The following is a 57,671-nucleotide window of genomic DNA, read 5'->3' as shown; positions in this document are numbered from 1 at the left end:
GGCCATCGCTTTCGGCGGTTCACTCCTCCATCGAAAGCCTTTCACGCAGTTGCGAAAGGGTGCGGGCCAGGAGGCGGGAGACGTGCATCTGCGAGATGCCGACTTCCTGGGCGATCTGGGACTGGGGCATGTTGCCGAAGAAACGCAGCAGCAGGATCCGCTTCTCCCGGGGCGGCAGGTCCTCGAGCAGTGGCTTGAGCGACTCCCGGTACTCGACGCCCTCCAGTGCTTCTTCCTCCGCACCCAGGGTGTCCGCCACCGCGGGGACTCGTCGTCCGTGGCGGGGACGTCCAGGAAGAGCGTTGAGTAGGTGTTGGCGGACTCCAGACCTTCCAGGACCTCCTCCTCCAGGGCCCGCTGGCGAGCCGTGAACGCACCCCACCTCGTCGCCCTCGTCCGCGCCGGAGCCCGCTTCGAGCGCCGCCACCTCGTCGAACGCCCCGAGAGCCACGCAGTCTGAACGCTCCTCGATTCATCCACAGATCCTGACTACAACTCCCCCGCGCGCCGCCCTGGGCAGCAGGGTCGGCGCGTCGGGCCGATGAGTCTGCCGGTTGCCTGAAGTCTTCCTTGTGACAGGCCCGCCCCGCCGGCGGATCAGGAAGCGGCGGGACCCGGTGTCTGGAGGAGAGAGGGAGACCAGGATGCCCAATGCGATTCGGCTGTACATGTCGATGTCGCTCGACGGCTACATCGCCGGGCCGGAGGATCGGCCAGGTCAGGAACTCGGACGCGACGGCGGACGGCTTTTCAACTGGCTCGACGATCGGCAGTCCGACGGTCCGAGCGGCCAGGTTTACCGCGAGGCCCTGGCGTCCGGCGCGGTGATTTCCGGCCGTCGGACCTTCGAACTCGCCGGGCGTTGGCAGGGCGACCATCACGACGGTGTGCCGATCTTCGTCCTCACCCACCATGTGGATGACGGGGACGTGCCACCCGGCCACGCGCGCTTCGTCACCGACGTCGAGGACTGCGCCCGCCAGGCTCGCGCGGCCGCCGGGGACCGGCCGGTCATGGTCCATGGGGCGGGGGCGGCCCAAGCGCTTCTCCGAGCCGGGCAGATGGACGAGATGGAGATCCACCTGGTGCAGGTCCTCCTCGGTGGCGGTCGACGACTGTTCGACCACCTCGGTGGTGATCACATCGAACTCGACCTCGTCCGACGGCTCGAGGATCGAGACGTCACGCACCTCCGCTACCGGGTGCGCCGACCCGGGGAGGCCGCGTGAAGACGCTCTTCGTCGCCTACCGCGTCACCGATCTGGATCGCTCGCTCCGTTTCTACACCGCCTTGGGCTACGGCGAGCTGGGCAGGGTCGAGGTCGGCGACGGGAGTCGCCTCGTGATCCTCAAGTTCCCCGGCGAACCGGCGGCTTCGCTCGAACTGGTCCACCGTCCCGCCGACGGACCGGTCGACGTGGGCAGCGGAATCGACCACCTCGCGATCCAGGTGGACACGCTGACTGTCACCCTGAAGACGCTGGCCGAAGCCGGCCTGGAGCCGGAGCCTGTCCAGTATCCGGGCGGCCCTCACGGCCCGAAGACGTCGTGGCTCACGGACCCGGACGGTTACCGGATCGAGCTGGTGGAGTGGCCGTTCGGACATCCCGACGGCATCACCGCAGCAGACTTCTCCTGAGGTGGTCACGGTAAGCGGGGTGGCGACGCTCCCCTCGGCGCGGCCGCAGCGCAACGCGCAACGTCATCCCCACCCCACCCACAGCTCTTGATGATTGCTCCCCGTGAAGCGCTACTGCCCCAGCAGCCTCACGATGAGTCGCCACCGAAGCGCCACCAAAACGACTCTATTGGACAGAGCGCTCCTTCAGGCGTGTCCCGTCTGGTGAGATTCGTCATTGGCAGCCGTCTCGCCGGAGGCCAGAGCAGCAGCAAGAGCGGCGGTGGGTGGGGCGTCCTCGATCCGTTCCGGTTCGGCTGCTTCGTGGTAGGCAACGAATCGGACACCTTCAGGTTGGAGGCGGTTGAAGTAGTAGCAGCCGCTGTTCGATCCGAACGCTGCCGGGTGCATCACGATCAGCGGAGCGAAGGGGAGTGCGCTGCCGGCTTCGCGTGAGAGGAGGTACAGCCCGTCTTCCTCCATGGCCACGCTGATCGGGATCTGTTCCTGTCTGCAGGGTGCGTTGGGACCCATGGCCAGGTCCACATCATGGTGAAACACCCTGTTTCTGATCCGGGCGGCGCCGGCGCGCACGAGAGGAAAGTCCTGCCAGCCGGCGCCGATCAGGTTGCGCAGAGTGTGGACGTGACCGGTCAGGATGTCGAGCTGCTCTTTGAGTGACGCGGCGGTTGTCGTACCTGAGTGGCCGCTCCAGGCATTGCGCCGTTGGATCACCTCTCCGAACAGGTTCGTGAGGTCGGTGCTGAGGAGGGTGTCCAGGAAATCTGGTGGTGCGTCGGCAAAGGCTGCTCGTGCTCGCGCCTGCTCGTCGGTGTCGGTTCCGGTCAGCGCGGTGCGATATCTCTTGTTGAGCCGTTGCAGGATGATGTGCCAGACACCGAGGGTGGCCCGCTCGGGGGTGAGTCCCACGGAGCTGATTTGCTCGGCGAGTGCGGGAAGTTCCTGCTCAAGCCGTGAACGGTCCTGGAGCAGGGCTGACACGCTGACTGTGGCGTGGAATTGGATGGTGGCTTCCCAGAAGTGGAACATCTGGTCGCGGCGGGCGTGCAGGTTGCTGTCGCCTTTGGACTCGTAGGCCCAGAGGGCGCTGGCCATTGGGAAGGGCAGGCTGGCCGCCCATTGAGCGAGATCTGCCGACGGAATGAGACTGCTGGCTTCGCGGTAGATGTCGGATCTCTTTTTGGGGTCGTTCCAGAGTTCCCGGTGCGAGTCGACCAGGTGACGGCGGGCTGCGACCAGCGCCCGTTCCGCGCGGGCCATTTCCCGCTGGACGGGGAGGTCCGGCAGGGCGACGAGAAGATCGTCAGCCATGCGCCAGGCCTGGTTGAGGTTGACGGCGCGGGGACTGACGTAGCTGTCCCCGCCGGAGCCGACGGCTGTCGAGCGCAGGTGCCGACCGAGAGGGGAATTGAGCCACCCCGCCAGGTATTCGGCGTCCGTGTGCGCGTTCCTGGGCCGGATCACGAGCACGCGGTTGTCGGGAGCGACTTCTCCAGGGTCCCCAGTCACCGCGTCCAGGTGCGGTTCGATGGGGACGACGAGAGCCTGCTCCCCGGTCACGGCCGACAGCATGGCGGCGCGCTCGGCGGCCTTGGCCGAGGGGATGTAGCAGAGGTGCTCGGTAAGCTCGGTGAGACGGGCGGTCTTCCAGCCGAGCTGGGTGAGGGCTCGCAGCGCACGCGGGGTTCGGTCGGTGGTGAAGACGCGGTCCACGTCGAACCGTGTGAGCGGTGGTTTGGCCTCGTCTGTCACGGTCGGTGGCACGGTGGCGTACCGAGTGTCGCGCCACGCTTCGGTGGTGGAGGTCGCCGGCAGGAGCATGGTCAGGCGCGGGACATCCCCCGGCTCGCGCCTGCTGGTGACCGCGGTGGCGTGGTGGGTGACGCTGACCTGCCGAAAGGACAGATCCTTTGCTGCGGCTGTTCGGCTGTAGGCCGTCGGCTTTGAATGCCTCAGGCTGCGGGACAGTTCGTCGAGAGCCGCCTCGCTGATCGTGCGGCGTTCGAGTCGACGGGCGTCCCCGTCCTGATAGAAGCCGCGGAGGTCAATGAACTGCACCTTGCGTCGACGTGCCGCGGGCTTGCGGTTGGAGAAGACCAGGGCGTATAGCCGCATTCCGGTGCTGGTGCTGAGCCCTTCGGGCAGTACGACCACGGCGTCCAGGAGATCCTGGTCGAGCAGCCAGGCACGGACAGCGCTGCCGCCCGCGTCGTACAGCGGTCCGGTGGTGGTGAACATGATGCCCCGGCCGCCGCCATCCGCCGGATCCCGAAGCTTGCTGACCAAGATCTGGGCGAACAGGAGCGAAGCGTCTTCGGGCTGTGGAAGCCCGGCGGGGTAGCGGCCTTCCGGTCGGTCTGCCTCGACTGCGCATTCCTCGTAGCTGTTCCGCCAGGACAGGTTGTACGGAATCTCGGCCACCGTGTAGTCGAATCGGCGGTCGGGGAAGGCGTCCTGTGTGAGCGAGTCAGCCTGGCTGAACCTGGAGTCGGCGCCCAGGAGAAAGGCGTGGGCACGGGCACGCCGGACAGTCGCCGCGTTGATGTCCTGGCCGTTGACGGTGACAGCCGTTCCGGTCTGCTCGGCCAGCGCCTGCGCCGCGTCCAGCGCCAGAGTGGCGGAACCGCACGCTGGATCGTAGAGATGTGCCGCCTCCGTGCGGCTCTCGTGCGCGTACGCCGTCAGGGCGGTTCTGGCAACCTCGACGAGCGAGGCCGACGTGGTGAACTCGCCACGGTGGTCCGAGGGCAGGTAGGGGCGGAGCAGAAGACGGGCGTAGTGACGCAGCTGGGTCGGTGTGTAGCTGTTCAGTGCCTGTTGCTCACCATCTAGCAATGAGTCCAACTCAGAGGTTCTGCGCCGTGCGTTTGCCGCGGCACGCTGAAGGTCTTCGAGTTCTGGTGCAGGCAGGCCCGTAGTCCGGGCTCGCCATTCAACGGCATTCCACAGCAGCACGTCGGCCATCTCGCCGGCATCCATGTGTCCCCGGAGGGAGTCCAGGAGAGACCAGAGGAGCTGGTCGACCGTCCGTCGTTCGTTCGTCATGTGGAGCCCCCCGGGGTGGTCGAGTGCATCCCCGGCTGACCGGGGTCTGCCCTCTGACAGTGAACGTCGGCATTCAGCGTGAGGGGATCAACTTACTACTGAGGTTTTCGAACCAGGGTGACGGCGATCTCGCTGGTGGGTGTATCCCGGTGTCATGCGGTATCCCGATGGGGGGTGGCCTGACCGCGACGCAGCGGGCCCGGGGGGCAAGTGCGGTTCGAGGCTGCCGAGTTATTTGCGCAAGGTGACACCGCCGCAGGTCGCGCGGCGGTTACGTGTCTGGCGAAAGTCCGCCTATGCCTGGCATGCCCGCTGGCGGGAGGACGGCGTTGAGGGGCTGCGGTCCAAGGGGCCGTCCGGGCGTCCGTCACGGATGAAGCCTGAGTGGCGGGTCTGGCCGGCGGCGGAGCTGGAGAAGGGACCGGCCGCGCACAGCTGGACGGAGGACCAGCGCTGGACGCCGGCCCGTGTGGCCACCGTGGTCGCCCGGCGGTTCCACGTGCGTTTCAGCCCGGTCCAGACCTGGCGCATCCTGCGCGAGATGGGGTGGACGGTGCAGGTGCCGGTGCGGCGGGCTGCCGAACGCGACGAGGAGGCCGTGGCCACGTGGTTGAAGGAGACGTGGCCACGGGTGGAAAGACGGTGAGGGACCGGGACGCCTGGCTGTGCTTCGCGGACGAGGCAGGGCAGCTGCTGCGGCCGCCGAAGGCGTGTACCTGGTCCCGCCGTGGCCGTCCGTCTCTAGTCAGGGTCCGCGCGGCCGGCTCGGGCCGCATCTCCCTGGCGGGCCCGGTCTGTCAAAAGGTCGACCGGCGCACCCGGCTGGTCCTCCGGATGATGGTGCACCGCGGCCGCAAGGGAGAGAAGAAGGGCTTTCGGGAGAAGGACTTCGCCTCGTTGCTGGACGCCGCCCATCAGCAGCTCGGCGGCAACATCGTGCTGGTGTGGGACGACTACAACCACCACGTTGACGCCGCCATGCGCGAGCTGATCGGGAAGCGGCCGTGGCTGACGCTCTTCCGCTTCCCGACCTGCACCCCCGACCTCAACCTGGCCGAGGGTGTGTGGGCCCACCTGAAGAAGAGCCTGGGCAACCTCGCCCCGTGCAGCATCGATGACCTCGACGGGCTCGTCCGCACCCGCCTCAAACGGATGCAGTACCGGCCCGACCTGCTCGACGGGTTCATCGCCGAGACCGGACTGATCACGACGCCGCCATGACGTCACCCCGAACCGAAACCTCAGTAGCCGTGAGCGCGGGCCACTCACGGATCTCCTGCCAGCTGACGCTGCTACCTGCCACTGTTCGACTATTCGACGTCCGACGGGACAGAGGTGGCCTGGTGGTAGTACATCCGCCAGCCCGAACCCTCACTCTGCTTGCGCCAGAGCGAGCTGCGGCGTGCCCGCTGACCATAGATCGTGGTCTCGTAGGTCAGGTTTACCAACTCGGGAGCCAGTACGCCCCCCGTCGGCGGCCACGCGCAGCTCTGTGCTCGGCCAGGTGCTGGGCGCGTCGCTGGAACGCGGCGACGATGCCGGCCGAGAAGAGCGGAGGGTGCGGCCGAGGCCGGCGTAGGCGCGGGCCAGTTCGAACCGGTCGCTCGAGGTGTGGGGGAGCACGAGCGGGTTGGCGGGCACAACGGGGCCTGTGCCCGTCGCGCCCGCCGGTCTCAGCCGGATCAGGGGCAGTTGCTGATGATGTCTCCTGGATCAGCAGTGCACTCATCGGTGCCCGATCCCTGAGCGCCGTCGACCACGTCGTTGCCGGAGATGCCGTCGACCGCTCTGATGGTGTCGCTGCCGGTGCCACCGAACAGCCTGTTCGCCAGCGCGTTGCCGTAGAGGAAGTCGCCGGCCTGTCCGCCGCGGATGTTCTCCACGGTGGCGTTCACGTTGTCCCCTTCAATCACCGCGCCGTCGTCGGCGCGACCGTCCGGGGACACGGCGACCGGGGTGTTCCGGGCGGAGTAGGACATCGTGTCGATATCCGCTCCGCCGCGGAATTCGTCGGCTCCGTCCGCGGAGGTGGACTCGGCGATCGACTGGTCGTCGCCAGCGCCACCGATGACCAGGTCGTTGCCCAGGCCGCCGACCATGACGTCGGCCTCGGCCTGCCCGTTCAGGATGTCGTTGCCCGGTCCCCCGAAAAGGGTGTCGGCGCCGTCACTGCCGAAGAGGCTGACGTCGCCGGCCCCGGCGCGGGCGCGCAGGGTGTCGTTCCCCGGGCCGCCGACCAACTGGCTGCTGCCACCGGCCCCGCTGGTGATGGTGTCGTTGCCCTCGTTGCCGCGGATGTCCTCGAAGGTGTTGGACGGGCTTCCGGTCAGTGTGTCGCCCGCGCTGCCGCCCTCGAGCAACTCCACGTCGGGGTTGGTGGTGTCGCCCTCGCCGGGCGCCCCGTCGTCGGCCACCGAGTCCACGGTGACGGTCACTGGCGTCGTCCGGGCGCTGTAGTCCACCAGGTCCCTTCCGGGCCCGCCGGAGACATTGTCGGCACCGTCGACAGCGGCATCGACGACGATCAGGTCGTCGCCCGCGCCACCGTTGAAGGTGTCGTTGCCCGGGCCGAGGCAGACGATGTCCGCTTCACCGAGCCCGAACACGACATCGTTGCCGGCGTCAGCGAAGATCACATCTGCGTTGTCTGTGCCTGTGAGGGTGTCACTGCCCGGCGTGCCGACGATGTTGGCCTCATAGCCGTTGCAAGTCGGGGCCGCGGTCACACCGCTCGCGGCGTGCGCCTGTCCGGTGGACAGCGCGATCGCCGTACCCACCGCCACTGCTGTCACTACGGCCTGTAACCCTCTGCGTGTTGACGTTGCCATGCTGTTCCTTCCGTACGAATACCTGCCGGTAATGGCTGATGAGCCGTGATTCAGCATGGGCGTGGGCAGCAAGGGGCGCATGGGGGAAGATCCCCCAAATACGTTGTCAGCGTGCGTACCCCGCCGTGGCCGTGCGATCTCCACTGGTAACCGGGGGTGTGCCCCTGCCCGGCGCTGACCTTCGATGTCACAGGTCGGCGAGTCACGTTACTGACGTTGTTGCCGTGATGTCGTCAAGGTGAGGCCGGTCTCGGAGAGACATCCATCGACGAGGTTGCTGCGGTACTGGATCTGGCGGAGACCGTGCCGAAGCACGCTCATGAGGTGGTCAGGGTCGGTGAATGCGGTGTTGGCCTGGCTGCTGCGTCGCAGCAGTGACCAAATGCCCTCGACGGGGTTGAGGTCGGGTGCGTAGGACGGCAGGAAGTAGCAGGTGATCCAGTCGTGGGTGTCGATGAACTCCCGCAGCCGGCGGTCTCTGTGCACGTTCAGGTTGTCCCATACGAGCACGATCGGTGCGCCGAGTTGCTGGTGGGCGGCGATGAGCAGGTCGCGGTAGTCGGTCCAGGTGAAACTGCGTCTGCCGCCCCGCTTGCGGTCGACGTGCCGTTTGGGCCGGTAGATCAGGCGTGAACGTTCGCCGTGCTTGTAGCAGGCCAGAGCGGCGATGGAGAAGCGGCGCTGGGAGCGTCCGCGGACCCGGATGACGGGTGTGTGTCCGCGCCTGGCCCAGGTGCGGACACACCCCTGTGGTCCGCCTGCGGGGCCGCTCCCGCCGCCGTTATCGGTGGCCGCCCTGGCCTGCTACAAGACCGGCGAAGCCTCACGGCTGATCTACCGGCCCTGCCCAGACGCCCGGCCCGATGGATGCAAGAGCTTCTCCTGGAAGGACTACCGCGGCCTGATCCAGACCGCCCATCAGCAGCTCGGCGGCCCGATCGTCCTCATCTGGGACAACCTCAACGTCCACCTCACCGCCGGCATGCGGCAGTTCATCGCCGGACGGGACTGGCTCACCGTCTACCAGCTGCCGCCCACGCACCCAACCTCAACTCCGTCGAGGGCATCTGGTCCCTGCTGCGACGCGGCTGGCTGTCCAACACCGCCTTCACCACACCCGAGCACCTGATCCAGAGCATCCGTCGCGGCCTGAGAGCGATCCAGTACCGCCCTGACCTGATCAACGGATGCCTTGCCGGAACCGGGCTATCACTCACACCCACGACAACCCGAGTTCAAGCTCAGTAGCCGCGCTCCACCTGAACCAGCGGCTTCACCGACGGCGAAGGCCCTCAGCTGTCGAGGAAAGGCCACCAGCGCCGCACGCCGTCGGCCTGAATGCAGGGAGCATCCACCGGGCGGGATTAAGAGCCAGGCACTCCGGTTCTCGGGAGAGCGTCGTCATCACTGCTGGGCTGCTCGGCGAGATAGTGCTGCAGGCCGATGTGACGGAACTGATAGACCGTGCCGACTTGGCGCAGTATGCCACGATCGTGTGCGTCCTGGAGAAACACCATCAATGACCACGGGACATGGTTCCGCATCGCCAGACAGGCCGCTGTTACGGCGAACTGCGGCCATGCCGTCTCCCTGAATCCAACATAGAACCCGCGCGCCAGTCCCATAGTGAGCCCAACGGCCAGCCCGCCGCCGAAGCCTAACGCCGGTATGACCCAGAAACTACTATTCAGCCCCATCATGAAAACGCCCCAGGCCCCGAACCCCAGGACGTATAGCAGCATGATCTGGAAAAAGATCCTGCGATCTTGCGTGACCAACTTCCCCGGCCCGACCCGGACGGCAAGATCCGCTCGCTCGAGCGTCAGCCTTCTATTGAACCGATTCCAGAGTATGGCCGCGGCGATCAGGCCGGCCCACTGGGCGGCGCGCGCGCCGACGAACTGGACCACAGCGAACGCTGTCACGAACGCTGCTGTGATCCCGAAGTTTAGGGCGGTTTGGAACCGGGAGCTCGGGTACACGACGGCGGCCGCTTTGCTGAGGCCGATGGCTGAAGCGAACCCGCATATGAGGAAGGCGGCCAGCATGCCGGCGAGCCCCCAGCCGAGCCCAGAGCTGAGACCGGCAACAAGACCGACAGTGACGGCGCCGATGAGAGCGGTCGCCAACTCTGCGGTGTTTTCTCGCTGCTCTGCAGGCGCCGCCGAGCCGAGTTCCCACCAGGCCAAATCGGTACTGCCACCGCGATGGGCTTCCAGGTGCCGGGCAAGGACGGCGAGCGTGTGACGAGCTTGCTGCACGGACCAGCGGGACCGCTTGCTGTGCCCGTCCCGGACGTCGTAGACGGCTGTAATGAAGCGGCTGAAGAGATGGCGCTCCAGCTCGTCGCGTGTGCGCAAGAGCGTGGTGTCGCACAGCTCGTCCGGGTGCGGAGCCGGCCCGGTCGCGCCGACTCTGGGCGGCGGGGCGTAGATGGTGCGCGCGAGGAACAGGCCCAGCGGCGTGCTCAACGCCTGACCGACGGGAGTATCGCTCCCCAGACGGGCGATGACCGCATCCCATCGCTCGGCATGGGGAAGACCGCTGCGCAGGTAGTCGGCAGCCGGGCCAGGGGTGAGCGGTACCAACTGGATGCCAGCGGCACCATCGAGCCGCCTGGCATCCGGCCCGTTCAGGGCAGCGCGATAAGCGTCGGTGCGGCTCGCCAGGACCAAAGGCTGCGTCCGCCAGGCTTTGTTGATCTCGTGCAGGGCCACAGCGTGCAGGGCGGGTGGAATCTCATCGAATCCGTCCAGGAGCGGCAGAATAAGTCCGCGCTCCACCAGGGCCTGGGCCCGGTCGATCTCCTGCGACTCCGCGGAGGCAGGACGCCTGAGGCCTACGTTGCGGTTGCGGCACAGTTGCTCGGCCATCCACGCTTTCAGACCGCCCTCGTGAGGGTTCCAGGACGCGAGAGAAAACAGCACCGGCACCGGGCCGCCGCTCCCCGGCCGCGCCAGTTCCTGCAGCAGACGGATCAGCAACACACTCTTGCCGGATCCGGGCTCGCCCAGAACCACCAAGCGGCGAGTGGGCACCCGCCGAGTGAAGACCTCGCCAATCTGCGTGTAGGTACCCTCCAACCCAGCCGCGTCCACCGGCCACGCGCCCGCATCACCGGGTGGGCCACCGGGCAGACCACGGGCAGTCGTGACCAAGTCCGCCCAGCCTTCCACCAGTCCGGACTCCGCGGGACGCCAAGCGACCGGCAACGCAGAGGACTCGCGCACTTCACGCCGGGCGGCCTCGGCGCTCCACTCCCGCTGAACGTCTGCTGCCAGCTCCTTCGCAACCACGTCCAGGCCTTTCGCGGCCTCGGCGCGGTTCGCACGGAAGGTAGCCACGCCCAGAACGAACGACGCAGCGGCCACAACCATCCCGAATACGGCCGAAACTGTCTCCAGATTGAGGTACTCCAACCCCACCACTAGCACCCCCGTGTACGCACAGTAAGTCATCATGCCGCACCTATGCCGACAAGGACACCATTCACGACGAATCCGCCCGCCCGGCCGGCCACCGCGAAGTGACGATTTGCATGCCAGCATCAGACACAGGCTCTGAGCTTGTCGTTTAACGTCCTGGCCTGCGACTGCGGGGGCAGCAGTGTGGTCAGTTGCGTCGAAGGCGCGATACCAGTGCTTGGGAGGGCGTGCAGAGCCAGTTCACGATGGTGCTGGTCACGGCGAGGTAGTGGATGCTGACTTGGCCGTGTTCCTTGTCTATTGGGGCCGGTGCGCCATCGCGGTAGATCCAGCGCATGTAGCGGTTGCGCAGGTAAGCCCCGGCCACAAGGAGGACCGGGGAGGCGACGATGGCCGCCAGTGCCGCTCCGGCCCTGACGGCCATCACCTTGGCAGTCTCATCGATGACCATGGCCTCAGTGTCCTCGGCGGGTGCTGTGTCCACTAGGTGGCTGTGCGCCGTGGCGTCTTCGCTCGGAGGTGGCGGAACCCCCGGCAGACCCGTGCGGGGGTGAGCTTGCGCTGCTCAGTCTTCTTCTCCCACGGGCGTCGCAGATCGACCGCCAGGGGCCGGGCGAGGCGGAGCTGGGTATGGGCGGCGATCACCAGCCACGTCCAGCGTTCCGCCGCCTCCGGACTGCGCAGCCGCGGCTTGGTCCATCCGAGTGTCTGCTTGAACAGGCGAAACGTGTGCTCCAGGTCGAAGCGGCGCAGGAACGCCTGCCAGCAGCGTTCGACATCCGCCGGGAGCGAGTCGACGCGGGACCACCACAGCCAGACGGGCTTGTTGTCGCCGCCGGAGGGCCGTTCGACGGTCAGGCGGATGACGGTGCCCTCGATGATGGGCAGCGGGCCGTCAGGTCGAGCCAGGCCGCCCGTCGGGTCAGCCGCGGATGCAACTGGTCCCAGGCCCGCGCTGTCGCTTTGCATACAGACGGGTGTCCGTAACCTTCACGGCCTGCTCATTGCCCCAGGTGGCGAGGTCGCCGAACGAACTCGCCGCCGTGCTTGGGCGGCCGGCCGCCCTTTGGGTCGTAGACGCGAGGCGGGGTCGAGCGGCGCAGCACCCGGTCCGAGCGCATGCGGCCCAGCACCTCCACTGGCAGGTTCCTGAGCAGGAAAGCGATGCGCGGCGCGTCGTATCCGGCATCCAGCACCACCAGAATGTCCGGGTCACCGTCGGCCCACTGACCGGCGGCGATGAGTCGTTCGACGACATCGCGGACCTGGGCGGTGGTGACAGCGGCAACGTCCGCACCAGGCGCCAGCCGGATGGCGTCCAGCACGGCGGTCCAGGAGGTGCGGCCGGTCTCCAGTGCCGCCACGACCGAGTACGGCCAGCCAGGGATCATCTGGTGCTTGGCGTCGCCGCGGCCGAAGGTGTGGCAGAACGAGCGGTCCGGGCAGGTGGCGGCGTCCGGCCGCAGCCACGGAGAGACCCGGGCGACTCGGGTGTGGAGATGGTGGTGGGCCGTATCAGCCTGTTCAGCCCCGAGGTTCGCCGCAGGTTCGACATCGTCAGCTTCAATCCGCGCGGCGTGGGCGGCAGCAACCCGGTGGCCTGCTCCGGCGCCCTGCTTGCTGAGCGGCCGTCACCGGAGCTGAAGCGCCAGGCGGACTTCGACGCCACCGTGGCGTACAACAGGCGGCTCCGTGCCGACTGCCGGGCCCGTACCGGCCCGGTGTTCAACCACCTTGACACCGCCCAGACGGTTCGGGACTTGGACGCCCTCCGGGCCGCCCTTGGCGAGCGGAAACTGACCTTCCACGGCAGCTCGTACGGCACGCTGCTCGGGGCGCAGTACGCCGAGACCTACCCGCGCCGCGTGCGCGCGATGGTGTTGGAGAGCGTCATGGACCACAGCGTCCCGACCACCCGTGACTTCCTGCAGCCCGAGGACGGTGGTCGAGCGGCTTGCCGGTGACGGCGACACTGAGCGCGCCCAGGACCTGGCGCTTTCCCTCACCCACCGCGCGACTCAGGCCGCGGCGCTGATCACCCTCGGAGGGTCGCTGAGCCCGGACCACGCACGCAGACTCGCGGCACGCTCCGTACGCCTCGACGGCTGGGAGTGGGGCCTGAACGTCCTGCCGCAGCTCATGCCCGGCTCTGTGGCCGCCATCGCCGACCAGGTAACGGGCTGACCCACGCGCGGCCCTGCGCGCGGCCTCCACCTCCCGCGCAAGCTCCACTGCGGACAATGAGCGGATGTTCACCGTCCAAAGTGGAGCATGTACGGATTTCGAACGCCGTCCTTAGCCTTGCTGCCCATGAGACATCCGGGCAGCCCCACATTCCGGCTGGCCCCGGGCGTTCTCGAAGAATCGCCACTGGTGCGGAATCCGCAGCACACCCGCCTCCACAAGACCACGCAGGTGCGCTCCCGCCACTGATCCGCCACAACGCGATCGGGCTCAGCCAGTGCGATCCGGTATCACAGCCGCACTGCTCCCCTCTCCCCGCCCCATGGCTCTGGCCGGGCGAGTCAGCACGCCGAGTCTTCGAACCCCTACTCAAGGATGTCCATGAGCACGACGAACGAGAACAGGGTGTCGCCCGACACCCACGCACAGACTCCCCCTGTAGGCGGCCTCCAGGCCGGGCTCAAGAACCGCCACCTGTCGATGATCGCCATCGGCGGGGTCATCGGCGCCGGCCTATTCGTCGGGTCCAGCTCCGGCATCGCCACCGCAGGCCCCGGCATCCTGCTCTCCTACGCCCTGGTGGGCACGATGGTGGTGCTGGTGATGCGGATGCTCGGCGAGATGTCCGCTGCCAACCCCACCTCCGGGTCGTTCTCCGCCCACGCGGACCGGGCGCTCGGACGCTGGGCCGGGTTCTCGATCGGCTGGCTCTACTGGTTCTTCTGGGTCGTCGTGCTCGCGGTCGAGGCGACCGCCGGTGCGGTGATCCTGGAGGGCTGGGTCCCAGCCGTCCCGCAGTGGGCCTGGGCCCTGATCGTGATGGTGGTGCTCACCGCCACCAACCTGGTGTCAGTGAGCTCGTACGGCGAGTTCGAGTTTTGGTTCGCCGGCATCAAGGTCGTCGCGATCGCCGCGTTCATCGTCGTCGGCGGGCTCGCCGTCTTCGGCGTCCTGCCCGGCGTGGACAGCAATACGGCCGGGCTGGGCAATCTCACCGACCACGGCGGCTTCCTGCCGAACGGGCCCGGCGCCGTCCTCACCGGCGTGCTGCTGGTCGTCTTCTCCTTCATGGGCAGCGAGATCGTCACCCTCGCCGCCGGCGAGACCGAGAACCCGCAGAAGGCGGTCACCAAGGCCACCAACAGCGTGATCTGGCGGATCGCCGTCTTCTATCTCGGCTCGATCTTCGTCGTGGTCTCCCTGCTGCCGTGGAACGACCCCTCCGTCACGGAAAAGGGCTCCTACGTCGCCGCCCTGGACTCCCTCGGCATCGCGCACGCCGGTCAGATCATGAACTTCATCGTGCTGACCTCGGTACTGTCCTGCCTCAACTCGGGCCTCTACACGGCCTCCCGTATGGCGTTCTCGCTCGGCGAGCGCGGCGACGCGCCGAATGCGTTCGCCCGGACCACCTCGCGCGGTGCGCCGCTCGCCGCGGTTCTCGCCTCCGTGGTCTTCGGGTTCGTGGCGGTCTTCTTCAACTACGCCTACCCGGACTCGGTCTTCCTCTTCCTGGTCAACTCCTCCGGTGCGGTCGCCCTGTTCGTGTGGCTGGTGATCTGCTTCTCGCAGCTGCGGATGCGGAAGATCATCCAGCGCGAGGCGCCGGAAAAGCTGGTCGTGCGGATGTGGCTGTACCCGTACCTGACCTGGGCGACGGCCGCACTGATCGTGTTCGTCCTCGGTTACATGCTGACCGACACAGAGGGAGAAAGCAGCGGACGGACGACAGTGCTGCTGTCGCTGCTGGTGGCCGCGCTGGTCGTGGCGATCGCGCTGGTCCGGGAGCGCCTCGGGTCCGCGTCCGGACCAGCAAAGGACCGGCGGAACGACACGGCCGCACGACGGTAGTAACGGAACGATGCCTGGCCCGTACCTTCGCTTTCCGCGGTGGTGCGGGCCGATCCCATCAAGGACGGCGGGACAAGAATGACGGCATCGCGGTCGACCCTGGCCGAGGCTCCGCGGTCGGCTCGGTCATCGCGCACGCCCTCGGTACCACCGACCTCGAGTCCTACGCCGACTCCTCGCGAGGCGACAGCAGGGGATGGTTCGGGCCGAAACCTCCCGGATGACCCGGGTCAAGTCGGGCACTCCTCCCTCCGCAGCTACCCAGGTGGACTTCCAGGGGAAGGCTGCAGGAGATGCGGATGCGGCGGGCCACGGTTGGGCCACGCTCTCGCCGACTCGGCGGTCTCCGGTCAGGACTCGGTGGGGGCTATCTGCGCCGTACGGCCCTGTTGGGGGCTCTGGCCGCAATTCCGCGAATCCCCCGGTCAACGAAGTGAGCGAGGGATCGTTTCGGCAGAGTATGTCCCGGCATGGCGAGCAAGACGGTCGAAGCTGTGCTGTTTCCCGGGATCGATGTGCGAGGGGAGTGCGTCAGCGACTCCTCCGACGTCCTGGTGGTGGAGGCGGTGTCCACCGCTCGCCCGGGCCGGTGCCCGGACTGCCGGAAACAGGCGAGACGCACACACAGTACGTATCAACGCGGCCTGGATGAAAGACCGTTGGGATCTCGCCAGGTCATAGTCCGGCTGCGGGTCCGCCGGTACTTCTGCGACCGGAAGAGCTGCTCCCGTAAGACGTTCGTCGAGCAGGTGCCGGGCCTGTCCGAGCGGCACCGCCGCTCCAGCGCCGGGCTGACGGGCTGGCTGCGGTAGATCTACACCAAGTCAAGTCAGGTGAATCCTGATGGCGGAAGCCGAGCAGACGTGGGAACCGTGATGCTGCCGCAGACCCGCGGCACCATCCACCAGGCGTACTGGGATGGCATGGAGGACCAGCTCGACTCGCTCGGCCTGCTCCTCAACGCCATCGTGCTCTGGACGACCCGTTACATCGACGCCGCCGTCGCCCAGCTCCAGGCCGAGGGCCACGAGATCCGCGAGGAGGACATCACCCGGCTCTCCCCGCTCAAGCACCGCAACCTGAGCCTGCTCGGCCGCTACAGCTTCACCGCCTCGACCCTGGCCGCCGGCTCCCTGCGCCCGCTGCGCGACCCGGACGCGCCCGAGCTGGACGAGGACGACGAGGGCGTGGGCTGAACGCCCACATCGGGTGACTCAGGCATATCAGGTGGCCGGGGTGCTCGAAAATCGCAAGTGCCGGTAGGGGAGCTGATGTCAGGCTGCCCGGTATGTCTGACTAAGCCTTGATTGGTGCGGCCGACCTGGCGGCCTGCTCGATCTTCGCGCAGTAGGCTGCACGGGCTTCCTCGTCGATCTGCTTCTCGTGTTCGGGGCGCATCCCGGTCCGGCCGTCGAGGCCCTCGCGCAGGATATCGGCGTGCCCGGCATGCCGGTTGATCTCGCCGAGGACATGGACCATGACGGCGAACAGGTTCGTGTTGGGACAAGGCTCCGGCCACCACGGCACGTGGCCGGGGGCGTCGAGGGGAAGCTCGTTGATCGTCGCGTCCGCGTGTTCCCACGTGCGCTGGTAGAACCCGATGATTTGATCCCGGGTCTCGTCTTCGGCCGCCCACAGATCGCTGCCGTTGTAGTCCTGCCAGCGGGGCAGCGGTTCCGGGGAAGGGCGGTCGAAGACCTCGCCGAAGTACCTGGCCTCGACGGCGGCCACGTGTTTGACCAGGCCGAGGAGGTTGGTCCCGGTCGCTGTCAACGGTCGGCGGGCGTCGTATTCGGACAAGCCGTCGAGTTTCCAGAGCAGCGCCTTGCGGTCCCGCCGCAGTCTCCCATGCAGGTTGTCTTTCGCGAATGCATCGATCATGCAGCATGAGCCTTCCATGAGCTGCTCGTGTTCTCAAGATCCCGTACATGGTCCGCAACGACTGGCAGAGCCGAGGCCTAGGGCTCCTGACGCGATGAGCTACCGGATTGACTGTCTGTCAGAGAGACGTGGGCGTGGGGTGCGTGACGGCTGGCGGCCGACCCGACCTGTTACTGCGCAGGAGAACTGCACGCATGCTGTTCGGTGCCGTTCTCTGATCCCGTTGAGTAGTTCGGGACGGGAATCGGGGAGGTGGGCGGGTGCCAGGTGAGAATCCAGCCGGCGGTAAGCGCCGCCGCGCCGCCTGCCAGAGCGATTGCGCCGCCTGTTCCGGTGCCTGCGGCCACCGAGCCGAAGCAGACCGGCCCGACGCCCTGCAGCGTCATGCTGCCGGAGCCGAGCAGACCGAAGGCCTGGCCTTGGCCATCCTGCGGCAGGGCGTCCAGGAACGGCCGTTGCAGGCCGAGACCGTAGGCGAATCCGAAGCCGCAGAGCAGCAGCAGACAGGACGAGACGCCCACTCCGGGCTCGGCAGCGAAGCCGACCAACGGCAGTCCCGTCAGCGCAATCAAAGGGACTACCAGTCGCTCCCGGGTGGGCGGCCGTAGCAGTCGACCCACCAGCAGGTCACCGACAAGCATGCCGACCGGCAGACAGCCCATCAGCACCGCGTACCAGCCGGGCGCGAAGTGGCGTCCTCCCGCGTAGGCGACGATCAGACCTTCCGCGCCCGCTACGAACGCGGGCGGTAGCCACTGGGCCAGCATCAGTCGTCGCACCGTATGTCCGCGCAGCAGCAGGCCGGCACCGTGCAGGCTTGCCCGGACGGCCCCGCCATCGCCCCGAGCGCTGCCGGGTGTGCCGCCGAACTTTCCTGGCTCCAGCCGGGGTAGCCGGATGCGGATAGCGAGCGCGCAGCCGAGGTAGAGCGCGGCGCTTACCGCGAGCGCCCGGTGCGGGCCGAGTACCGCGACGACCGCACCTCCCAGCGCCAGACCGAACAATTGCGCGCCGGAGGCAGCGATGTTGTTCAGCGAACGGCCCAGCACATAGGCGTCGCCGTCCAGTGACTGCGCGACCAGCCGACTCGACGCGCCGTGAAACACCGGTGTGGCAAGGGCGACCAGCGCCACGACACCAAGGCTTGCCGCGATCGGCATCCGCACCAGGGCGAGCAGCAGGGCGGCGGCGCACTCCAAGGCGTAGCCGCCGGCGATGAGCGCGCGGGGCGGCAGTTGGTCGGCCAGTGAGCCCAGCAGCAGCGAGCCGAACAACTGCGGGAGAAAACCGATGCCGAAGGCCAGTGCGCTCAACAGCGCGGAGCCGGTGGCCGAGAAGACCAGAACCGAGAAGGTGGTGATCCGCAGCGCGTCCGCGGTGATCGCGACGGTGCGGGTCGAGAAGAGCAGCCGGAACCGTGGCTCGGCCAGCACCTCCCGGTAGGTGGCACGGTGGTTGCCCTGCGCGGGCTCGGCGGTTGAGGTCATGACGCGCAGCCTCGCCGTGCGCCCACGCCACTCACCAATGATTCGTCGCTGGACGAATCGGAACAGACGTCCGGCGGTAGCATCGCAGGGTGCTCCGGTTCGAAGTCTCCGTCGAGGACCTGCTGCGCAGCCGCTTCGCCCTGTCGCCCGCGATGGACCTCTGCTTCCTGCTGCGCTCGCTCGCCGGACAGGACCGGCCGCTGCCGCGAGCCTGGGCCGGCGGGCTCCTGCCGGCCTTTGAACGGCTTCGCCGCGAGACCGAACTGAACGCCGCCCTCGCCCTGCACACCCCGCGATCCGGACCGAACTTCGTCGCCCCGCCCCCGCGCGGCCTCAACCAGACCTGGGCGGACGACCTGGCCATGATCCGGGCCACACCGCTGGAAGCGGCCCGCCACGAAATCGCCACCAACGCGACCGGCCCGTTGGCCCGTGATCCCCGCGTACGCGCAGTGCTGGACTCGACGGACGTCGTCGCCAGGATCGCCGAGGCGATGGACCAGGCCTGGCACGAGCTGCTCGCCACGGACTGGTCGCAACTGCGCGCAATCTGTGAGCGCGATGTCGTGCACCGGGTGGGTGTGATCGGCGAACACGGCTGGGTCACGACCATCGAGAGCCTGCACCCGAGCATCGCCTGGCAAGCCGGCGGTATCGAGCTCGGCCACTTTCCTCAAGTCGGAACGGTCCGCCTCGCCGGCGACGGGCTCCTGCTGATCCCTTCGGTCTTCATCGCGAATATCGCCGCCCACCTGGAAGACCCCTGGCCCAGGACCTTGATCTATCGTGCCCGCGGCACCGCCGCCCTGTGGGGCGAACAGGAGAGCGTCCCCCGGCCGGACGCGCTGACCGCTCTGGTCGGCCGGTCCCGAGCCCGGCTGCTGTTGGCGCTGGACGCCCCGGCGAGTACCAGCCACCTCGCCCGAAGCCTCGCCATGGCACCCGGCGCGGTGGGAGACCACCTCGCCATCCTGCGAGGCGCGGGGCTGCTCGTCCGTGCTCGATCCGGACGGTCGGTGCTCTACCGGCGCACCCCGCTCGGCGAGGCGCTGGTCGCCGGTTCGGGCTGAGGGCTCATATCAGCACTGCTTTTTGAGTCACCGCCAGCAGATGATTGCGCAGCCGAGGGTGAGGAAGGCCTAGTGGATGTCGGCGCGGATTTCCCAGCGGATACGCAGTCGGCAAAACCAGCGCAGAAGTGCGAAGGCCGCTTCGACGACCCAGCGGTTCTTGCCCAGGCCGCTTCCATGCTCGGTGCCGCGCTGGGCGATGGACGGGCGGATGCCCAGCTCACGGACCTGGCGGCGGTAGGCGTTGTGGTCGTAACCGCGGTCGGCGTAGAGGACGTCGGGGCGCTGACGGGATCGTCCGCGCTTGCCGCGGATGGGCGGTACGGCGTGGATCAGGGGCAGGCGCTGGGTGACGTCGTTGCGGTTGCCACGCCGAATCCAAGCTGCTGCTGTTCGGGCACGCCTTCGATGATCTGGGCCTGTTCAGGATTGCCCTGCGCACCGACAACCTCAACGTGCCTTCCCAGCAGGCTCTCACACGGCTGGGACTCGTGTATGAGGGACGTTGCGCAGCCACATGATGCGCCAGGACGGCACGCGTCGTGACTCGCTGTACTACAGCGTGCTTGCGGACGAGTGGCCTGCCGTGCGCGACAAGCTGCTAGCTACTTGCCCCTGAAAAAGTGTTTGGGCTGGTGACAAGGGGTCGACTGCGGCACGGCGCTGTGCCGCAGCCGTGTCGGGGGTGTGCCCCTCACCGGCTGAGGACGGTCATCCGCTGGAGGTTGTAGGCGAAGATCCCCAGTCCCGCCCAGGTCTGGGCGCCGGCCAGGCGACGCAGGCGGGTGCGACGGAAGCCGAAGCTGCGCTTGAGGTGACTGATACGGGCCTCGACACCGACTCTCCAGTTGCGCATGCGCCGGAATCGGCGGCTTTGTTCGTACTCACGCCGTGCCTTTCCCGGCTTCCCGGCTCGTTGCAGGCCGATCCGCTGGACACCGAGTTCGGCCAGGGCCAGATCGTTGGCCGCGGTGCCGAAGCCGCGGTCGGCGACGACCGTGCCCGGCGGGCGGCCAGTCAGGGACACGGCGCGTTGCACCGAGGGAATTAGTTGCGGCGCATCGGCCGGGTTTCCGCGCTGGACCTGGTGGTCGACGATGAAGCCGCGTTCGTCCTCGGCCACGAGTGTGGTGTAGCCGAACTGGGTGGGGTGCTGGGGCTTGCCCTTGCGGATCGGCCGGGCGTCAGGGTCGGCCAACGAGATCAGCCGGTCGGGGATGGTGCGGATGCCCGCCAGTCGCAAGGCTGTCTGCTCCAGCAGCCGGCGGGTGCCCGCCGACGTCTCGGCCAGCTCGCCCACCAGGTGCGCGAGCCGTCCCGAAGGCCGCTTGCCCAGCGCGCGCTGGGCATTGCGCTCCACCGCCGCCGCGTCCCGCAACGTCGCGCTGGCCACGGCGGCGATTTCACCAGTGAGCCGGTCGATCTCGCCCAGTGCCTGGCCAGTGCGCCGCCGCAGCGTGCGCGAGATCTCCTTCAAACGGCGCCCCGCTGACCGGCTGCGATCACGGAAGCGGGTGCGCCTGGCTGCCCCGGACGCCTTGATCCGCACCACCAGCTGGCCCAGCTTGCGTACCCCGTGTTCGAGCAGGTCGGCGTCCGTGGGGTGGTCGATGTCGGCTTCCATCACGGTCGTGTCGATGCGCAGCTTGCGGCACCGCAGCAGTTTGTCCTCGACCAGCTTGCCCAGCAGGGCGGCGTTCAGCTCGTCCACCACCTGCGGTCCGCTGCGGCGCACCAGCTTGATCAGCGTGGTCGGGTGCGGCACCGGGGCGGCCAGCGGGATACGGCAGAACCGGCGCCAGCTCAACGAGTCCGCGACCTCGCGGCACAGGGTCTCGTAACCGAGCTGGTAGCGGTGCGCCACGGCCCGGCCGGCTTCGCCGCGTCGGGGCAGTAGTGCAGGGCGTCGAGCAACCGCCAGTTACAGGTGGTCGGGGTCGTCGGCGAGGTCGCGGCCGCCGTGTGCCTCGTACCGCTCGCGGAAGTCCAGCCCGTACGCCGACCCGTGCAGCAGCGTGAGCGCGGTCGAGCAGTGTGCCACGTCCAGGTCGGCGGGTCCCCATGAAGTCTCGACCCGGTCCACGACACCGGTGATCCGCAGCTCGGACCCCGTTTCCGTGAAAAGCACGTTCCCGGGGTGGAAGTCGCGGTGCAGAAAGCGGCTTTCGTACGGCGGCGGGTCGCGGCGGATCACGTCCACGGCCCGCTCCCACAGGGGCCCGTCCGGGGTCCGTACGCGCCCCGGGGACGTCCACGCCTGGTAGGTGCGCGGTCTTTCGTCCGGTATGACGCCGTGGGCGCGGACGAGCTGGGCCGCAAGCAGGTCCAGGGGCCGGTCGAGGTCGTCCGCGTCCACGCGGACGCGGCCCGGCAGCGCGGACATCAACAGGGTCGGGTGGTCGCAGTGTTCGGCAGTGGCGTCCACGGCGACGAGGCCGGGCACGGGAATGCCTTCCTGCCCGGCGAGCAGGGTCAGGACGACTGCCTCTCGGGCCAGCAGCCCGGGCGGCAAGCCCCGCGTTGCGGAAGATCGCGTACCTGCCCGGCATCGAACTCCAGCGCCGCCTGCCCAGCGAAAAACCGGTGGCCCTGACCTTCGCGGACCTGACGGGCGCGAACCTGGGCGGAGCAAACCTGGGCGGCGCGAACCTGGGCGGAGCAAACCTGGGCGGCGCGAACCTGGGCGGCGCGGACCTGCAACGCGCGAACCTGGGCGGCGCGGACCTACGTCGTACGAAAGGCCTGCAAGCGAGCCAGGTGGCTTCCGCTCTGGTCTTCTCGACTACCAAGCTTCCCTCTGACCTGGCCAGAGACCCAGCCGTCAAGGCGCGAATCGCCGAGAACGAAAAGAAGGCCGCCGAAGCTCACGGATAAGAACCATCTTTGGATCTCTGCTCTGCGGAGAGCTGACGTCAGCGTCGATCGGTACGGGCAGATCGCGGAGAAGCTGCGAGGACGGGTTCTCAGCGTCGCGTGAAGGGCCATCGGCGGCGGGCCCGCCGCACGGGCGCGACCACCGCCTCGTCCAGGGCGGGCCGATCACGTACGGCCTGATCGAGTAAGGGCCGATCAGGTACGGGCCGGGCCGGCGAGGCGGCTTCGGGCACGGGGGATCGCTCGGCCTGGAGGCGCTGCTGCTCGGTGTCGTCCGCTCGCGTCGCGCCGCGGTGTGCCCAGGCGAAGCGCGCGAGGAGTTCAAGGAGTTCGTCGCGCGCCGCCAGGCCTTGAGCGCCCGGGTGGGCGAGGGCCGCGCGCAGGGTGTCCTGCAGGGTCTGCCGCAGGGATTGCCAGGGGCCGGAGCTGAAACGGCTCTGCTCGATCAGTGCGGCCAGCCGGTCGAGTTCGGGGCTGACCTCCTGGTCCGGTGCGGAGTACCGTCCGCGCCTCAGCTCGCCGGGCAGATCGGTCGCCTGCAGGACGGACAGGAGGACGCGTACCCCGTCCGCCTCGTCGAGTGCGGCCGCCAATTCCACGAGTTCCTCGGCGCGGAAGGAGTCGCCTTCCCTGGCGATCTCGTCCAGGAGGGCCGTCCGCAGCCGCCCGGCCTCGGCGACCGGCAGCGTCACGGTGAGGCTCTCGACGCCGCGGGACAGGGCCAGCCGCACGGCGGCCCGCTTGGCCGCCGGGTCGTCGCGCGGCCCGTGGTGCCATCGGAACAGCTCCAGCACCTTGCCCGCTTCGAGGGTGCCGGAGCGCTCCGTTCCCCCTCTCACCAGGCCGAGCAGCCCGAGGGTGTGGTCCAGATCGGCGTACGTCGGCGTGAACGGACCGATGTCGACGCGGCGGACGCCCCCCTGCCGTGGATCGCCCGCGCGCAGCAGTTGGGTGGTGTACGGCTCCCGGTGACCGCCGGGTTCGGTGATCTCGATGTCCCAGGGTTGCCCGTCGAGCAGCCGGACCCTGCCGCTCTGCCCGTACTGTTTTGGCATTGCGGTCAGCTCCCTTCAGGACAGGTTGTTCTGGACCCGGTGCAGATAGCTGAAGTCATGCCCTTTTCTGGCCTTCGTCAGCGGGCGGATCTCCCGGGTGGCCACATTCAGGGTGTACCCGCCGACGGTGCCCAGCAGCCAGCCGAGATCGGGCTGCAGCAAGGTGCCGCCCGCCGCGGCGGCGAGCGCGATGGCCACCATCACCGACCGGTGGACCCAGGCGAGGCGGCTGCCGCGCGCCGCCGCCCGGTAGTCCTCGACCGCCTGCGCGAGCTCCACCCGCAGCTGGGCGAAGACATCCGCGGGGTGCTCGTAGTCGCGCCGCAGCTCGCCCAGCAGCCGGTGGACGGCCCGCATCAGGCGCAGCCGCTCATCCGCGTACCGCTCGCGGAACTGGAGCACCTGGGCGGTCGTCGTGCCGGGCGCGGGCACGGGCAGCAGCCGGCCGAGCTCCATCTCCCAGGCCAACGCCCGGCTGTTGTAGGGGGATTGCAGCGACCACCGGTGTGCGTCCGCGCTGTCCGTGTACGGCACGAAGGCCCTGTCGTACGCCATACCGAGTTCGCCCACGACCTCCCGGGCGAGAACCCCGACGATCAGTGTCTGGACCTCCTTCGGCACCGCCACCGCCCACAACTCGCGGGGGTAGGGGGCGGCTAGACCGAGGGAGAGCAGCTCGTCCAGCAGCCAGGCGCTGACCTTGGAGACGTAGAGGAAGCTGTCGGGCGGATCGCAGACACGCGGCGGACGCGGGCGGTCCGCCATCCGCCGCAGCTCCTCGCACAGCACCATGGACGCCGAACTCGCCCGGACGAAGACCGGGTTGTGCCGGGGCGCCTCGAACGGTTCGAGGGCTTCGTCCCAGAGCGCCACGGGCGTATACAGCTGCCGGTCCTTGAGCTCCGCCAGCTCCGGCGCCAGGACGGCCTCGTAGACCTCGGGGGCCTTCGGCACGACGGACGCGATCCCGTCCCAGTACAGGAGCGACTGATGCAGGATCTCCTGTGGCGGGTTCACCAGCGGATAGTAGAGAAGGACGGCCATCGCTCCCCCCAGCGTCGGCGTCGGCGCCACCGGGCCGGCGATCAGGGGACCAACATAGCGGCGCGGGGCGTCGCACCGTTCCGTGACGACCTGGACCAGCTTGGCGATGGCCAGTAGAAAAATCTTGTGCCCGGAACTGAGCCGCCGGAACATCGCGCTGGTCGCCTCGGTGTCGTGAGCTCTGTCGGACAGAAACGTGACGCTGACGTCCTGGAAAATCGGGTCGGTCTCGAGGGTGGTCAGGGGCCTGCGCCAAACACTGGTGAACTCCGTACAACCAGCCCCGCCCTTCGGCGGTCACACCAGGTGTCCCGCACCCCGTCGACCGAGTGGGGGCCTCCGTGCCACACAACCGCCGCATCCTGACGTACGCCATCGCAGTCGCCGCGGCCACCGCCGGGTTCGTACTCCCGTCCGGCGCCACCGCTGCCACATCCCGCACCACAACGAGCGACTTCAACGGCGACGGCTACGCGGACCTCGCCGTCGGCGTCCCGGACGGGACCGTCGGCGGTCAGACCAAGGCCGGGTACGTGAACATCGTCTGGGGCGGCCCGAAGGGCGTCGGCGCCCATGGAAGCATCCGTGTCACCCAGACCACTCCCGAGGTTCCCGGCACCCCGGAGGCGGGCGACCGCTTCGGCGCATCCGTGGCCCTGACGGACCTCAACGGCGACGGCATCGCGGAGTTGCTCGCCGGTGTCCCCGGCGAGGACGTCATCGACCGCGGTACGGACGCGGGCATGGTCATCGCCGTAGGCGGCTCGCAGGACGGGCCGGGACCGGGGTCGACGGTCCTCACCGGGCCGTCGCCGTCGGCTGCGTACGGCAAATCGGTCGCGGCAGCCGACCTGACCGGCGGCATCGACGGCAACAAGGAGATCGTCATCGGCGGCACGGACAAGGTCGTCGCCCGTGTCATCCAAGGCGAAGACAGCATGGTCACCACCGTCGTCGCCGCCCCCATGGGCGGCCGCGCCCCCGTCCTGGTCACCGGCGACTTCGACAGCGACGGCACGGCGGACCTGGCCGTGGCGTACTGGACCGCGGGCGCCCCCAACACGCAGTCCCACGTGCGCCTGTGGAAGTGGGACGCCGACCGGTCCGCGATGGCCAACTTCTGGAACACGGACAACGCCGGCGTGACCGCCCTGGCCGCCGGCGACTTCGACGGCGACGGCCACGACGACCTGGCGCTCGGCGAATGCCGTGAGATCGCCGACGAGAACATCGACGACCCGTGCGGCCCCGAAGAACTCGCCAAGGGGGGCGGCATCCATATCCACTACCAAAGCCCAGCGGGCGGCTCGTTCGGCAGCCGCGCCCAAACCCTCAACCAGGACACGACGGGCGTCCCGGGCGTCGCCGAGGCCGACGACCGCTTCGGCGCCGCCCTCGCCGTCGCCGACGTCAACCGCGACGGCCGCGACGACCTGATCGCGGGCGCTCCCGGCGAGGCCATCGGAAGCAGAGCGGGGGCGGGCGCCGCCTGGCTGCTCCACGGCGGCGCTCAGGGCCTGCTCGATGCCAACGGCGCTGCCACGTCCGTCTCCTGGAACCAGGCCACGCCCGGCGTCCCGGGCGTCGCCGAGGCGGGCGACGCCTTCGGAGCGGCCCTCGCCACGGGCGACTGCAATGCCGACGGCGTACCGGATGTCACGGTCGGATCCCCTGGCGAGAACGCCTCCCTGGGCGCCGTATGGCTTCTCCCCAGCGGCTCGGCCGACGGCTCGGCGGCCTTCTCGCCCCGCACGCTCGGTCTTCCGTACCTGTCCACGGCTCAGCATTACGGCAAGCCGCTGAGCAGCCGCTGAGCAGCCGCTGAGTAGCCGCTGAGTAGCCGCTGAGTAGCCGCTGAGTAGCCGCTGAGCGCGCCCTACAGGCGTTGAGCCCGCCCCCACACACAGCGGATGTGGCTGTTCTTCGCCACCGGGACGGCCAGTTGCTGCCGGGCGAGCAGCGCCGCAGTCCTCGGTGAGGCAGGGGCTGATCACCGCCGGGACCCGACCCGGAACGCGCTCGGAGGAGCGGGCGCGTCGGCTCCACCGGTGACGTACCCGTGACGTCGCCAAGGCGCTGCCGCGACGTCACGGGTGCGATCCTGCGGCAACCATGCCTGTGCCCATCAAGGTCCGCTCGTCGCGCCCGGCGACACCGGCGGTGTCGCCGGTGCGTGATGCGCGCGTGCGGACGGGGCCAGAGGTGTCGGACCTGCGTGTGCCCGCCGCGCGTGCGTCGGGCTCGGCGATGGAACCGGGCCCATCGGCTGTCGTTCGGGCTGGAGCGGTGGTCGGCAACGCGGCGGTGACCGCTGCGATGGGTGGCTCGCCACCGGGTACCGGGCCCGGTCGGTCCGGATGGGCCGGGCAGATGATGCTGGCCGGGCAGGACCTGGTCGGGAACCAGGCCGTCGCGGCTCAGGCGGGTGCGTTGCCCACTGCTCAGCAACCCACCTCAGCACAGCAACAGCTCCCGGCACAGCGGCAGTCGGCGAAGAAGCCCGAGCCGGGGAAAAGGCCGGAGCCGAAGCCTGTCCGGAAGGCGATGGCCCCGCCCGTACCCGCCTCCGACAAGAAGGACGCGAAAGGCACCGAGGACCGTCCTCCCGACGAGGGCGCAAAGAAGAAGGAAGCAGCGGGTCCGAGGTCACCGGGTGCCGATCCGAAGTTCCAGGCTTTGAAGAAGGACGTCGCGGCCAAGAAGCAGCGTGTGGCGTCGAGCCACCCGCCCCCGGCCGCGGAAGCCGGTGCCGCACAGGGCGCCGCGGTGCCACCGGCCGACGACCAGGAGGCCCGCGGCAAGGCGGCGCACGCCGAGGACATGGACGCCGCCCAGCCCAAGGAGTTCGACAAGAGGTCGTTCATCGCCGCGGTCGAGAAGGCCATCAGGGACCGGGCCCCGAAGAACCTGGACGAGGCGGACAGCTTCGGGGAGTCGGGCAAGGCCGAGGAAGTCAAGACCGAGGTCCAGGGCAAGGTCGGTGAGGGCAAGGACGCCGCGGCCCGGGAGATCGCCGACACCACCGCCGCCACGCCGCAGTCGGCCCCGGACGCCAAACAGGTGGTGCCGCTGGCGGCGGACAAGGTGCCGGGCAAGCCGGGTGCCCCGAACCCGAATCAGGCCGCCCCGGACGTGTTGCCGGCCTCGGCGACGGACATGTCCGCGGGTCCGGACCAGGTCAACCAGCAGATGGCATCAGCGCAGGTCACCGAGCAGCAGCTGTCGATGAAGAACGCGCGTGAGCCGAGTTTCGACAAGGCGGTGCGGGACAAGAAGGCGATGGAGGCCCACTCGGCGGCCGCCCCGCAGGAGCTGCGCGCGGGCGAGGCGGCCGAGTTGAAGAAGGTCAAGGCCACGGCGGCGACCCGGGGCGCGGCCGCGATGGGGGCCATACACGCCACCCGGGTCGTCACCGGCCGGCAGGTCTCTGTCGGCAAGCAGGGCACCAAGGGCCGCGACGAGGACAAGCGCACGAAGGTCACCGCCCTGCTGCAGAAGGTGTTCGACGACACCAAGTGCGACGTCGAGAAAATCCTGTCCGACCTGGACAAGAAGGTCGACGACCAGTTCACCAGCGGCGAGAAGCGGGCGAGGGACCGGTTCACCGACGAGCACACCCGGGGCATGGACGAGTACAAGGCCCGCCGCTACTCCGGTTGGGGAGGCAAGGCCCGCTGGGTAAAGGACCTGTTCGCCGACCTCCCGGAGGAGGCCAACCGGATCTACGAACGCGCCCGGGACAACTACCTGACCGCGATGCGCCAGGTCATCTCCGACATCGCCGACACCGTCGAACACGAGCTGCGCCGCTCCAAGGACCGCATCGCCAAGGGTCGCAAGGACCTCAAGCACGCGGTCGACACCCTGCCCAAGGACCTCCGCGCCATCGGCAAGGAAGCGGCGGCGGACTTCGAGGACAAGTTCGACGAGCTGGCGGACACGGTCAACGACAAGGGCACCGAACTCGTCGACACCCTGGCCACCAAGTACACCGACGCGGTCAAAGCGGTCGACGCCGAGATCGCGGCGGAGAAGGAGAAGAACAAGGGCCTGGTCTCCAAGGCCGCCGACGCCATCGGCGGCGTCATCAACACCATCAGAGAGCTCGGCCGCATGCTGATGGGCGTGCTGCGCAAGGCGGCCTCGGCGGTCGGTCTGATCCTCAAGGACCCAGTCGGCTTCCTCGGCCGGCTCATCTCCGGCGTCGGCGGCGGGCTCAAGCTGTTCATGAAGAATGCCGGCCGCCACCTCCAACAGGGCGTGCTGGCCTGGCTGCTCGGCTCCGGCGTGACAGCGGGCCTACGGCTGCCGACGACCTTCGACGTCCTCGGCATCCTGGTGATGATCGCCGGCCTGCTCGGATTGTCGTGGCCGAACATCCGCGCACGCCTGGCCCGCAAGGTCAACCCGAAGGCGATGGCGGCGGCGGAAACCGGCAAGGACGCGATCCCGATCGTGGTGGAGGCCAGGAAGCGCGGCGTCGCCGGCCTGTGGTCGGACCTGAAATCGCGTGTCGGGGACCTGAAGAAGGACCTGATCAGCAAACTGGGGTCCTACCTGCTGCCGACGATCATCATCGCGGGCGTGACGTGGATCGTGTCACTGTTCAACCCGGCATCGGCGTTCATCCGCGCCTGCAAGATGATCATCGACATCGTCCGGTTCATCGTCACCCAGGGTCGGCAGATCATCGAGTTCGTCAACACCGTCCTCGACGCCGTGATCGCCATCGCCCGCGGTGGCACCGGCGGCGTCCCAGCCCTGGTCGAACGCGCACTCGCCCGGTCGATCCCGGTCCTCATCGGGGCACTGGCCGCGATCCTCGGCATCGGCGGGATCGCCGGCAAGGTCAAACAGATCTTCCAGGAGATCTCCCGCCCGGTGAACCGAGCCATCAACTGGGTCATCGACAAGATCACCGGCCTGCTCAAGAAGCTGTGGAGCAAAATCAAGCCCAAACCGAAGAAACCCAAGAAGCCCACGCGACCACGCGACCGCGACAAGCCGGCGAGGCCGAGAAAGCCGCGCAAACCGGTCAAACCGAAGCGACCGCGCAAGCCGAAGAAGTCGGACCGCCCGAAGGACCGCCGACGCAAGGACCGCCGCACGGACAAGGACAAACGGCGCGCCCTGGACGCTGCCATCCGCGACGCGAACCGGCTCATCGACGCGGAGGGCGCCACCGTCAAGTCCGTGCGCAAGGGCCTCCCGCGCATCAAGCGCCGACACCGCCTGAAGTCGATACGCCTGGTGGAGACCGGGGAACTCCACGTCATCAAGCTGTCCATCAACCCGGACGGCGAGTCCGACAAGGCGAACCTGACCTTCCCCTACGAGCTCGGCAAAGCACGGGATTCGATCGATCTCGTGGACGTCGACCACGCACACAGCACCCTGCGCGCGGTCCAGAACGTCACCGAAGAACCGCACCGGGCGGCCTTCATCGTCAACATGATCGCGATCCCCAAGGAAATAACGAACAACCCCAAGGTCGCCGCTCGATATCTCACCGACGCCTGGGCATCGTCGAAGACGGAGAAGCCGGTGGCGGCGATCAGAACCGCCGTCATCATCGGCGTCAACGCCGCGGAAGGGCTGGATACGAGCGACAAGGAGCGCGGAAAGCAGTCGGTCATCGTCGCCATCAACGCGGTCGATCGCCCACATGACCTGCTCATGGCCGTGTTCGGGTTCACGTGGACCCCCAGGTGGATGGACACCTCCGGAAACCGCAAGAGGGCGGTGCCGATCGAGATGGTGCGCGCGAGGTTCCGGGGCCTGGACAAGGCGGGCAAGGAAGCCGCTCTCACCAAGGAGAGAGCGCAGATGCGCGGCCAGAATGTGCCCTTTGGTCTCCTCCGGGGCAAGGTGTTCAACTCCCCCTACACCCGCGACGCAAAGGGCTATCTCAGCGAGGTCAATAAGAGGGTCTACGTTCTGCTCCAGGATCCGGACAGTACTGTCTCAGCGCCCGGCGGCCCCGGTGTGCTCGCCGCGTACGAAAACATCCTCAACGATGTCAAGAGCGACCCGATGATGGTCATCGGCGGCTATGACTTCGAACGGTTCGACTGGAAGAGGGCGAAAACCGAGTCGCTCACCGTTCAGCTGACGATACTGTCGAACAGGATCGACCGTGCGATCCGGTTCGCGATCGGCAAGCGCCATCCCGACGTGCTGTATCCCTCGGAGCCCAGCACGCTGGTGAAGGTGTGGGAGGCGGAGGTACTCGATGTCTTCCGCAGGTTGGACGAACAGGCCAGCGACACGGCCCGAGAAGTGCTTCCCTTCGGGATCGGCCCGTCCGAGGGGCACAACTTCCGGAAGTGGCTAAAGGCGCTGTTCCGCGGCGACTTCTCGGTGATCTACGATCCGCAGGCTTCCGTCAGCACCGATCCGAAGCCGGGGAGTCCCGCGCGCCGCCTCATCCGAAGTGCGCAGGACGTCATCAACGCCGTCAAGCGGAGGGGTAAACCGGCGTACGGGCTTTTCCTGCAGTCCCAGACGACGGCGAGCGCGCAAAACCTCGCGGAAGCTCTGTTCATGAAGGATCCCAAGATCAGGAAGAGAGGGAAGGGACTTATACAGACCGAGATATTTCGTCATGTCGAAAGAGTCATCATACTGATGACGGAGAACCCGGGAATGACCGCGCGGGATCCCCGGATCCGGCAGATTCTCCACGACCTGGCCAATGCGGTCAATGAGTTGAGCGGGTCGACCCTGGCCCAGCGGAACAAGGATTTCGAGAAGTCCGTGACGTTGGCGCACGAGCTCGCGCATGACATCATCTTCGCGCTGACGTCGAGGAAGCTCAGGTCGACCTGGCGCAAACTGGGCCGCGCGCTGCGGCAGGCCGAGCGTCAGGGGCCAGGACAGGGCACCGAATAGGGAGTGACGGTTGGTCGATGACGAGGAGCTCGAACGACTACGAGCCGAGGCGGCGAGCCGCGAGTACGCCCCGATGGCCCGTCTCGCACGAGCACTGTATGAGAACGGCCTGCCCGCGGAGCACGTCCTGCACGAATGCTACGGAGTCGGTTTTCCTAGAGAGTTCTTCGTGATCGCGGACGCCGACCCATACGGAACCGACCTGCTCGCGATGTGGACCAACCAGCCATGGCAAATGGCCGTGCCACTCGACCGAGGTGGCCCCGCCGCCCGAGCCGACACCCTCGAGCCGATGGAGCGGCGGTTCCATGACATGGATTCCGATCTGCTGCCGCTGCTGTACCTCGTCCGCCCCGGCATCGACACCGAGGACCACGGCGTGGTGCTGTGCTACCGCCTGACCGAACTGGCGGCGGGCCGACCGATGATCTTCGGCGCACGCCGGGAAACCACCAGCCGCGACGAAGTGGCGCGACGTGGCGATTCTCTTCTTGCCGTGCTGCGTGCGCACCACGCAGGGTATCTGCATGAGCTCGAGGAGGAACTCGAGAACTGGGAGGGCAAGGGAGAATACGACACTGTCGACGAGGACGAGGTGGAAGACGTCAGAGCCCTGGTTGAACGTCTGGAGGCTTTCCAGGACGCGTCAGCATAGTTTGCAGATCGTCGCGTGCGGTCGCGGAGATGTCTCGCGCTCCTCATAATCGGCGCCATGCTGAAAGCGAGGGCGCTGCTCGCTGTGGTGTTGTGCAGGTGCCATGGGGGGCGTTGTCACGTTGTTGGGCGTGGGTGCCTGACGGGGTGACAGAGTGTGGCTGGCCCGGGCGTCAGCCTTGACTCAGGCTGCGGTGAGCTGGCTGGCGGCGCCCGTGATCTGGTCCCAGATCACCAAGCGGATGATCATCTCGGTGCGGTGGCCCGGGGCGGACAAGCGATGGCGGCAGGGTCTGAAGCGGGGTGAGATCCCGCTGAACGCGGACAGGAACCGCTGGGCTCCACCGACACTGCGGAAGCCCTTCATCGCTCGTTCGCGCTGGCGGGTGGGCTGATGACTGTTCTCCGCCCGGTTGTTCAGGTACTTCGACTGCCGGTGCTCGACGGAGGGCATGACCTCGTGGTGGGCCGCGCCGTAGGAGCGGAGCCTGTCCGTGACGATCACCTGCGGCACCACGCCGGTCTTCCTGAGAAGGCAGCGGAAGAAGCGCCTGGCCGCGGCGGTGTCCCGGCGGTCCTGCACGAGGATGTCCAGCACCGTCCCGTTGTCCCGTCCTGGTCCATGGCCCGCCACAGGTACTTCCGCTCACCGTTGATCTAGCTGAAGACCTCGTCCAGGTGCCACTTGTCGCCGGGCCCAGGCTCTCGGCGGCGCAGCGCGTTCGCGTAGGCCTGCCCGAACTTCAGACACCACCGCCGGACGGTCTCGTAGAAGACGATCACACCGCGCTCGAGCATCAGCTCCTCGAGCCCGCGGAACGACAGCGGGAAGCGGTGGTACAGCCACACACAGCGGGAGATGACCTCGACCGGGTGCCGGTGCCCCTTGTACGACGGCGACGCGTCCCCCATAGACCTTCCCTCTCCGGCATGATCAACCAGAAGGTCATCCCACCCGGTCAACCAACGTGACAACGCCGTCGTGTCGGGTAAACACGCAGGAGGCGACGAAGAGCCCGACGTCTGCGCCGTCACTGCGGGCGGTAGTGTTGAACTTCTGCAGGTCCGGGCTGCCGCACGGCACGACGAGCTTGCGGCCGTCCGGCAGACAGCCGATCACATCGGCGCCCAGAACCGCGCGCCCGCCCACGCGTTGCACACGGGTGCAGCCGACGGGGGTCAGCCCCCGGCAGTGGCTGCTCACCGCCCGCGTCAATCGCGCCCGCGAACTGCTCCAAGCCAGCGACCTCGGCATCGAGCAGATCGCCGCCCAGGCCGGTCTTGGCAGCGGCACCAACCTTCGCGCCCGGTTCCGCGACGTCTCGTCACCACGCCCGCCGCCGGGCATCAGGCACGAGGCTGGCGTTCGCAGTCGCTGATCTGCGCTCTCCCCCGTCATATGTAGTCCACCCACAAGCCGATTTCCGCGCACCCGTCCTCGCGTACGGAGTAGAACTTGAAGCCCCAGGGGCACGGGGTGTCGGAGATCTGCACCTGCCCGCCCACCGCCAGTGCGCCGAGCGGTTCCCACCCTCCCCCGAGGATCACCGGAACGTTCTCGTACCGGTGGATCAGCACCCGAGGGCCTGGGAGTCCGGCGTCCCAGCCGATCTGCTCGCGGTATTCGACGTAGTAGGTACCGGCGGGTGTGACCATCGCCGCCATACGGGACTCGGCGGCGACGTCCGGCCGGTACAGCGGAGTCAGGGTGAAGTTGTCGCCGAAGGTGATCGAGCCGTCGGGGGTGGTGACGTCCCCCTCGTACAGCCTGCTCTCGTCGAACCAGCCAAGGCGATCGAGGTTCAGGCCGGTCGCGGCGGGGCCCGCGGCCCGCTGCCAGGCGTCCTGGAAGGTCCAGACGCTCATGGCGCTCATGATGTCGAAACGGTCGCCGTAGTCCCCCTCGGTCTGCGACTGGGAGTGGTCGAGCCCGAGGACATGGCCGATCTCGTGAAACATGAAGGTGGGTTCGAAGGGGCGGCTGGCACGGTAGGCCAGGACCGCCACGCCGCCGCCGACGGAGCCGTGATCGGAGTCGATGTTGTAGGCGATGACGACACCGGAGTAAGCGTCGATGTCGAGGCCCGCGTTGGCCGCGGCGGCCAGGCCCCAGTCCCTGAGCAGCCGGCGCTGGGGTATCCCGCCGACCGCGGCCGCCTCGGCGGCGGTGTGACCGACGTCGAGCCACTGCGTGATGAGGGAGGGCGAGGGGTCGTACTGCCCGAGGGAGATGTCGCTCAGGTAGCGGACGACGTTGCTGGGGTCGCGGCCGTCCGGGTCGAAGAAGTCGACCCAGCGGCCACGTCCGGCCGCGTCCGGCAGGACGTCTGACGGATGGCACAGGACGACGAGCACAGGGCGCTCCTTTCGCTGCTGCGGGCAGGCCGTTCGAGGTCGGGTCGCCTATCCCCCGGGGCATCTAGCCCTTCCAGGTGAGGATCATCCAGAGATCGGTGACGGTGCCCGGGTCGAAATGGAGTGTCGTCTCACCCACGGCCGCGGGTGGTGTGATGTTCACGAGCTGCCCCGTAAACAGGCCGCCGAGTGCGTCGTCCCGGCTGAGGGCGTCGCTGGGCGCCCCGTCCTCGGGTCCCGCGTGCACGGTGATCGTGTCGGCGTCGGCCGGTCCTCGGGCCAGCAGCAGCACACTCACGGTCTCGCGGGAGTGCCCGTGCGACCAGTACGGGTAGTGCTCCTCGCGCAGTGTGACGGCCAGCCGGGGCCGGCCTCTGTCGTCCGCGGCGAAGCGTGCCCACTCGCTGGGGAACTCCATCCGCATCGCGTAGAGCCGGGCCATGCCGCTGGCCTGCGCATGCTCGATCTGCTGCCGGAGGTGGCCGACGGCCTGGTGGCGCAGCGCCGCGCCGCCGTCCCGGGCGGTGTACCGAAGGTGCACGACGACGTCGGATATCGTGTCGTAGTCAAACTGGCGGAAGTCCGCAGGAAGTTCGACCCGCCAGGTGCTGATGGCGCCGACGCCTTCAAAGGGCAGCGGTCGGTCGTCGGCCGCCGAGCCGACGAACATTCCGTCGTCGTCCCGGGCGGTGCTTGTCACGATGGCCTGGATCGCGCCGGAGTAGTCCTGGAAGCGTTCGTCGGAGTCGTCGTGACGCGGGTAGTCGGCGCCGGTGGCCACGGTGCGGACCGAACTGCGCAACAGGGAGAGGGTGCAGTTCACGCTGGTGTACGGGCCCGTGACAGCGGGGATCGACACGCTCACATGCCTGAGTCGGCGCAGATAGTGGCCGGGGCAGTCCAGGTCGAAGTAGGACTCCGGGATCGTGATCTCGCAGGTGCCGGTCTCGCGCAGCCGGACGAGCGCCAGCGGGTCGAGCTGGTTGACCGACACATGTCGCACCAGTTCCAGTTCTCGGCGGCGGCTCTCGTGGTAGGCCACTTCCAGCCGTCGCAGGTCGAGCGCGAGGGAGTCGGCCACGAGCAGGCCCTTGCGTCCGGCGTTCCAGTAGTCGCCGCCGACGAACTGTACCGCGTCGAAGTCAGGCTGCATCAGCTCGCGTTTGAGGGTCAGTTCGGCCTTGCGGGCGACGTCGAGCGCGAAGCGGTAGGAGTCGAAGTAGATACGGGTCAGCTCACCCTGCATCCAGCCGTAGAGCTCACCATTGGTGTACTTGTCCTTGAGCAGGGCCTCGGTCCCCTTCAGGTCCGCGATCTGGGAGCGGGAGTTGAGGTACTCGCGGTGGGCAGCCTGTTCGGCGATGACCGAGCCGAGGATCTGGCGTCCCAGGTGCATCAGCTCGTGCGCGGCGAGGTTGCTCTGCAGCATCCATTCGTCGGCACGGCGTTCGTAGGACGCCGTGCGCGCCGCCATCCCGGCCTGGTCCTGTTCCCAGGCCGCCTTCGTGCGGATGATGGCGGCGGCGATCTTGCTGACTTCTGACAGTTTGACTCCGCCGAACACCTCGCTGTGCAGGCCCAGGCCCCAGAAGTGCAGGTCGACGTCGATGTCGGGGATCATCCTGACCACGGAGGCGACGGTGTCGAGGACCGAGGAGGCCAGGTTCAGGTCACGGGCCGCCGGCAGGTGGTCGTTGAGTTCCTTGTCCTCGTTGACGGTCAGGTTCAGCCGGCCCGGGCTCGACGCGCCGGCGCTGGTGGTCGGGGAGCCTTCTCCGGCGAGCTTCAGCCGCGGGTACAGCTCCAGCGGCAGCGGTTTGTCGAACTGCAGGACCAGTTGCAGGTAGGCGGCGTCGAAGTCCTTCTCGGTGGTCAGCTTGGGCTCGTCGTCGGGCTTGATTGGCCGGGGAACAACCGGGAGGTCGAACTGGGAGGCTCCGGGGTCGGCTCCGAGCAGGCGCAGGTGGTAGCGGTAGCGCTCCAGCGCGATGTTCCGGCTGCGCACCAGCGCGTTCGTGGACTCCTGCGCCTGCTGCCAGGCCAGGTAGCGCACTTCCTGCGTCCGCTGGACGATCTTCAGCTCCTGCCCCTGCCGCAGCAGGGCGATCGCCTCGGCATCCTCCTTCTCCAGCGCGGCCAGCAGGGCGTTTCCCAGGGCGCGTACGTCGTCGCAGAGGCCGCGGGCCAACTGCAGCAGCGTGCCGCCGCGCACCGGGCCGGCCGGGGTGGCCGCCGCAGTGGCGACGGCACCGGTGTCGATGCCGGCCGCGGCGGCCTTGACCCGCAGGCCGGGCTCGATCGCGGGCTCGAACAGGGCGAGTTGCCGGGCGGCACCTTCGAGGTTCATGCAGTTGCGGATCTTGTACAGGCGGTCGTTCACGCGGTCCCAGTAGGCGAGCATCCGCTGGTTGCGCGGAACGCAGAAATAGGGCGCCCGGGTGATCCAGTCGTACGAGGCCTCCGAGCTGCCTGGCGTCGGTGACGGAGGTGCGGGGGCGAGGTTAAACGGGAACTGGCTTTCCAGGTCGACCAGGACGTTCCCGATCTCCTGCAGATGTTCGCGCAGTTGGAGGAAGCTCATGGCCTCCCGTTTTCCCTGCGCCGGGAGTTGCTCCGGCCGCGGTCCGAGGATGTTGGCGGCGAGGACGTAGCGCTGTGTCGCCTCGTTGACCGACTCGGCGGTGTCCTCCCGGAACATGCTGTCGCCCCAGGCGATCAGGTTGTCCAGGTACTTCATCACCACCTGGTACTGGTAGGCGACGGGGCGGGTCGCCGCGACGCGGTGCGGTTCGAAGGGGAACCGTCTGATCGCGCCATAGCCCTGCAGCAGGGTGTTCTTCGCGATGATGTCCCCGGGTTGCAGCTTGTCGTCGGGCGTGCTGAGCAGCGTCACCACCTGAATGATGTTCTGCGTCTCGGCCTGGCCGCGGAAGGCCAGGAACTTCCAGTAGCGCGCGGGGCCCTGGACGCTGGTGTCGGTGCTCGTGGGATCGAAGATGTAGTGGAACCAGCGCTGCGCCTCCGCGAAGCGCTGGTTGTTGCTCAGGTGCACGGCGATCGACAGGGGGACGTGGAAGAGCAGTTCCCAGTTGTAGTTGGCGTACGACCCTCCGGGTCGCACGTCGATGTCCTTGGGAAACGACGTCACCAAGCCGCTCGCGGCAGGAGTGTAGAAGCTCTCGAAGAAGTGAGGGTCTGCCAGCTTCTCCTGGAATTGCGGGTCGAGCAGGCCGGCCAGCGAACCCTTGTTGAGGCGCTCGATCAGCTCCCCCACGTACGGATGGAAGAAGTTCTCAAACGTGTAGGTGAAATCGCTGGTGAGGGCGGCGTCGCCTGCCGCCCTGGCGCCGAGCCGTACGTCCCTGCGTTCGTGGAAGCCAGGGCTGCGTCTGCGGTCAGTCACGAAGCGGCCTCCTGGTCAGGTTCTCGGTGTCCGGTTTTCTCACGCGTCCAGTGGGGGCGATCTCCACGTCACCGTGTATGAGGTTGCCCGGCGAGTCGATGAAGAAGTTCAGGGGCATGCCGGGCACTGCATCCACCGGCGCCAGGATCCCGGGGATCGGCTCCGGAATCGGCTCAGGGATGGGCAGCCCGAAATGCGGGCTGTCGGTGAACGTCGAATGCAGCGGGATGCTCCTCACGTAGAAGGCATGCCGGCTGTCGCTGAAGAGGAACGGGGCTGCCCATGGATTCTGGATCAGGCTGTGCTGGTCGCCGTCGGGGAAGTAGCTGATGTGGAATGGCGAGGAGATCCGGTACGCCGAGCGGTCGCGCACGACGATGACGTCCCGTGAGGAGACCTTGCCCTGGTCAGCTTCGGTGTAGGAGATCCGCAGGGTAGGGCTCGACGCGTCGATGTCGCGGACGAAGCGCGCGAAGTTCTCGACGTCCAGGGGCTCCTGTGCCCGGTCCTCCTGGCGTTCGGGCAGGCTGTGGGTGTTGTAGAACAGGAACGAGCTCTTGCCCTGTCCCCAAATCCGTACGCGCAGGGCGTCGGATTCCAGGGTCTCGCCGAGCACGAGCAGGTCGCGTTTGAACGCGCCGTCGCCGGAGGCGTCAAACAGCTTGCCGAAGCCGGTCGGCAGGGCGATGTCGGAGGTCTTCGGCGGCTGCCAGCGCCCGTTGTAGTACTCGCTCCAGCACAGCGCGGCCTGCGGGGACACCTTGATATTCTGCGCGCCCTGGCCCTGCACCTGGCCCATCGTGAGCGCGGTGAGGGGCCTGTCGGCCAGCTCTGGGGGCGTCGGCTGCAGGGGCGGGTTGGTGCTCATCACCTTCAGCCAGAACAGCAGCCGCCGACCTTTCCACACCACCGGCGTCACCGGGTTGTCCTCGATGTCGAGGCCGATCTGCTCCCATGCCGTCCAGGAACCGGCGGCCCGCTGGCGGTAGTAGTACTTGCGCTGGGCACCCGGGGTGCGGGCGATCACATGCGCGACGTCGTCGCCGGAGTCCTTGTCGCCCTCGTCGTAGTGGATGGCGCACGGTTCGAGCTTGGCGACCTCTTCGAGCCGCGACAGATAGCCAAGCAGGGCGGTGGAGGCCGTCTCCTCATTGATGTCGCTCTGCAGCAGCTCGCTCAGGGCCTGACGGAAGGCGGGCGACTGGTCGGTGCGCAGCTCGGGTTCGAGCCAGTTCTCCGGCCACAGGAAGATCTGCCGGTTGGCCTCCCACAGCCGGTAGCGCTTCATCCAGGCCCACCGGGAGGCGTCGAGAACGGCGGCGGGGAGCTCGGGGTCCAGGTTCATCAGTGCACGTTCGACGAAGAGCTGCACCGCCGAGGTGGCGTTGCGTACGCGCGAGGTCTGCATGCACGGTTCCATCTGCACGTCCATCAGAAAGAACTCGAACAGCTTGTCCGCGGTGTCGATGTGGGCGGTGACCGGCCGCGATCTCAGCTCACGCAGGATGTACGCGACCAAGGCGTCCCGGCGGCGGGCGCGCAGGGGGTCGTTGACGGACTTGAGCACGTCCAGCCAGCCCGATCCGTGCCGGGCGCGCAGCGCGGACTGCATGAGCTGCACGGCGTCGGCGCCGGGGTCGGGGGTGATGGCTCTGGTCAGGGTGTCGATGGAGGTGCCGAGTGTGGCGGCGAGCGCCATCGCGTCGGCGACCTGCCGCAGTACAGCGACATCGCCCAGGGCGTCGGCATGGAGCTCACGATGCGCCAGCAGCGCCGCCAGGGAGCCCGGGTCCCATCCGGTCGTGCGGATCAGCGCCGACTGGCCGTTATGGAGCAGTTCACCCGGCGAGTGCAGGAGCGCTGCCAGGGCCTGGCCGTCGAGCTTCAGGGCCGTGCGCAGGCGGGCGAAGTCGAGGAGCGCGTCGAGGACCGCGCCCAGCTGCGGCTCGCCGGAGCCCGCCAGCACGGGCAGTGCGTTGAGCCAGCCCGCCGCGCCGACCGCCAGCCGCTCGACCCGGGCCAGATGCGCGATTCCGCCGGTGCCTAGCGAGAACTCCTCGGCGAGAGCCTTGGCCGCGAGGTACCGGGCCAGGATGTCGCGAAGCCCGGCGACCGCCGCTGTTCCGAAGAGCCTTTCGGGCGGGACGGGCTGCCAGCCCTGCCCGGCGCGCTGCCAGTCCAGGGCAGGCGGCCCGGTCTGCGCACCGTTGACCGTGACGGCGATAGCGACCGGCCGGTTCGCCTGGAGCGCGACGGCCTCCCGGGTACGGAACCAGTCGCCCTCGGCTACCAGTTCTGTGTCGGTACCGCCGAGCGTGAGCTTGATGCCGGTGCCCGGGCCGGAGCGCACCCGGATCTGGTGGCGGGCGCTCTCCGTAACATCGATGAACCCGCTGTACACCGTTGACGCAGCGCTGGGGGTGTCTTCCAAGCCGGTGTCACCCGCCTTGAGCAAGGCAGCGAGGGCCGCCTCGCCCCCGCTGCCCGGTGCGTGCAGGGCCCGCGGATCAGTCAGCAGCGCCTCGGCCAGGGCGAGCGGGGTTCCCGTCGCGACCACGACAGCCGTCAGCGCCTCGGTGCGCCGCCGTTCCTCGCGCACGCTCGCCAGGACCGTGCGCAGAAGAGTGCGTCGTCGGGCCGCCGGTGGGTCGGCGGACGTAAAATAGGAGACGAGGAATGCCTCGACATTTGGATACCGCGCCAGAGAGTGGTCGATCGCCGCTCCGGCCTGGGCGAAGCCGCTGTCGCGGGAGCGCCGGTCCTCGCTCATCGCGAAGAGCGCGTCCACGGCGACGGCGAAGGCCTGGCCCGTACCGGGCACGGCCTTCAGCGCGTCGCGCGTGGCGGCGGCGAGCGGTCCGGCGAAGGAGAGGCGTCCGCGGTCGGCGTCGTAGGCGATGCGGCACCCGGCTGCCCTCACCACGGCCTCGGCCAGCGCCGAGGCGCCCTGCCGGTAGGGGACGTCCACCGCGGTCGACCGGCTCAGCAGGCCGGTGAAGGCCTGTGCGGCGTCGGGCCCGAACGGTACTGCCAAGAGCGTCTGGATCCGGTCGTCTGAGGTGGACTCGTCGGCGTCCAACTCACCGTCCACCGCGGCCGAGCGGGCGCGCAGGCCACGCAGCAGCGCCAGAGCCGTGTAGTCGTCCGGCTGGGACACGTCCGAGGTGATCGCGGGCGGCCACAGGGCCGCGAGGGCCGCCGTCGGCGTGGTGCCCACCGCTGCCAGCGCGTCCAGCCGGGCGAGCAGCTCGATCATTCCGGGCTGCGGAGCACCGTCCCAGGCGAAGGGGGCGATGCCGGTGAGCTTGAGTAGCCGGTTCAGCTCACGCTGAGCCAGCCCCAGCAGCTGCGCGAGCCAGGCCCGGCGGTGCGCGGCGCTCACGGTCGCCAGCGTGAGCGCCGTCCGGTCGTCGAAACCCAGCCCGTCGAGCAGCGCCGTGAAGTCGTCCGCCGACACGTTGAACGCGGCTCGCAACGCGTCCGCGTGGACGAGGAACCGCTGGGCGGGATCCTGCAGAACGTCACCGAAGCCGTTGTCGGCAAACGCCGCACTGTCGGCGCCGCCGGTCGAGAACAGCCGCCGGAACAGCGAGTCGGGGCCGTACGTCTCCAGGTCGGCCCAGCAGGCGAGCAGATGTGGCAGGTGCTCGTCGGGGTTCAGCGAGCGCTGCTTCATCACCGCCACAACGGTGCCCAGTCGCTCCAGAACTGTGGCGACTCCGGTGTCCAGCCCGGCCGGGCTCGGCTCACCGCCGTCCTGGACGCCTTCGACGCCCGGCGGGAACAGGGCGGTCAGCGCGCTGTCGGTCTGCTCGATGCTCCAGCCGAGCTTGCGCCACAACCGTACGAAGCGGACCAGGCGTAGCGCGTCGATGGGCCGCAGGGCCGCGCCCGCGGGATCGGGGTCGGCGTGGCGCACCCGGAACTCGTCGAAGGCCGGGAGGACATGTGGGCCGGTCGTCCCCGCCGGAGGCGCAGGCGGCACCGTGACCAGGAGGCGCATGATCCGCCTGTGGTTGGACTCGTCGGTGGCCCAGGCCGCCACGTTGCCGCCGTACGCGCTGCGGTCGAGGTCGGGAGGGAGCATCGCGTCGAACTGGGCGACTGGCAGCGTGCCGGCTTTCAGCCGCTTGAGGTCGGTGAAGGAGACGTTCAGGCGGGCGATGCGCGGCCTGAGCGTGACACTCGGGTTCACGAACCGGGTGTCGAGGACGCGCACGACCTCGTCGTACGTCAGGCTGAGACGGCGCGCCCAGGTCCGTATGGAGGACAGCTCGTCCAGGATCCGCGATGCGGGGATGGCGTCAGGGTAGCCGAGCAGTTTCTGCAGCGGCAGAGAGCTGTCGGTCAGCAGGAGCGCCTCGGGCGGGGAGACGCCGACTCGCTCACGCGCGATGTCCCGCAGACCGTAGCCGCCGGGGTTGGCGGGCTTGTCGTTTCGGCGCAGCGTCAGCATGGCGTCGGCCAGGGGGACGCCCAGCCGTGCAAACAGCGCGCGCAGGGTTTCCAGCGGCTTGTGGAACGGCAGCGGGGGCGGAAATAGTGCGGTGCGCAGGGGCTCGTACGCGGTTTCGTCGACGAATTCCGCCTGAGCGAGGAGTTCTTCGGAGGGTCGGCCGGTGGGCGTGCTGTGGCCGGTGAATCCCTCCAGCGAGAGGGTGTGCGCGACGTAGTACTCCAGCGTCTCGTTCACCAGGTCGATATGGGGTACGGCCGTTTCCGTGTTCTCGCAGTTCAACGGGAGATTGCCGATGTCGGGGCGGCGTGCCAGCAGGACGGCCAGGGGGTTCTTGACCCCGGCGGGCAGATCGATGGGGCGCAGGTCGATGAAGTGAAGGAGGTCGACCAGGTACGCCGCCGGGCTCAGCATCGATTCGCAGTGCTCGCAGGCACCGACATTGAGCGAGCCGAACAGCCCCTCCAGGGTGGGGTTGGCGACCACGCCCGCCGGTGCGTCGGAGTGGGCGAAGGGCTCGACGATCGGCTCGTCGAGTCCGAGCGGCGGTGCCAGGCGGGCGGTCAGGAAGCCGGCGGCGATGTTGGCCACCGTGTCGGAGATCTGCCGGGCGCGGGCGTGGACGGCACGGGCATCGGACTCGCCGAGGTCGCCGGAGCGCGATGCGACGAACTCCCCTTCGCCCAGCCTGGCGATGGCGGTCGCGGAATCCAGCCGGTTGGTCAGCAACACGGACAGGGCGGTGTCATCGGGGGTGAGCTGGTAGACGCGCTGCAGGCGCTTGATCGCGTCGAGGGTGCGGGGGTCGTCGGGCGCCGCCACGTCGTCGTTGCGGGAGATGAACCGCTCGACGGGCTCCACGCCGAGTTCGAAACGGCCCAGGTGCTCGGTGAGGAACCCTGCGACGGTGTCTCGGACTTCGGGCTCCGGGCTCACCGGCAGGTCGCCCTCGGAGACCTTCGCCGCCACGGAGGCGGTGGGGAAGCTCGTCCGGACCTGGGCGGCGAGGAAGTGCGCGTAGTTAGTCCTGCGCTCTTGCGGTGCGGTCCCGGGGACGGCGTCCGGCACGGTGTCGCCGAGCACGTCCAGCCAGCGCTCGGGCCGGAAGTACGAGCGCCGGGCAAGGTCTTCGGTGGTGGTCAGGGGGCCGTCGGGGTGCTGTTCCTCCGCCGTGTGCAGGGCGTTGATCAGCGGTGCGTTGTTCAGCGTGAGCACGGCGAGCCGTCCGTCTAGCTGGAGCCGGCGGCGGGTTTCCGGGCCGAACGAGGACTCCACGCTCTCCCAGAAGGGCCCGCCGCCTTCGGGCGCGGCAATCTGAAGCCGGGCGAAGGCGCGCTTGTTGTCGTCGTCCGCGGGGAACGTGCGGTCGAGCAGGTCGCCGCAGGACGACGTTCCGGCAGGGTTCGCCTGCAGGATCCGGCTGACCGACTGCTCCTCGAACGCCGTCAGGGCGGCCGGGAGTTCGGCCTCGACGGCGCGGGGCACCACGCCACGGTCGATGGCCTCGCGCCAGACGGCCTCGATCTTCCCGACGCCCGTCCGGTACAGCAGCGCTTCGGAGGCCGGAAGTCCCGCACGGAGCAGGGCGTAGAAGAGCGGGGCTGCGATGGTGCCCCCGCCGTCCTCGGACAGCTGGTCGGCCTGCGCCGCCATCGCCACGGCGCGTGCGTCCCATCCGGTCTTGTTCGCGAGGTGGGTGACGTCCTGTCGGGTGTCCGACTCCTCGATGACGCCGAAGCGGCCGGTGACGAACGGCTGGATCGAGCGCGACAGGGCCTCGTACTCACTCTCCAGGGCAGTCGACGCGGGCTCCACCTCGACGTCCAGGCGCACCACTGGTGCCGTGGCCCCGTAGGCCACCGCGGACTGGCCCACGAACGTCGCCGTGTCGTCGTCGCTCGTCCACACCCGTGCCTGGAGGTCGGGCGCCGGTCGCGCAGTGTCGGCGACTTCGGCTCCGAAGGCGCCGCTGTCGTCGGTGAGTGCGGAGGCGACCCGGACGTCCTGCCCCACGCGGCAGTCGACGATCTCCACGAAGAGTCCGGCGGATCCGGTGCGGCCTGGGGCGAACACCCGTCCCTCCGCAACGGGGCGCGGGTCGGCCGGCGGGGGCGGTTCAACGGGATTCATGGCTGGCTCGCTCCTGCCTCATCGGGGTCGGCGACAATGGATGAGCCCACTTCGGGTCGCTCTTCAGGGCGGATGAAAGTGCGCCCGAGCGGCACGGGTTCATCGTCTGCGAGGGCCGGAGCAGGTTCGTCCTCCAGAAAGCCGGGCACGTCGCCTAGGCCGGTGACCTCAAGCCCCTTGAGGCGTGACTCCGAGTCCTTCTCGAACACTCCCGACTTCTTGTCGGGCACGTCCTTGAGATCCTTGAGATCTTTTTCCTGCTTCGGAGTGATCGTGTCTGGGTCATCCTTGTTATCCTTGCTGTCTTTTTCCTCCTTGCCGTCCTTCTCGTCCTTCTCGTCTTTCTGCTCCTTGTCGTCCTTGGCGTCCTTGTCTTCCTTGTCCTTGCCGTCCTTGTTCTCCTTGTCGTCCTTACCGTCCTTGCCATCTTTGTTGTCCTTGCTGTCCTTGTCGTCCTTCTGGATCTTCTGCTCGGCGGCGTCCGGGTTGTCCTTGTCATCCTTGTCGTCTTTCGCGTCCTTGGCGCCCTTCTCGTCCTGGATCAGGAAATCCCGGAAGAAAAGGACCTCCTCGTCCCAGTAGGGCGGCAGAACGTCGAAGACGGCCCCGAAATTCGGGTCCTGGCGCGATCTGGTGATCCAGACCGTTCCCGCGACCCGCTGATCGCCGACGGCCAGCTTGGCGATCGACCGCATCGCGTCCGCGTCGCGGCAGTCGTTGATCACGTGCACCCTGCTCCACCGCAGCCCCTTTGCCGGCTTCCACCAGTCCGGCACACCGGGGCTCACGTCGGGACGGCAGGCGTCGCGCGCCTCGAACCGCGTGCGGTAGAGCAGGACGCCCGCCTCCCAGATCTCCAAAAAGTCGGCCCCCAGACGCTGCACCCACGGTCGCCCCGGCTCGTTGTCCGGGAACTGCGCGACCTGGATGAACAGCTTGTAGCTCTGTTGACGGACGGCATGCGCGTAGCCGGCGTAGTTGTCCGGAATGCCGATCACGCTGCCGGGACGTTGAGGATCGGTGCAGTCGACCGGGCCCGAGTCGAGGTAGATCCCATCGATGTGCTCCTCAAAGAGCGTCTGCCAGGCGTTGATCTGATCGGCTACCGCGGGGACCTTGCGTCCCGGCCTGAGCGGGTCCTCGAGCAACGCGGCCTCGGGGCCGACGCGGAGCTTGCCGCCTGCGACATAGACGCGCCCGAAGACGAGCTGCCCGGCGGCCCGGCATGCGTCGAACTTGGCGCGCACGGCGCTGCGTTGGCCCGGCCCGGCGGCCGTGGTCAGGTCGATCCGGCTGTAGAGCTGGTCGGCGACGACCAGCCGGACGACCGCGCCCGCACCCGCGACGCGGTCCCACTGTTTCATCGCCCAGTCCCAGTCGGCGTGGGTGCCGTCGGCGTCGATCACCCGGCCGTCGAAGGGGAAGTAACCCCACACGGCCATCCGGGGCCCGGTGAGCTGGGGCGGAACGGTCGGGTTGGCCATCAGGCGACCTCCGCCTCGTGAAGCAGCCGGGCCACAGCTCCGGCGATGTCCTGTCCGTGACGGTCGTAGAACGTAAACGCAGGCGAGGGATTGACCTCGAAGCAGTACCAAGCCGCGTCGGGGGTCAGCCGCAGGTCGATCCCGGCGAGCGGGAGATCGAGGTCAGCGGCCAGCTCACGGCACCGGTCGGACAGGTCGTCGGGCAGGTCCGCAGGAGACAGCGACACCTCCACACCCTGCTTGGCCGCATAGCGGTAGTCGTCGGCCTGGGACTCGATGCGCGAGCAGAACACGTCGTCGCCGACGACGTGCACGCGGTAGTCGACGCCGGGCACATGCTCCTGGAACTGGGTGGGGCACCAGGCGAGGTCGTCGAGCCGGTCGTCGCCGGGCCTCAGCTGCGAGACGATGCTGCGCACTCCGCTCACCGACTTGTAGACGACGCTGTCGTATCTGGCGGCAAAGGCACGGGCTGCGTCGGCGTCCGTGGTGATGAGGGTGTCGGGCACCTGGAAGCCATGGGCCCGGATCGTCGTGGACTGGCGTGGTTTGGAGCCGTTGCCGGCCATCCGGCTCGGGCGGTTGAGGACACGCGCTTCGGTCAGCTCGCACCACAGCCACAGGCTGTCGTCGAACTCGGATGCGTGCCGGCACTCGTTACTGTCACGCCCCGCTCGGGCGATGTCGCCGATGCGCCAGGAGTCGTACGGGCGCACGTAGGCCGCGGTGACGTCGGCCAGATCGACCTCAAGATCACCCATCGTGATCACGGCGCGAATGGCATCGTCGACATCGACACGGATCCCGGAATCGAGAATCGCCCGCTGGTCAACGAAGGCCACCGGGGCGCCGAGGCGCTGGAGTTCGGCGCGCACCCGCGCCAACGGGCTGTCCTGGAGCAGGCCCCACAAAAGGATCACGGCGTCACACTCTCTCGGTGGGCGCCGGGCACCGCCGCGGTGCCGGAACGGTGGAAGTAGTCGAGCATTGCGTCGGCGACCTGAGGGTCGAACGCGTTGGTCCACGGGTGGGCGTCCACGAACCTGACCTCGGAGCCGTGCTCCTCGAAGAACGCCGTCAGCATCGGGACACCGGCGGCCTCCGTCAGCGCTTCGGCGAACTCCGTCAGAGCGCGTTCGTCACCGCCGATGCACCGATCACCGATCACGGTCACCTGCATCGCGGGCTGCCCGGCCGGTGCAGCGGGTGCCCCGGCATCCGAGGAGGCGGCAGGCCGCAGGTATGGCGGCACATCGCGGCCTCGCGGGCGGACCGGCATCCCCAGACGCCGCGCGGTCATGGCCCACTGCTCGCTGCGCCATCCCGGACCGCACAGGCCGGCAGCGGCGGGCGGGTTGAGGACCGGGCACGACAGCACCGAGAGCCAGTAGTTGAGGAACGCCGACATCTCGGCGGCGGCATAGTCGCGGTCGTCCGGCTGGATTCTCCTGACCTCGCCGGAGGTCACCGCAGGAAGGCGCGTGACCACACCGGTCAGCTCACCGACCTCGACCACCTCACCGTGAACGACTGCACGCGAGGCCGCCGGGTCCTCCGTGAACACCCGCCAGCCCGGGCTCGACAGGTCGTCGGGCGTGAGCAGGCGGGCCTGCTCAGGTCCCCATGTGTTCACCAGTCGGTGCGCGCCGGCGTCGCGGCGCGAGGCAAGCACGAGGATCATGATCTGACCTCCCGGGTCGGACAGGTACGGGGGTTCGCACCGCGTCGTCGGCGCGTGCTCATCTGGGGACCTGGATCACGTACAGCTCCCTTGCGGAGGTCTGGGTGACGGTGCAGTCCGTGTGGTTCAGACATGGGTCACCCTCGCGCCGCTTACTTCTTCAACCACTCGCCAACGGTCCGGCCGAGAGCCAACGACGGTGCCACGGTGATCGCGCTCACACCCGCGACAATCCCGCCCGCGACCAGTGCCGTGCCGTCGTGGCCGATCAGCTTCTTCACGCCCTGCCGGGTTGCCTCGCCGTGCTCGGCCGCGACCTGGTCGATGCCGAGCAGGCTGTTCGCCCCGCCACCCACATCGATACCAACGTGGGCTGCCCCGACCACGTCACCGACCACCGGGATGGCCTCGGCCGCATCCCACGCCGCTGACTTGGCGTCACCGGCCTTGGCATCGTTGGCGACGAGAACGACGCCAACGGCGATGCCCACGATCGGGGTGTACTTGGCGGCCTTGGTGAGCACCGTCTTGCCGCCTGACTTGAGCACGCTCTTCGCTCCAGTGCTGAGCAGCTCCTTGCCCTCGACGACGCCGACTTCCTTGCCCGCGACCAGGGCCTTCTTGGCGACCTGTTCCTTCTTCGCCGCCGCTTGCAGCTCCCGGACTTCCTTCGCGGTCTCCTGCAACGACTGGGCGCTGTGAAGGTTGTCCAGCTGTCCCCAGATGGCCTTGTCAACCGACTCCGATTTCACGCCCGCGTCCAAGGCCGCCTGTCGGCTCGGTCCGACGATGTCAGTGGTGAAGTGCTTCATCCCCTCCTGCCTGAGCCGCTTGATCTGTTGCGTGTCGGACAGCGGGCCATGGGAGGTCTTGATCGTGTGCGGCTTGGCCGGTGATGTCTTGGTGGCCTTGCCGGTCTCGATGGCCACGGTCGGGTCCTTGTCCGGGTTGTAGTGGACGCGCCCTTTGGGATCAGTCCGAATCAGGCGCATCTTTCCCTGCGAGATCACGTGGTCCTTCTGCACGTTCTTGCCGATCAGATGGCGGTCGATCAGCTTCTTGCCGTACTGCACCACGTCGTTGAGCTTGTGCCGGACCTGCTGGCTCGCGCGTCCGTCAGGGTCCGTGTGGCACACGGGATCGCCACGGCCGTACGTGTAGGGGCCTGGTCCGTCCGCGAGAGGATCCGGATCGCAACTCGTCCACCGCCCCAACCACGGCGCATAGTGGCGGGCCCCGTGGTAGGCCAAGCCCGATTCCTCGTCCCGTTCCTTGCCAGTGCAGCGATAACGTTTCGGGGCGTCGATGCCGGCGCTGAGCGCCTGGTACGCCGTCGTGCCGTACGGGTGGTACTCCTCGTACGAAATCACCCGCGCCTTCTCATCCAACTCCACGGCTGACGAGCCCAGTTGGTCATCCAGCTGATACCGCACCAGCGCCACCGGGGCTCGATCCGTGCCGACAGTGCGGGTCTCGACCAGGGCGACGCGGTGGGTGTCGTCCATCACGTGGAGGGTCTCGCGTTCGAGGGTGACCGTCCTCCCCTCGGGGCCGTACTCGCGGTAGATCTCGACATCGCCCAGATAGATCCGCTCCTTGATGCGGACGGGTGTCACTCCCTCGGCGGCGAATCCCTCGGTCACCTTGCGCGTGCGGCGGCCGGCTGCGTCGTAGACGTAGTACGTGGTCTCGGGTGTGCCCTGGTTGGTGTGCTGTGTGGCGACGGCCGCGAGTTGGTCGTGGTGGTTCCAGCGCGCGACCGACAGGTGCGGCATCCGGGTCATGTTGCCGTGCGCGTCGTGGCCGAACTCCTCCACGGTCGCTCCCGTGGTCGTCGAGGCGAGACGGTTGCCGCCCGGCTCGTACGCGTAGTCGCGGGTCCAGCCGGAGGGATGGACCCGGTCGGCGACGGTGTGCTGGACCGAAGTCAGGTTGCCAACCGGGTCGTAGGTGAAGCGCTGCCGGTAGACGCCCAGCGCGGCGCTGTCACCCGGGTGGATCAGCCCAGTGCGCGGGGCGTCGGTCCAGCCGGGCGGCACGGCGGAGTTGAGCACTCCCCCGGTCTGACCGAGGTGCTCACGGCCGGTCGCCTCGACGAGGCGCAACACCGCGTCGTACACGTAGCCGCGCTCGGGTTCGACACGCTGGTTGCGAAAAAACACGGTCTGAAGGGCGTCGTCACGGATGTGCGTGATGTTGCCGACCGGGTCGTAGGTGTACGTCAAGCTCTGCACCCCGCAAGGCGCTTGACCGGGCTGGGGGCAGTCATCAGGGAAGGCGGCGCCGCGGCTGGTGCGCAGCGTAGCCAGTCGGAACGTCAGTGGGTCGTAGGTGTACTCGGTGCGTGTGCCGTTACCGAAGGCGATGTGCGTGCGGCGGCCCTTGGCGTCGTAGCCGATGTCGGTCACGAACGCCGTAGCCGCGGCCCCTCGTACCGCGACCGACACGGACCGCAGCTGCCCTCCGTCGTCATATCCGGGGGTGAGCAGCGAACCGTCCGGCAAGACACGGCTGACGGGGCGCCCGAGCGCATCGTACGAGGTGGTGGTGGGGAGCGCCGGTCCTTCGAGCTGGGGCGGCTGCGACCAGTCCGGCAGTTCGCGGTAGGCAGCGGCCAGGCGGTACTCGCTGTGCACGAGACGGCCGGCGAAGTCGTAGCGGAGGTGGGTGGTGACGCCGGAGCTGTCGAAGGACTCGAACATCTGGGCGCGTAGGTTGGCTTCGGCTGCGGCGGTCGCTCCGCCGGGGTGGTCGGCGGCGTCACCATAGGTGACCCGCCCGATCTCGATCTCCGCGGCGTCCTGCGGGCCGCGCAGCAGGGTCCGGACGGGGCGGCGCAGTTCGTCGTATTCGGTCCGTACGTCGTTGTGCCGTGAGTCCCAGGCGCGCAGCGCATGCCCGTCGGTGTCGAGGAGGCTCCAGCGGTTGCCAGAGTCGGTGTGCTGTTCGTGGACGCGGTGCCCGAGAAGGTCGTAGTCGAACGCGGCGGCGAGTCGGCCGAGTTGGTCGTGGACTGTGCGTGGGTTGCCCTCAATGTCGTACTCAACGCGCAGCGGGTGCTGCTCTGTTGTCGAAGGCCCGTTCATTGTCGTGCGGTTGACGGCGATAGTGAGGAAGGCGCGGCCCAGTGAGTCGAAGACGGCGGTAGTCGGGGTATCCGCGTACACCTCAGCTTGGCGGGCGGCGTCCTGGGCAGGTCCGGGTGGTTCGGCGAGGCGGGCGGCGCGCCAGGTGGGCAGGTAGGTGTGCTGCGGCAGGCGCGCGAAGTGGGCACCCGTGGCGGGATCGGTGGCGGGATCATCGATTGCGGTGGTGTCGCCGGTGTCCCACGTGGTCTGCGCCCAGGGGGCGAATGTGGTCTTCTCCCAGGTGTGGTCGGGGTGCAGGGTGGCCACGACGCGGCCGAGCGGGTCGCGGCAGATGATCGGACTCACCCCGTGCGCGGAGTCGAATTCGAAGTCCGGTACGGCGCTGAAGAAGGGCTCGAACCGCCTGACCGGGCGGCCCTTGTTGTCGAACACCGTCCAGCCACTGGCCATCCAGCGCGGCGCGCCGTCGGGTCCGGGAGCGGCCTCGTGCTTGCGCATGATCTCGCGGCCGAACCCGTCGGAGTACACGAGCGATGCCTGCACACGCGGTGCGGGAACGGCGTCCGGCCCACGGCTGTGCCGTTCGCGCGCCAGAGTCAGCACCGCCGCGGGCGGGCCCGGCTGCGGTTCCCCGCCCGGGTGCTCGCGGGACGTACGGCTGAAGGCGTTTACGTCGTACACCAGCCGGGTGGTGGCGCTGCCGAGGAGGTCCAGCGGCGCGTCGGCCGGGTGCCGCATGTGGGCCTCAATCACGTCGTCGGTGAGGTCCGGTACGAAGCCGTCGAGGGTGTCCCCGACCTGCTCATCGTGTCCGGCCTCATCGATTTTCCCCATGGTGGCGGTGCCGACGACCACACCGAGGGCGTCGAACGCCACCGCGTTGCGGTTGCCATTGGTGTCGGTGACCAGCGCGGGCGCCAGCACCCGGTAGTCGTTGCGCCAGACGGTGCCCTCGGGGCGCCGCTCCCCCACCGTGGTGCGGTTGCCGAGCGCGTCGACGCTCTCCCGGACCAGCAGGTCGTCCGGGTCGAACGCGACCGCCGTCACCGCGCCGAAGGCGTCGCGGTAGCAACGGGGGACGAAGAAGTGCCGCCGCGCCTCGGCGAGTTCGTCGCCGCCCTCGGTCGGCGCGTAGCCGATGGTCCCGGATGTCTCCCACCACAGGCCGGGCGGGTCGGCGGACGGGAATCCGCCTTCCCCGCTCAGTGCTGCGCCGTTGCGGTAGCCCGCGGCGGTGAGCACGGCGGGGTCGGCCAGCAAGGGTTCGCCGTCGCGGACGTAGACCGTGGCGAGCAGGTCGGGGGTGAGCGCGAGCCGGAAATGCTCGTGGGGCAGCGCGAGCGCGCCGGTACGGCCGAGCGGTTCGGGCCCGGTGAGGTCGTCACGCCGGAACAGTGTCCGGTGGTACTCGATCAGACGTCGGTGCGGTCCCGGGCCGGCGCTCACGCCGTTCACGTCGGTGTAGGGAAGGTCGGCGTGACCGTCGGCCAGCGCGGCGAGGGTACGTGCGAGGGTGTCGGGCGCGACGAGCGGGGCCAAGGAGTCCGGGTCCGGGAGCGGGCAGCCGTGCAGTTGGTAGGTGCGTGCCTCGCAGGGCAGCGGCGTGCGCCAGGTGTCAGGGGTGTCGAGCGGCTCGGTGTAGGCGTCCTCGGTGATCTGGACGTATGCCAGCCGTTGTGCGGCGTGGTCCTCCTCGGTCAGGCGCGGGTCGGCGTCGCGGTGTCTACGGCCGTACGCGATCGACGCCGACTGCAGGGTGTTGCCGAACGAGTCGACGGCAAGGACGAGTTCGTGCACGGTGCGCGGGTCGGCGACGGTGGACCCGGCGACGTCGAAGAGCGCCCGCTCGTAGTTCAGCGAGACCGTCTCGCGGGCGTGCCGCAGAAACACCGCGTGCCGGTTGGGGCCGGCCGGCTGAACCACCTCGATGCCGTAGCCGCGCTCTTCGACGGAGTATGGCCGGTCGGCCGCGTCGGTGCCGTCCTCGGCATAGACCTCCTGCCGCAGGACCGCGCCGCGCATGGCTCGCTGTGCCTCACGGACTTCATCCGCGGTGAGCGGCCAGGCTGTCAGGGTCCCGTCGGCCGCCCGGCGTTGCGGCGGGGGCGGCTGGTCGGGGCGCAGGAGGTCGGGCTGCCGGTCCGCGGGCCCGGGAGTGCCGTGGCTGGGATCGCCTTCGCGGTAGTACTCGTGGGCGAGGGCGTCGGACAGTTCACCGGCGTCGGTGAAGGCGCCTGTGTGGTACCAGGTGGTGACGCGTACCGGCGGTGCGTGGGAGGCCGCGTCCAGGTTCACCGGGTCGGGCACGGAGACGGGGATGGTGCTGCTGTCGGCAAGTGCGGCAAGCTGCTCGGTGTCCCACTGGTCGACTCGTGCGAAGCCGCGGAACTCTCGCTCCGCGCCATCGAAGTAGCCATGGTGGTAGGCGTAGCGGGTGGTGGACCGGTTGCGGCTGACGTGGTCGATGGTGTCGGTGCGGGACACGACGTGCACGGGGAAGGGCAGACGGGTCGCCCACGGCTGCCCGGCGGCCTCGTCGGCGAGACGGAACGCGGTGGAGGTGGAATAGGCGATCACCGTCGCCGCGCCGAGGTTGTTGCGGATGCCGGTGAGCAGATGCGGTTTGCCGCGGGGCATGAGTTCCAGGTAGCGCACCGACGCGCGGGCGTCGGCCGGCCAAGCGGATGACCACACCAAGCAGGGTGTTCCAGTGCCCAACAGGTCCACCGTGGCCGGGCGTTCGGGGGTCGGGAAGTCCGGCAGGACGACGGGCACCGCCAAGGCCCAGCGGTTGCCGGACTCATTGACGTAGGCGCGGACGCCCGAAGTGCCCACATACAGCAGGTCGTGCGGGCCGGCGCCGTCGAGGTCAGCGAGCAGCACCCGGTGCGGATCGAAGAGGTCCGGTGCGTCCAGCAGCGGCGGGTCGTCCATCACCACGGCCGCACCGAAGCGGCCGTATCCCAGGTTGGGCCAGTAGCGGACCTCGTCGTGGCGTACGCGCACCAGGTCGGCCAGCCCGTCGCCGGACATGTCGGCCAGGAACACGGCGTGCTCGGCGTCGGCGAACACGAGGGCAGGCCCCTGGTCGGCATCCGTGGCGGCCGGGACGCGCCACGCGGAACCGAAGCCGCTCTCCCCCGTCGACTGGTACCAGGTGAACGCGGCGCCCTCGGTGATCATCGCGTCGGCGCGGCCGTCGCCGTCGAGGTCGGTGAAGCGCAGGTTGCCGTCGACCCACGCGAGGTTGGGCAGCTGTTCGAACGCGCGGAACGGGGCCCAGCCGCGCCGGTCGGTTCGCTTGTAGAACCCCGGCGAAGGTCCCGAGAACGACACGAGGTCGAGGCGGCCGTCGCCAGCGAGGTCGAGCAGTTGGCCGCCCTCGCCCGGCCGTGCGCCGGTGGGCACCGTGGCCAGTGGCTGAGGCGCATCGACCATGCCGCCTCCCCGATTGGCGGCGTAGTGCCATCCCTCCGACGCTGCCGCAAGGACTCCGGGGATGCCGTCGCCGTCCAGGTCGACCCACTGGGCGGCGGCGGCCTCAGCGCCGACCGCCAGGCCCGCGATGGGACCGTCGAGAGTCCGCACGTCGCTGGACTCGCCCAGCGAGATTGGGTTGTAGCTCAGTTCGAGTGGCGGCAGGGCACGGCTCGTCAAACCGTCGGCGGTCCGCCGGAATCCGCGCTGGGTGGCCGAGACCAGCAGCGACGCCACGGGGTTCTCGTCGTAGGCCAGGTCCAGCGAGCGCACCAGGCATGCGCGGCCCGCGGTGGGCTCGTCGGGGAAGTGGTGGAAGACCAGGATGCGTTTGCACAGCCGGTAGGTGCGCACCTCGAATCCGGCGCGGTGCGTCGAGAAAGGATCGCGGCGGCACGTCCAGTCGCCACCGATCGGCGTGGGCTCGGCGGCGTCGTGGTCGCCGTAGTCGAGCACGACCTCGAACATCCACGGGTCGGGCCCGGGCGGGGTTCGGGTCAGGGCGCTCGCGCGGTTGCCGTACAGGACGCGCTTGAGGTAGCGCTGCGTGCCGCGGGTGTCGGCCGTACGGTGGCGTTCATGGGCGGCGAGTGTGTCGATGCCGGTGCCGTTCTCCCGGGCGTAGCGATACTGGATGACGTTGCCCTTGTCGTCGCGCGACTCGCTGATCAGCCAGGTGAAGACGCGCGGGGCACCGGGGGGCGCGGACGGGTCGCACACCCGGGCGTTGTCGTCAACGCCGTACAGCGTGGTCACGTTGTCGCCGCTGATCGAGCGCCAGTGGGCGGTGCCGTCGGTCTTGTCCGTCCAGCGCTCGATCCGCGCGAACGTCCCCTCCACGCGCGGCCGATAGCGCTCTACGCGGTAGGTCCGGCCATCCTCGATCCGTTCGGGCAGCTGCTGGCGGCGCCACTGTTTATCCGGGCCTTCATCGAGCACCGGGACGAGGTCTTCGGAGCCCGACAGGAGGAAGACATCCGACTCCTCGCCGTCGCAGTAGCGCGGGAGGCCCTTGTCGGTCTTGCGTGTCACCGCCGCGAGCCCCAGGCTCCACCCCAGCCCGAACGGGCCGTTCCCCGCGCCCGAGTCGTAGCTCAGCACCAACGACGGTCCGAACCCGGAACGGCCTCGCGGCGCCGGCACGGGGATCTGCAGTCCGGCCGTCCCCGTCGCCGCGGCCACGGCGAACGTCTCCCCGATTCCCCGCTGCGCACCGCCGCCCTTGGGCAACGACACGGATGGCGCCGTGATCGTCAGGCGGTTGTCCGCGGGAGCCGCGTGGCTGCGTGGACCATCCGACGGCGCCATGGCGCCTCCTCACCGGGGACAGCGGGGGACTTACACGATTAGAGCAACTATTAGCCATGATCAACAGATAATCCCGGAAAATCACCCGGCCAGCCGCTGCCCCTTGCATCCTCTGCCTGGCACACCACTGGCTATGGGCCGACATGATCACCGAAGCCCTGCAACGGCTCACGGCCCTGCCGAACCCCGGCTGACCAGTAACGTCCCACGCTTACAAGCAGCACCACCACGACGGGAGCCGTGGAACCCGGCGCGCGCCGTGGCCGTTGTCCTTGCGGAGCTGAGCATGCTGGCAAACTTCGTCTGGCTGCCGTACCAGCCAGTCTGGTCGATCACGCTCATCGTCATCGACGGCTTCATCATCTGGGCTCTGTGCGCGCCACGCCGCGAGGCCCGGCCATAAGGGCAATACTCAAGGCCTGGGCGGGTTGAACGCGAAGGGCGTACCTTCCCGAGTGATCGATTGATACTCTCAGTAGTTTTCGGGTCGGACGGCGGCTGTCACCCACGCCCCCGCAGGTAGTACGACCAGGCGCTCTTGCGCTACACCTTCGCAATTCCTCCAAGCGTGTCCGGTTGACGAGCGGGGACCACGGCGGGCCGAAAGACAAGAAGGCCAAAGGCCGGCGCAAGACCGTCAGCCCCGACGGCAAGGCCGCGCATGCCGCCAGCCTGCGCAAAGGAAGGCTTCCGGGAATCTATCCGGGCCGCCGAGCAACGCCGCGCCGCGCGCCAGGCCGCCCCGTCAGCGTCGGCTGCCCCACACCGAGCAGCAGGCGTCGGTGAAGGGACGTCTCATTGGCGCGGAGGCCACGCTGCAGACACACCTTGCCTGGTGCCTCGATGCCGATCAGGACCACAACTGGAGCCGACTCATCGAGAGTGCCAGCCGACTCGCCCCGGCTGCTGCACTATTGAAAGCCGAGGCCCAATCAGGCAGAGATGCCACGTTCGATGTCGCACTCGTCGGCATTTTCAGCGCCCAACAGCATGGGCGCCGCTTCAAGAAGGGAGTGCGGTCGGCCTGTGTGCAAGAGCATCGGTCCGGCCGGTTTGCTGCGGGCGTGGCGTGGGCCAGGCCAGACCGTCACCTCTCCTCCTCCTTTCCGTACCGGGATATGTGTCATGTCGCCTTCAGGAGCAGGCGCTTGCTGGGGGGCAAGGAGGTTGTTCACGGCCGCGGCGTTGGCCCGAGGAGTCGGTCCGGTGCTTTCAGCCCAGGCTCGCCGGTGCCCAGTCTGCGTGCCGCAGCACGGCCCGGACGGTCAGGCTGGAGGGGGCCAGCCGGAGTCCCGTATTGCGCAGGGCCACGGCCAGCGGGTGCGTCAGTTGCTGGCCCATCCGGCCGGCCTGGCGCGCGGCCCGGGCTACGGACTGGCTGCGTGGGCGACGTTCGGCGTCGTAGCGGGTCAGAGCTGATTCGACCGTGGGCTCGCCGGCGAGCGCGGCTGCCAGCGTGGCCGCGTCCTCCAGGGCCTGGCAGGCGCCCTGGCCGAGGTTCGGGGTCATGGCGTGTGCCGCGTCACCGAGCAGCGCGACCCGGCCCGCGGTGAAGGCGGGCAAGGGCGTCGCCAATTCGTGGATGTCGTGGTGCAGGACGGCGTCCGGCCGGGTGGCGTCCAGTAACACGGGGATCGGATCGTGCCAGCTGCCGAACCGACGGCGCATCGCGGCAAGGGCGTCAGCATGCCGGATTCCGGGCGGCGAGTTGAGCACCGCGTGCCATTCGGCCCGGCCGTCGGCGAAGGCGATGTGGCCGAACTCGGCGCCCTTGCCCCAGGTCAGTTCGAAGTCGGTGCGCAACGTCACCGGATGCTCGGTGATGGCGCGCAGCACCGTCGATCCGCTGTAGACAGGGCCGGGGTGGTCAGGGAACAACTGGCCACGCAGCCTGCTGTCCACTCCGTCGGCCGCCACGACCAGGTCGGCGTCCAGGACGCCCTCCTTGACCTGCACCCGCACCCGGCCGGGGCCTGCGCAGTCGACGGACGTCACCTCGGCCCCGACGACCAGGCACTCGGAAGGCAGCGCCTTGCGCAGCAGGCGCTGCAGCACGGCCCGGGGGATACCGACGATCGGCGTGCCCAGCTCGCGCTCCAGTACGGCCCCGTCCATCCGGGCCAGCCATCGGCCGCCGGGAGTGCGGGTACCCCCGGTGTACTGGGGCCGCGCGGCTGCGCGTACCGCTTCGCCGACACCAAGGACGTCCAGGGCACGGATGCCGTTGGCGTGCAGGGAGATCCCCGCGCCCGCGTCGGCCAGGATCCGAGCGCGTTCGACGACCGTCACGTCCCAGCCGATCCGGCGCAGGCCGATCGCCGCGGCCAGCCCGCCGATGCCTCCCCCGACCACCACCGCAC

Annotated in this window: 31 protein-coding genes and 10 pseudogenes; 16 read left to right on the top strand and 25 right to left on the bottom strand. The window is 68.6% G+C overall.

What is annotated here, in order from left to right:
- Positions 1-19: 19 nt before the first annotated feature.
- Positions 20-348: pseudogene (locus FNH04_RS02860) on the bottom strand (sigma-70 family RNA polymerase sigma factor); the annotation flags it as partial.
- Positions 349-644: 296 nt separating this feature from the next.
- Between FNH04_RS02860 and FNH04_RS02855 the strand changes: the two are divergent.
- On the top strand, positions 645-1,229 hold the full coding sequence (locus tag FNH04_RS02855) for a dihydrofolate reductase family protein (protein ID WP_152779961.1): 585 nt from the start codon (positions 645-647) through the stop codon (positions 1,227-1,229).
- Positions 1,226-1,639, top strand: a complete 414-nt coding sequence (locus tag FNH04_RS02850; RefSeq protein ID WP_322722525.1) for a VOC family protein — start codon at positions 1,226-1,228, stop codon at positions 1,637-1,639. Before FNH04_RS02855 ends, FNH04_RS02850 begins: the two co-directional genes overlap by 4 nt.
- Positions 1,640-1,825: 186 nt before the next feature.
- Here FNH04_RS02850 and FNH04_RS02845 read toward each other — a convergent pair whose 3' ends face one another.
- Positions 1,826-4,603: an N-6 DNA methylase gene (locus tag FNH04_RS02845; protein ID WP_194236522.1), complete on the bottom strand. Its 2,778-nt coding sequence runs from the start codon at positions 4,601-4,603 to the stop codon at positions 1,826-1,828.
- Positions 4,604-4,838: 235 nt separating this feature from the next.
- Here FNH04_RS02845 and FNH04_RS49595 point away from each other — a divergent pair.
- Positions 4,839-5,905, top strand: a pseudogene (locus FNH04_RS49595) (IS630 family transposase).
- A gap of 89 nt (positions 5,906-5,994) precedes the next feature.
- On the opposite strand, the pseudogene FNH04_RS47285 reads toward FNH04_RS49595, so the two are convergent.
- The 3 genes and pseudogenes from FNH04_RS47285 to FNH04_RS02820 all read right to left on the bottom strand — a co-directional run.
- Positions 5,995-6,156: pseudogene (locus FNH04_RS47285) on the bottom strand (DUF4440 domain-containing protein); the annotation flags it as partial.
- Between the two features lie 210 nt (positions 6,157-6,366).
- The gene (locus FNH04_RS48865) at positions 6,367-7,584 is read right to left on the bottom strand and encodes a calcium-binding protein (RefSeq protein ID WP_194236521.1); all 1,218 of its coding nucleotides are present in this window, start codon (positions 7,582-7,584) and stop codon (positions 6,367-6,369) included.
- 135 nt (positions 7,585-7,719) lie between these two features.
- Positions 7,720-8,250 (bottom strand): annotated as a pseudogene (locus FNH04_RS02820) (transposase); the annotation flags it as partial.
- Positions 8,251-8,299: 49 nt separating this feature from the next.
- Between FNH04_RS02820 and FNH04_RS02815 the strand changes: the two are divergent.
- Positions 8,300-8,641 (top strand): transposase, encoded by a 342-nt coding sequence (locus tag FNH04_RS02815; RefSeq protein WP_425588627.1) that lies wholly within the window; start codon positions 8,300-8,302, stop codon positions 8,639-8,641.
- A 235-nt stretch (positions 8,642-8,876) separates the two neighbouring features.
- On the opposite strand, the gene FNH04_RS02810 is transcribed toward FNH04_RS02815, so the two are convergent.
- The 3 genes and pseudogenes from FNH04_RS02810 to FNH04_RS02800 form a co-directional block, all read right to left on the bottom strand.
- The gene (locus FNH04_RS02810) at positions 8,877-10,937 is read right to left on the bottom strand and encodes an NACHT domain-containing protein (RefSeq protein ID WP_194236520.1); all 2,061 of its coding nucleotides are present in this window, start codon (positions 10,935-10,937) and stop codon (positions 8,877-8,879) included.
- Between the two features lie 187 nt (positions 10,938-11,124).
- A complete protein-coding gene (locus FNH04_RS02805) occupies positions 11,125-11,388 on the bottom strand; it encodes a hypothetical protein (protein ID WP_152779951.1) in 264 nt (87 codons plus the stop codon).
- Positions 11,389-11,444: 56 nt separating this feature from the next.
- Positions 11,445-12,415 (bottom strand): annotated as a pseudogene (locus FNH04_RS02800) (transposase); the annotation flags it as partial.
- Positions 12,416-12,442: 27 nt separating this feature from the next.
- Between FNH04_RS02800 and FNH04_RS02795 the strand changes: the two are divergent.
- The 5 genes and pseudogenes from FNH04_RS02795 to FNH04_RS02780 all read left to right on the top strand — a co-directional run.
- Positions 12,443-12,901 carry an alpha/beta fold hydrolase gene (locus FNH04_RS02795; protein WP_386576332.1) on the top strand — a complete coding sequence of 153 codons (459 nt, stop codon included), beginning with the start codon at positions 12,443-12,445 and terminating at the stop codon, positions 12,899-12,901.
- Entirely contained in the window at positions 12,879-13,121 is a 243-nt protein-coding gene (locus tag FNH04_RS02790) for a hypothetical protein (protein WP_152779949.1), read from the top strand. Before FNH04_RS02795 ends, FNH04_RS02790 begins: the two co-directional genes overlap by 23 nt.
- Before the next feature lie 381 nt (positions 13,122-13,502).
- Positions 13,503-14,972 carry an amino acid permease gene (locus FNH04_RS02785; RefSeq protein WP_152779947.1) on the top strand — a complete coding sequence of 490 codons (1,470 nt, stop codon included), beginning with the start codon at positions 13,503-13,505 and terminating at the stop codon, positions 14,970-14,972.
- A gap of 470 nt (positions 14,973-15,442) precedes the next feature.
- Positions 15,443-15,784, top strand: a complete 342-nt coding sequence (locus tag FNH04_RS47270) for a transposase family protein (RefSeq protein ID WP_228031009.1) — start codon at positions 15,443-15,445, stop codon at positions 15,782-15,784.
- Positions 15,785-15,862: 78 nt separating this feature from the next.
- Positions 15,863-16,168: pseudogene (locus tag FNH04_RS02780) on the top strand (Tn3 family transposase); the annotation flags it as partial.
- Positions 16,169-16,268: 100 nt separating this feature from the next.
- Here FNH04_RS02780 and FNH04_RS02775 read toward each other — a convergent pair.
- Both FNH04_RS02775 and FNH04_RS02770 read right to left on the bottom strand, forming a co-directional pair.
- Positions 16,269-16,853 carry a DinB family protein gene (locus tag FNH04_RS02775; protein WP_152779945.1) on the bottom strand — a complete coding sequence of 195 codons (585 nt, stop codon included), beginning with the start codon at positions 16,851-16,853 and terminating at the stop codon, positions 16,269-16,271.
- Between the two features lie 170 nt (positions 16,854-17,023).
- A complete protein-coding gene (locus tag FNH04_RS02770; protein ID WP_152779943.1) occupies positions 17,024-18,340 on the bottom strand; it encodes an MFS transporter in 1,317 nt (438 codons plus the stop codon).
- Between the two features lie 89 nt (positions 18,341-18,429).
- Here FNH04_RS02770 and FNH04_RS02765 point away from each other — a divergent pair, with 89 nt between their 5' ends.
- Positions 18,430-19,410: an ArsR/SmtB family transcription factor gene (locus FNH04_RS02765; RefSeq protein WP_322722523.1), complete on the top strand. Its 981-nt coding sequence runs from the start codon at positions 18,430-18,432 to the stop codon at positions 19,408-19,410.
- 69 nt (positions 19,411-19,479) lie between these two features.
- Here the strand turns inward: FNH04_RS02765 and FNH04_RS02760 are convergent.
- The 3 pseudogenes from FNH04_RS02760 to FNH04_RS02750 form a co-directional block, all read right to left on the bottom strand.
- Positions 19,480-19,779: pseudogene (locus FNH04_RS02760) on the bottom strand (transposase); the annotation flags it as partial.
- Between the two features lie 325 nt (positions 19,780-20,104).
- Positions 20,105-21,268: pseudogene (locus FNH04_RS02755) on the bottom strand (ISNCY family transposase); the annotation flags it as partial.
- Positions 21,268-21,916 (bottom strand): annotated as a pseudogene (locus tag FNH04_RS02750) (phosphotransferase family protein); the annotation flags it as partial. The pseudogenes FNH04_RS02750 and FNH04_RS02755, both read right to left, overlap by 1 nt.
- 14 nt (positions 21,917-21,930) lie before the next feature.
- On the opposite strand from FNH04_RS02750, the gene FNH04_RS48860 reads away from it, so the two are divergent.
- Entirely contained in the window at positions 21,931-22,284 is a 354-nt protein-coding gene (locus tag FNH04_RS48860; RefSeq protein WP_322722522.1) for a pentapeptide repeat-containing protein, read from the top strand.
- Between the two features lie 89 nt (positions 22,285-22,373).
- Here FNH04_RS48860 and FNH04_RS02740 read toward each other — a convergent pair whose 3' ends face one another.
- Both FNH04_RS02740 and FNH04_RS02735 read right to left on the bottom strand, forming a co-directional pair.
- Positions 22,374-23,339, bottom strand: coding sequence for a hypothetical protein (locus FNH04_RS02740; RefSeq protein ID WP_152779939.1), 966 nt, complete (start codon positions 23,337-23,339; stop codon positions 22,374-22,376).
- A gap of 15 nt (positions 23,340-23,354) precedes the next feature.
- Positions 23,355-24,536, bottom strand: a complete 1,182-nt coding sequence (locus tag FNH04_RS02735; RefSeq protein ID WP_152779937.1) for a hypothetical protein — start codon at positions 24,534-24,536, stop codon at positions 23,355-23,357.
- Positions 24,537-24,724: 188 nt separating this feature from the next.
- Here FNH04_RS02735 and FNH04_RS02730 point away from each other — a divergent pair, with 188 nt between their 5' ends.
- The 3 genes from FNH04_RS02730 to FNH04_RS02720 all read left to right on the top strand — a co-directional run bounded on the left by FNH04_RS02730 (position 24,725) and on the right by FNH04_RS02720 (position 31,929).
- Positions 24,725-26,197 (top strand): FG-GAP repeat protein, encoded by a 1,473-nt coding sequence (locus FNH04_RS02730; protein ID WP_322722521.1) that lies wholly within the window; start codon positions 24,725-24,727, stop codon positions 26,195-26,197.
- A gap of 730 nt (positions 26,198-26,927) precedes the next feature.
- Positions 26,928-31,274 carry a hypothetical protein gene (locus FNH04_RS02725; RefSeq protein ID WP_152779935.1) on the top strand — a complete coding sequence of 1,449 codons (4,347 nt, stop codon included), beginning with the start codon at positions 26,928-26,930 and terminating at the stop codon, positions 31,272-31,274.
- A 10-nt stretch (positions 31,275-31,284) separates the two neighbouring features.
- Positions 31,285-31,929, top strand: a complete 645-nt coding sequence (locus FNH04_RS02720; protein WP_152779933.1) for a hypothetical protein — start codon at positions 31,285-31,287, stop codon at positions 31,927-31,929.
- Positions 31,930-32,112: 183 nt separating this feature from the next.
- Here FNH04_RS02720 and FNH04_RS02715 read toward each other — a convergent pair.
- Positions 32,113-32,840: pseudogene (locus FNH04_RS02715) on the bottom strand (IS6 family transposase).
- Between the two features lie 34 nt (positions 32,841-32,874).
- Positions 32,875-33,132 (bottom strand): hypothetical protein, encoded by a 258-nt coding sequence (locus FNH04_RS47260; RefSeq protein WP_322722527.1) that lies wholly within the window; start codon positions 33,130-33,132, stop codon positions 32,875-32,877.
- Here FNH04_RS47260 and FNH04_RS02710 point away from each other — a divergent pair.
- Positions 33,092-33,307 carry a helix-turn-helix domain-containing protein gene (locus FNH04_RS02710; RefSeq protein ID WP_322722520.1) on the top strand — a complete coding sequence of 72 codons (216 nt, stop codon included), beginning with the start codon at positions 33,092-33,094 and terminating at the stop codon, positions 33,305-33,307. The genes FNH04_RS47260 and FNH04_RS02710 overlap by 41 nt on opposite strands.
- Before the next feature lie 16 nt (positions 33,308-33,323).
- Here the strand turns inward: FNH04_RS02710 and FNH04_RS02705 are convergent, their stop codons facing one another.
- The 7 genes from FNH04_RS02705 to FNH04_RS02675 form a co-directional block, all read right to left on the bottom strand.
- Positions 33,324-34,283 carry a metallopeptidase domain-containing protein gene (locus FNH04_RS02705; protein ID WP_152779931.1) on the bottom strand — a complete coding sequence of 320 codons (960 nt, stop codon included), beginning with the start codon at positions 34,281-34,283 and terminating at the stop codon, positions 33,324-33,326.
- Positions 34,284-34,347: 64 nt separating this feature from the next.
- On the bottom strand, positions 34,348-37,686 hold the full coding sequence (locus tag FNH04_RS48855; RefSeq protein WP_152779929.1) for a Tc toxin subunit A-related protein: 3,339 nt from the start codon (positions 37,684-37,686) through the stop codon (positions 34,348-34,350).
- Positions 37,679-44,272, bottom strand: coding sequence for a neuraminidase-like domain-containing protein (locus FNH04_RS02695; protein ID WP_152779927.1), 6,594 nt, complete (start codon positions 44,270-44,272; stop codon positions 37,679-37,681). Before FNH04_RS02695 ends, FNH04_RS48855 begins: the two co-directional genes overlap by 8 nt.
- Positions 44,269-45,756 (bottom strand): hypothetical protein, encoded by a 1,488-nt coding sequence (locus tag FNH04_RS46315; protein ID WP_194236518.1) that lies wholly within the window; start codon positions 45,754-45,756, stop codon positions 44,269-44,271. The genes FNH04_RS02695 and FNH04_RS46315 overlap by 4 nt, the downstream gene beginning before the upstream one ends.
- On the bottom strand, positions 45,756-46,676 hold the full coding sequence (locus tag FNH04_RS02685; RefSeq protein ID WP_322722519.1) for an ATP-grasp domain-containing protein: 921 nt from the start codon (positions 46,674-46,676) through the stop codon (positions 45,756-45,758). Before FNH04_RS02685 ends, FNH04_RS46315 begins: the two co-directional genes overlap by 1 nt.
- The gene (locus FNH04_RS02680; protein WP_152779925.1) at positions 46,673-47,437 is read right to left on the bottom strand and encodes a hypothetical protein; all 765 of its coding nucleotides are present in this window, start codon (positions 47,435-47,437) and stop codon (positions 46,673-46,675) included. Before FNH04_RS02680 ends, FNH04_RS02685 begins: the two co-directional genes overlap by 4 nt.
- A gap of 152 nt (positions 47,438-47,589) precedes the next feature.
- A complete protein-coding gene (locus FNH04_RS02675) occupies positions 47,590-55,311 on the bottom strand; it encodes a SpvB/TcaC N-terminal domain-containing protein (protein WP_152779923.1) in 7,722 nt (2,573 codons plus the stop codon).
- Here FNH04_RS02675 and FNH04_RS49590 point away from each other — a divergent pair.
- On the top strand, positions 55,310-55,714 hold the full coding sequence (locus tag FNH04_RS49590) for a DUF7144 family membrane protein (protein WP_456154865.1): 405 nt from the start codon (positions 55,310-55,312) through the stop codon (positions 55,712-55,714). The genes FNH04_RS02675 and FNH04_RS49590 overlap by 2 nt on opposite strands.
- 809 nt (positions 55,715-56,523) lie before the next feature.
- Here the strand turns inward: FNH04_RS49590 and FNH04_RS02665 are convergent.
- A partial coding sequence (locus FNH04_RS02665) for an FAD-dependent monooxygenase (protein WP_152779918.1) occupies positions 56,524-57,671 on the bottom strand: 1,148 nt, incomplete at its 5' end.

Source organism: Streptomyces phyllanthi, assembly GCF_009377205.1.
Taxonomy (GTDB): Bacteria; Actinomycetota; Actinomycetes; order Streptomycetales; family Streptomycetaceae; genus Streptomyces; species Streptomyces phyllanthi.
Note: the sequence above shows the minus strand (reverse complement) of the source record. Positions and strands in the feature narration are given on the sequence as shown.

Bases quoted from the DNA above. Each gene is read 5' to 3' on its own strand.
- FNH04_RS02855 (WP_152779961.1), top strand. From the start codon at position 645: ATGCCCAATGCGATTCGGCTGTACATGTCGATGTCGCTCGACGGCTAC.
- FNH04_RS02845 (WP_194236522.1), bottom strand. From the start codon at position 4,603: ATGGCCGACGTGCTGCTGTGGAATGCCGTTGAATGGCGAGCCCGGACT.
- FNH04_RS02805 (WP_152779951.1), bottom strand. From the start codon at position 11,388: ATGGTCATCGATGAGACTGCCAAGGTGATGGCCGTCAGGGCCGGAGCG.
- FNH04_RS02785 (WP_152779947.1), top strand. From the start codon at position 13,503: ATGAGCACGACGAACGAGAACAGGGTGTCGCCCGACACCCACGCACAG.
- FNH04_RS47270 (WP_228031009.1), top strand. From the start codon at position 15,443: ATGGCGAGCAAGACGGTCGAAGCTGTGCTGTTTCCCGGGATCGATGTG.
- FNH04_RS02775 (WP_152779945.1), bottom strand. From the start codon at position 16,853: ATGATCGATGCATTCGCGAAAGACAACCTGCATGGGAGACTGCGGCGG.
- FNH04_RS02770 (WP_152779943.1), bottom strand. From the start codon at position 18,340: ATGACCTCAACCGCCGAGCCCGCGCAGGGCAACCACCGTGCCACCTAC.
- FNH04_RS02740 (WP_152779939.1), bottom strand. From the start codon at position 23,339: ATGCCAAAACAGTACGGGCAGAGCGGCAGGGTCCGGCTGCTCGACGGG.
- FNH04_RS02735 (WP_152779937.1), bottom strand. From the start codon at position 24,536: ATGTTCCGGCGGCTCAGTTCCGGGCACAAGATTTTTCTACTGGCCATC.
- FNH04_RS02725 (WP_152779935.1), top strand. From the start codon at position 26,928: ATGGCCCCGCCCGTACCCGCCTCCGACAAGAAGGACGCGAAAGGCACC.
- FNH04_RS02695 (WP_152779927.1), bottom strand. From the start codon at position 44,272: ATGAATCCCGTTGAACCGCCCCCGCCGGCCGACCCGCGCCCCGTTGCG.
- FNH04_RS46315 (WP_194236518.1), bottom strand. From the start codon at position 45,756: ATGGCCAACCCGACCGTTCCGCCCCAGCTCACCGGGCCCCGGATGGCC.
- FNH04_RS02680 (WP_152779925.1), bottom strand. From the start codon at position 47,437: ATGATCCTCGTGCTTGCCTCGCGCCGCGACGCCGGCGCGCACCGACTG.
- FNH04_RS49590 (WP_456154865.1), top strand. From the start codon at position 55,310: ATGGCGCCTCCTCACCGGGGACAGCGGGGGACTTACACGATTAGAGCA.
- FNH04_RS02675 (WP_152779923.1), bottom strand. From the start codon at position 55,311: ATGGCGCCGTCGGATGGTCCACGCAGCCACGCGGCTCCCGCGGACAAC.